This is a genomic window from Kistimonas asteriae, from assembly GCF_018263925.1.
Classification (GTDB): domain Bacteria; phylum Pseudomonadota; class Gammaproteobacteria; order Pseudomonadales; family Endozoicomonadaceae; genus Kistimonas; species Kistimonas asteriae.
The window spans coordinates 1-57671 of sequence record NZ_JAEVHF010000025.1; the positions used below are offsets into that span (position 1 = coordinate 1).

At 56.0% G+C, this 57671-nt stretch carries 56 protein-coding genes and 1 pseudogene (1 of these 57 running past the window's edge); 19 read left to right on the forward strand and 38 right to left on the reverse strand.

The window, feature by feature from the left end; all coding sequences use genetic code 11:
- The 3 genes and pseudogenes from KHS78_RS20420 to KHS78_RS20430 form a co-directional block, all read left to right on the forward strand.
- Nucleotides 1-122: pseudogene (locus tag KHS78_RS20420) on the forward strand (IS1595 family transposase); the annotation flags it as partial.
- A gap of 467 nt (nt 123-589) precedes the next feature.
- Nucleotides 590-1447: a PA4780 family RIO1-like protein kinase gene (locus KHS78_RS20425; protein WP_211830762.1), complete on the forward strand. Its 858-nt coding sequence runs from the start codon at nt 590-592 to the stop codon at nt 1445-1447.
- Between the two features lie 181 nt (nt 1448-1628).
- Nucleotides 1629-1952, forward strand: coding sequence for a YkgJ family cysteine cluster protein (locus tag KHS78_RS20430; protein WP_246506727.1), 324 nt, complete (start codon nt 1629-1631; stop codon nt 1950-1952).
- Between the two features lie 158 nt (nt 1953-2110).
- On the opposite strand, the gene KHS78_RS20435 is transcribed toward KHS78_RS20430, so the two are convergent.
- The 26 genes from KHS78_RS20435 to flgB form a co-directional block, all read right to left on the reverse strand.
- Nucleotides 2111-2338 carry a hypothetical protein gene (locus KHS78_RS20435; protein WP_211830764.1) on the reverse strand — a complete coding sequence of 76 codons (228 nt, stop codon included), beginning with the start codon at nt 2336-2338 and terminating at the stop codon, nt 2111-2113.
- A gap of 247 nt (nt 2339-2585) precedes the next feature.
- Nucleotides 2586-3032, reverse strand: a complete 447-nt coding sequence (locus KHS78_RS20440) for a DUF411 domain-containing protein (RefSeq protein WP_211830766.1) — start codon at nt 3030-3032, stop codon at nt 2586-2588.
- 66 nt (nt 3033-3098) lie between these two features.
- Nucleotides 3099-6230, reverse strand: a complete 3132-nt coding sequence (locus tag KHS78_RS20445; RefSeq protein WP_211830767.1) for an efflux RND transporter permease subunit — start codon at nt 6228-6230, stop codon at nt 3099-3101.
- Between the two features lie 10 nt (nt 6231-6240).
- The gene (locus KHS78_RS20450; protein WP_211830769.1) at nt 6241-7758 is read right to left on the reverse strand and encodes an efflux RND transporter periplasmic adaptor subunit; all 1518 of its coding nucleotides are present in this window, start codon (nt 7756-7758) and stop codon (nt 6241-6243) included.
- Nucleotides 7758-9056, reverse strand: a complete 1299-nt coding sequence (locus KHS78_RS20455) for a TolC family protein (protein ID WP_211830771.1) — start codon at nt 9054-9056, stop codon at nt 7758-7760. Before KHS78_RS20455 ends, KHS78_RS20450 begins: the two co-directional genes overlap by 1 nt.
- A gap of 126 nt (nt 9057-9182) precedes the next feature.
- Nucleotides 9183-9620 (reverse strand): hypothetical protein, encoded by a 438-nt coding sequence (locus tag KHS78_RS20460; RefSeq protein ID WP_211830773.1) that lies wholly within the window; start codon nt 9618-9620, stop codon nt 9183-9185.
- Nucleotides 9621-9694: 74 nt separating this feature from the next.
- Nucleotides 9695-11089: a cobyrinic acid a,c-diamide synthase CobB gene (locus KHS78_RS20465; protein WP_211830776.1), complete on the reverse strand. Its 1395-nt coding sequence runs from the start codon at nt 11087-11089 to the stop codon at nt 9695-9697.
- Nucleotides 11090-11228: 139 nt separating this feature from the next.
- Nucleotides 11229-12134: a flagellar motor protein MotB gene (locus KHS78_RS20470; protein WP_211830778.1), complete on the reverse strand. Its 906-nt coding sequence runs from the start codon at nt 12132-12134 to the stop codon at nt 11229-11231.
- Nucleotides 12135-12140: 6 nt separating this feature from the next.
- The gene (motA, locus tag KHS78_RS20475; protein WP_211830780.1) at nt 12141-13001 is read right to left on the reverse strand and encodes a flagellar motor stator protein MotA; all 861 of its coding nucleotides are present in this window, start codon (nt 12999-13001) and stop codon (nt 12141-12143) included.
- Nucleotides 12995-13726, reverse strand: a complete 732-nt coding sequence (locus KHS78_RS20480) for a sigma-70 family RNA polymerase sigma factor (protein ID WP_211830782.1) — start codon at nt 13724-13726, stop codon at nt 12995-12997. Before KHS78_RS20480 ends, motA begins: the two co-directional genes overlap by 7 nt.
- Entirely contained in the window at nt 13727-14161 is a 435-nt protein-coding gene (locus KHS78_RS20485) for a flagellar basal body-associated FliL family protein (RefSeq protein WP_211830784.1), read from the reverse strand. It lies immediately after the preceding gene.
- 33 nt (nt 14162-14194) lie between these two features.
- A complete protein-coding gene (locus tag KHS78_RS20490; protein ID WP_211830786.1) occupies nt 14195-15358 on the reverse strand; it encodes a hypothetical protein in 1164 nt (387 codons plus the stop codon).
- Nucleotides 15359-15426: 68 nt separating this feature from the next.
- A complete protein-coding gene (fliS, locus tag KHS78_RS20495; protein WP_211830788.1) occupies nt 15427-15819 on the reverse strand; it encodes a flagellar export chaperone FliS in 393 nt (130 codons plus the stop codon).
- Nucleotides 15819-17291, reverse strand: coding sequence for a flagellar filament capping protein FliD (fliD, locus tag KHS78_RS20500; RefSeq protein WP_211830790.1), 1473 nt, complete (start codon nt 17289-17291; stop codon nt 15819-15821). Before fliD ends, fliS begins: the two co-directional genes overlap by 1 nt.
- A 39-nt stretch (nt 17292-17330) precedes the next feature.
- Nucleotides 17331-19994, reverse strand: a complete 2664-nt coding sequence (locus tag KHS78_RS20505; RefSeq protein ID WP_211830792.1) for a flagellin N-terminal helical domain-containing protein — start codon at nt 19992-19994, stop codon at nt 17331-17333.
- 131 nt (nt 19995-20125) lie between these two features.
- Nucleotides 20126-21055, reverse strand: a complete 930-nt coding sequence (gene flgL, locus KHS78_RS20510) for a flagellar hook-associated protein FlgL (RefSeq protein ID WP_211830794.1) — start codon at nt 21053-21055, stop codon at nt 20126-20128.
- 28 nt (nt 21056-21083) lie between these two features.
- Nucleotides 21084-22736 (reverse strand): flagellar hook-associated protein FlgK, encoded by a 1653-nt coding sequence (locus KHS78_RS20515; protein ID WP_211830849.1) that lies wholly within the window; start codon nt 22734-22736, stop codon nt 21084-21086.
- Nucleotides 22733-23038: a hypothetical protein gene (locus KHS78_RS20520; RefSeq protein ID WP_211830796.1), complete on the reverse strand. Its 306-nt coding sequence runs from the start codon at nt 23036-23038 to the stop codon at nt 22733-22735. The genes KHS78_RS20515 and KHS78_RS20520 overlap by 4 nt, the downstream gene beginning before the upstream one ends.
- 20 nt (nt 23039-23058) lie before the next feature.
- The gene (locus tag KHS78_RS20525) at nt 23059-24162 is read right to left on the reverse strand and encodes a flagellar basal body P-ring protein FlgI (protein WP_211830798.1); all 1104 of its coding nucleotides are present in this window, start codon (nt 24160-24162) and stop codon (nt 23059-23061) included.
- A gap of 2 nt (nt 24163-24164) precedes the next feature.
- On the reverse strand, nt 24165-24854 hold the full coding sequence (locus KHS78_RS20530; RefSeq protein WP_211830800.1) for a flagellar basal body L-ring protein FlgH: 690 nt from the start codon (nt 24852-24854) through the stop codon (nt 24165-24167).
- A gap of 9 nt (nt 24855-24863) precedes the next feature.
- The gene (flgG, locus tag KHS78_RS20535) at nt 24864-25649 is read right to left on the reverse strand and encodes a flagellar basal-body rod protein FlgG (RefSeq protein ID WP_211830802.1); all 786 of its coding nucleotides are present in this window, start codon (nt 25647-25649) and stop codon (nt 24864-24866) included.
- Nucleotides 25650-25678: 29 nt separating this feature from the next.
- The gene (locus KHS78_RS20540) at nt 25679-26425 is read right to left on the reverse strand and encodes a flagellar basal body rod protein FlgF (RefSeq protein ID WP_211830803.1); all 747 of its coding nucleotides are present in this window, start codon (nt 26423-26425) and stop codon (nt 25679-25681) included.
- A 48-nt stretch (nt 26426-26473) separates the two neighbouring features.
- Nucleotides 26474-27721 carry a flagellar hook protein FlgE gene (locus KHS78_RS20545; protein WP_211830804.1) on the reverse strand — a complete coding sequence of 416 codons (1248 nt, stop codon included), beginning with the start codon at nt 27719-27721 and terminating at the stop codon, nt 26474-26476.
- Between the two features lie 41 nt (nt 27722-27762).
- Nucleotides 27763-28413 carry a flagellar hook assembly protein FlgD gene (locus KHS78_RS20550; RefSeq protein WP_211830805.1) on the reverse strand — a complete coding sequence of 217 codons (651 nt, stop codon included), beginning with the start codon at nt 28411-28413 and terminating at the stop codon, nt 27763-27765.
- A 2-nt stretch (nt 28414-28415) separates the two neighbouring features.
- Complete coding sequence (flgC, locus tag KHS78_RS20555; protein WP_211830806.1) at nt 28416-28832, reverse strand: flagellar basal body rod protein FlgC; 417 nt, start codon at nt 28830-28832, stop codon at nt 28416-28418.
- 25 nt (nt 28833-28857) lie between these two features.
- Nucleotides 28858-29250 carry a flagellar basal body rod protein FlgB gene (flgB, locus tag KHS78_RS20560; protein ID WP_211830807.1) on the reverse strand — a complete coding sequence of 131 codons (393 nt, stop codon included), beginning with the start codon at nt 29248-29250 and terminating at the stop codon, nt 28858-28860.
- A 202-nt stretch (nt 29251-29452) separates the two neighbouring features.
- Here flgB and KHS78_RS20565 point away from each other — a divergent pair, with 202 nt between their 5' ends.
- Both KHS78_RS20565 and flgN read left to right on the forward strand, forming a co-directional pair.
- Entirely contained in the window at nt 29453-29764 is a 312-nt protein-coding gene (locus KHS78_RS20565; protein ID WP_211830808.1) for a flagellar biosynthesis anti-sigma factor FlgM, read from the forward strand.
- Nucleotides 29761-30228, forward strand: a complete 468-nt coding sequence (flgN, locus tag KHS78_RS20570; protein ID WP_211830809.1) for a flagellar export chaperone FlgN — start codon at nt 29761-29763, stop codon at nt 30226-30228. The genes KHS78_RS20565 and flgN overlap by 4 nt, the downstream gene beginning before the upstream one ends.
- Here the strand turns inward: flgN and KHS78_RS20575 are convergent.
- The 7 genes from KHS78_RS20575 to KHS78_RS20605 form a co-directional block, all read right to left on the reverse strand.
- Entirely contained in the window at nt 30219-30572 is a 354-nt protein-coding gene (locus tag KHS78_RS20575) for a hypothetical protein (RefSeq protein ID WP_211830810.1), read from the reverse strand. The genes flgN and KHS78_RS20575 overlap by 10 nt on opposite strands.
- The gene (locus KHS78_RS20580) at nt 30547-31971 is read right to left on the reverse strand and encodes a FliI/YscN family ATPase (RefSeq protein ID WP_211830811.1); all 1425 of its coding nucleotides are present in this window, start codon (nt 31969-31971) and stop codon (nt 30547-30549) included. Before KHS78_RS20580 ends, KHS78_RS20575 begins: the two co-directional genes overlap by 26 nt.
- The gene (locus tag KHS78_RS20585) at nt 31968-32693 is read right to left on the reverse strand and encodes a FliH/SctL family protein (RefSeq protein ID WP_211830812.1); all 726 of its coding nucleotides are present in this window, start codon (nt 32691-32693) and stop codon (nt 31968-31970) included. Before KHS78_RS20585 ends, KHS78_RS20580 begins: the two co-directional genes overlap by 4 nt.
- Nucleotides 32694-32799: 106 nt before the next feature.
- On the reverse strand, nt 32800-33795 hold the full coding sequence (locus KHS78_RS20590) for a flagellar motor switch protein FliG (protein ID WP_211830813.1): 996 nt from the start codon (nt 33793-33795) through the stop codon (nt 32800-32802).
- A 53-nt stretch (nt 33796-33848) separates the two neighbouring features.
- The gene (gene fliF, locus KHS78_RS20595) at nt 33849-35486 is read right to left on the reverse strand and encodes a flagellar basal-body MS-ring/collar protein FliF (protein ID WP_211830814.1); all 1638 of its coding nucleotides are present in this window, start codon (nt 35484-35486) and stop codon (nt 33849-33851) included.
- Between the two features lie 14 nt (nt 35487-35500).
- Entirely contained in the window at nt 35501-35836 is a 336-nt protein-coding gene (gene fliE / locus KHS78_RS20600) for a flagellar hook-basal body complex protein FliE (RefSeq protein WP_211830815.1), read from the reverse strand.
- Nucleotides 35829-36680, reverse strand: a complete 852-nt coding sequence (locus tag KHS78_RS20605; RefSeq protein ID WP_211830817.1) for a MotY family protein — start codon at nt 36678-36680, stop codon at nt 35829-35831. Before KHS78_RS20605 ends, fliE begins: the two co-directional genes overlap by 8 nt.
- Before the next feature lie 189 nt (nt 36681-36869).
- Between KHS78_RS20605 and KHS78_RS22610 the strand changes: the two genes are divergently transcribed.
- The 7 genes from KHS78_RS22610 to flhA are packed head-to-tail and all read left to right on the forward strand — an operon-like array spanning nt 36870 to nt 43563.
- On the forward strand, nt 36870-37811 hold the full coding sequence (locus tag KHS78_RS22610; RefSeq protein ID WP_211830818.1) for a FliM/FliN family flagellar motor switch protein: 942 nt from the start codon (nt 36870-36872) through the stop codon (nt 37809-37811).
- Between the two features lie 45 nt (nt 37812-37856).
- On the forward strand, nt 37857-38465 hold the full coding sequence (gene fliN / locus KHS78_RS20615) for a flagellar motor switch protein FliN (protein WP_211830820.1): 609 nt from the start codon (nt 37857-37859) through the stop codon (nt 38463-38465).
- Nucleotides 38462-39217: a flagellar type III secretion system pore protein FliP gene (gene fliP, locus KHS78_RS20620; protein ID WP_211830822.1), complete on the forward strand. Its 756-nt coding sequence runs from the start codon at nt 38462-38464 to the stop codon at nt 39215-39217. Before fliN ends, fliP begins: the two co-directional genes overlap by 4 nt.
- Before the next feature lie 23 nt (nt 39218-39240).
- The gene (locus tag KHS78_RS20625; protein ID WP_211830824.1) at nt 39241-39510 is read left to right on the forward strand and encodes a flagellar biosynthetic protein FliQ; all 270 of its coding nucleotides are present in this window, start codon (nt 39241-39243) and stop codon (nt 39508-39510) included.
- A 22-nt stretch (nt 39511-39532) separates the two neighbouring features.
- A complete protein-coding gene (gene fliR, locus KHS78_RS20630) occupies nt 39533-40312 on the forward strand; it encodes a flagellar biosynthetic protein FliR (protein WP_211830826.1) in 780 nt (259 codons plus the stop codon).
- 7 nt (nt 40313-40319) lie between these two features.
- The gene (locus KHS78_RS20635) at nt 40320-41489 is read left to right on the forward strand and encodes an EscU/YscU/HrcU family type III secretion system export apparatus switch protein (RefSeq protein ID WP_211830827.1); all 1170 of its coding nucleotides are present in this window, start codon (nt 40320-40322) and stop codon (nt 41487-41489) included.
- Nucleotides 41395-43563, forward strand: a complete 2169-nt coding sequence (gene flhA, locus KHS78_RS20640; protein ID WP_343216950.1) for a flagellar biosynthesis protein FlhA — start codon at nt 41395-41397, stop codon at nt 43561-43563. The genes KHS78_RS20635 and flhA overlap by 95 nt, the downstream gene beginning before the upstream one ends.
- Before the next feature lie 523 nt (nt 43564-44086).
- On the opposite strand, the gene KHS78_RS20645 is transcribed toward flhA, so the two are convergent.
- From KHS78_RS20645 to KHS78_RS20655, 3 genes are all read right to left on the reverse strand, one after another.
- Nucleotides 44087-44638, reverse strand: a complete 552-nt coding sequence (locus KHS78_RS20645) for a DUF2780 domain-containing protein (RefSeq protein WP_211830828.1) — start codon at nt 44636-44638, stop codon at nt 44087-44089.
- A gap of 144 nt (nt 44639-44782) precedes the next feature.
- Nucleotides 44783-45451 carry a class I SAM-dependent methyltransferase gene (locus KHS78_RS20650; protein WP_211830829.1) on the reverse strand — a complete coding sequence of 223 codons (669 nt, stop codon included), beginning with the start codon at nt 45449-45451 and terminating at the stop codon, nt 44783-44785.
- A complete protein-coding gene (locus tag KHS78_RS20655; protein ID WP_211830830.1) occupies nt 45384-46406 on the reverse strand; it encodes an HNH endonuclease domain-containing protein in 1023 nt (340 codons plus the stop codon). The genes KHS78_RS20650 and KHS78_RS20655 overlap by 68 nt, the downstream gene beginning before the upstream one ends.
- A gap of 306 nt (nt 46407-46712) precedes the next feature.
- Between KHS78_RS20655 and KHS78_RS20660 the strand changes: the two genes are divergently transcribed.
- Together KHS78_RS20660 and KHS78_RS20665 are read left to right on the forward strand one after the other, a co-directional pair.
- Complete coding sequence (locus KHS78_RS20660) at nt 46713-47180, forward strand: hypothetical protein (RefSeq protein ID WP_211830831.1); 468 nt, start codon at nt 46713-46715, stop codon at nt 47178-47180.
- A 101-nt stretch (nt 47181-47281) separates the two neighbouring features.
- Nucleotides 47282-47710 (forward strand): hypothetical protein, encoded by a 429-nt coding sequence (locus tag KHS78_RS20665; protein ID WP_211830832.1) that lies wholly within the window; start codon nt 47282-47284, stop codon nt 47708-47710.
- Nucleotides 47711-47880: 170 nt separating this feature from the next.
- Here the strand turns inward: KHS78_RS20665 and KHS78_RS20670 are convergent, their stop codons facing one another.
- Entirely contained in the window at nt 47881-49527 is a 1647-nt protein-coding gene (locus tag KHS78_RS20670; RefSeq protein WP_211830834.1) for a hypothetical protein, read from the reverse strand.
- Between the two features lie 240 nt (nt 49528-49767).
- Between KHS78_RS20670 and xdhA the strand changes: the two genes are divergently transcribed.
- The 4 genes from xdhA to KHS78_RS20690 all read left to right on the forward strand — a co-directional run bounded on the left by xdhA (nt 49768) and on the right by KHS78_RS20690 (nt 55413).
- Nucleotides 49768-51198: a xanthine dehydrogenase small subunit gene (gene xdhA, locus KHS78_RS20675; RefSeq protein ID WP_211830836.1), complete on the forward strand. Its 1431-nt coding sequence runs from the start codon at nt 49768-49770 to the stop codon at nt 51196-51198.
- Entirely contained in the window at nt 51195-53552 is a 2358-nt protein-coding gene (gene xdhB / locus KHS78_RS20680; RefSeq protein WP_211830838.1) for a xanthine dehydrogenase molybdopterin binding subunit, read from the forward strand. The genes xdhA and xdhB overlap by 4 nt, the downstream gene beginning before the upstream one ends.
- Nucleotides 53542-54390, forward strand: a complete 849-nt coding sequence (xdhC, locus tag KHS78_RS20685) for a xanthine dehydrogenase accessory protein XdhC (RefSeq protein WP_211830840.1) — start codon at nt 53542-53544, stop codon at nt 54388-54390. The genes xdhB and xdhC overlap by 11 nt, the downstream gene beginning before the upstream one ends.
- Nucleotides 54391-54678: 288 nt before the next feature.
- Nucleotides 54679-55413, forward strand: coding sequence for a hypothetical protein (locus tag KHS78_RS20690; protein WP_211830842.1), 735 nt, complete (start codon nt 54679-54681; stop codon nt 55411-55413).
- A gap of 497 nt (nt 55414-55910) precedes the next feature.
- Here the strand turns inward: KHS78_RS20690 and KHS78_RS20695 are convergent, their stop codons facing one another.
- Nucleotides 55911-56231, reverse strand: coding sequence for a helix-turn-helix domain-containing protein (locus tag KHS78_RS20695; RefSeq protein WP_211830843.1), 321 nt, complete (start codon nt 56229-56231; stop codon nt 55911-55913).
- Nucleotides 56232-56398: 167 nt separating this feature from the next.
- Between KHS78_RS20695 and KHS78_RS20700 the strand changes: the two genes are divergently transcribed.
- Nucleotides 56399-57671, forward strand: partial view of a flavin-containing monooxygenase gene (locus KHS78_RS20700; protein WP_211830844.1) — the 5' portion only. Its footprint extends 251 nt past the window's final position; 1273 of the gene's 1524 nt are visible here — the first part of the coding sequence; it begins with the start codon at nt 56399-56401; the stop codon falls past the right edge of the window.

A 57671-nucleotide genomic window follows, 5' to 3' on the forward strand; every position in this document is an offset into this window, starting at 1 on the left:
ACTGTTATCGATTTAACCGGCGCTTTGATTTGAAGGCGATGGTATCAAGGCTGGGTTACATGGCTGCGCGAACCTGCCCCATGCCAGCAAGGCTTCTCAAGCTGGCTGAGCCACAGTGGTAATCAGGAAATATTATATCGAGCTGCCGTTTAAGACAGCTCATCCTCGTCAATAACTTTCTGATCACGCTGTGGGGCAGCATCATCTGCACTGAGCAGACCAAAAGCAGCAAACATAAACCACCAGCAGAAACCGAAAAAAACCTGCCACTCCGGCAATAGCCCCACCTCAGCAAATGTGATTAGATAAGCCACCCTATTCGCACAACTGTTCAAAACCGAGCTACCGAGGCCCATGCTCCGCTGGTCAATATATGACCGAGCCACACCTTCGGGCGGTAGTGTGGGTGCGCTTTTTCCACATAGGATCTGTTACACAAACAGAGACCGCATAGCGAGTTCGCCCACGGCAAGATCATGAAACCTCTTGCCCCTTATACGGTGATATTTTTGACCCAAAGATACAATCAAGTACAGAACGTACTCTATCAAGTAAGTTTTGATAGCCGACCACACTTAGCAGGACGTCCGTGAAAATACCCAAACGCCTACAGCCCCTCGTTGATGATGGTTTAATCGATGCCGTTATCAGCCGACTCATGAGCGGCAAAGAAGCCGATGTATTCATTGTCCGCTGTGGTGACAATATTCGTTGCGCCAAAGTCTATAAAGATGCAATGAAACGCAGCTTTAAAAAAGCGGCACAATACCAGGAAGGGAAAAAAGTTCGCAGTGGCCGTAAAGCGCGAGCCATGGAAAAACATTCAAATTATGGCCGCCAGCAACAGGAAATCATTTGGCAGAGTGCCGAAGTGGATGCCTTAACCCTTTTAGCCAGTGTGGGTGTGCGCGTACCCGAAACGTTCTGTTGCGTTGATGGCGTACTATTAATGGAATTGGTCACCGATGCAGCGGGCGACGTTGCACCACGGCTCGGTGATGTTGCGTTGTCGGAAGAGCAGGCGATTCGAGATCACACCCTCATGATGCATTACATTATGCTCATGCTTTGTGCGGGTCTTGTGCACGGTGATCTATCAGAATTCAATGTACTGGTTGATGACCATGGTCCGGTGATTATCGACCTGCCACAGGCGGTTAATGCTGCCTCGAATAATAACGCGCAAGCCATGTTCGCCCGTGACGTCAACAATATGCGTCGCTATTATGGCGCATTTGCACCCGCCTTATTACACACGCAATACGCCAAGGAAATGTGGGCGCTGTTTGAAGAGGGTGACTTAACACCTGGCTCCACGCTCACTGGTGAGTTTGAAGATGACAGCAACAGCGCTGATGTAGATGCCTTGCTGGAAGAAATCGAAGCAGTGAAGCAAGAAGAGCAGGAACGACAAGCGTTCATCAATAACGCTAAGGAAGACGAATAAGTTTAAAAAAAGAAGGTGCTGAGCGATAAAAACAAAAGGGTCAGGCCTTGAAATCTGAATCATTTACCTAACCTGAATCACCATTCAAGCACTGGAAATACGTTCACACCCGACAAAATCTGCTACATATAGCCATTCAGGAAGCCACCTGATTCGGTTAAGTAAAATTTACATCTAGAAAATGGATACCTGTATTGAAAGTGAACCGCAATTAATGATCATCGAAACCAAAACCCTGCCCGCCACCGAGGCGACCTGCGAAAACTGCAAAGCCTGCTGTTGCCGCCTGGAAGTCATGCTGATTACCGATACCGGCGTACCCGACCGGTTTATTGAGAGGGATCAGTGGGGAGGTGAAACCATGGCGCGGTTAGCCGATGGCTGGTGTGCGGCCCTGGACCGAAACACCCTGCGCTGTACGATTTACGAGAAGCGACCCTTTATCTGCCGCGAATTTGAAATGGGAGACTACGAATGTCTTTCGGAACGCGCCGCCAATATGTAAATGGCATAGTACGGAGAGCTTCAAAGGCTCAGCGATAGAACGTGCATTCTCCTGTCAGGTCGAATGAACGTTTTCCACGAGGGCATCGCAAAACGATTCCCTCCAACGGCGGCCAGCCTCCAGTGGTACAACAGCACTTACCGGAAAAACCCCGATCGCTATACCGCCTCGACCTCCTCCAGGGCTTCCATTAGCACCTCTCTCACCTGTTTTTGTAGTGCCTGGCTTTTTTCTGTCGTCAAACTGGCTCGCCGAAGCTGTCGTTCAGCCTTGGCCAGCTGGGTCTTCAGGTCATCGACGTCCCGTTCAAGGGCACGCCGTTTGTCCCTCTCTTCACGCGCCCTGTCCCGCCACTTGATTGCCTGTTCTTTCCATCTTTCAGTCATTGGTTCACCCCGGTGCCTGATGGTGATCCTCACTTATTTTTCACAACAATGGCTCTGCGATTGCCTGCACAGGTTACTGCGAATAAGCGACGACTAACAGGGCTGAATGTGTCCATAAAGCGACATTGTTACCATATCCTTTCATCATACCCTATCGCATGAAACGACATTTGACGTTGAGAGCCGAAACGCTACCCCCAACGTCAGTGTCCATTTACCCGTTTTGCTTCAAGATCACAGACCGGTCTTAATGCGAGGCATACACGCTGGTCTTCCCATCTTTGGTATAACTGATGGTGTTATACGCATCCTTCCGATCCCCATACTCCATCCCCGGGGAGCCCATCGGCATACCGGGCACGGCCAGCCCGCGAATGGCCGGTTTTTCCGTCAGCATGCGCTTGATATCAGACGCTGGCACATGCCCTTCCACCGCGTAGCCACCGACAAACGCCGTATGGCAGGAACCCAGCCCGTAAGGCAGGTTGGCTTTCTCCTTGTACTGGGCAATATCCTGCACATTGTGGTTCATCACCTTGAAACCGTTGGCCTCCAGGTGGTCTGACCACTCCGTGCAGCAACCGCAGGTCGGCGTTTTGTACACCATCACCATGGGAAACGATTCCTCCGCGAAGCCGTTCATGGATGCCATGGTCAATACCGACCCTAACAGCAGTGATTTAACATTTTTCATTACATTCACTCCATTTTTTTCTAACCGGCAGCGCCTTACGACGCTGCATTGTACTTAACAAGTGATTCAGGCGTCTGCCTTAACGGCTGTCCGCCCATGCCACAGGAAATAGACGGCCGGCACCAGCACCAGCGTCACGATCAGTGAACTGGTGATACCACCGATCATCGGGCCGGCAATGCGCTGCATGATTTCCGCACCGGTGCCGTTATTCATCATCACTGGTACCAGACCAAACAGGATGGTGCAGACGGTCATCATGATCGGCCGCAACCGCAGCACAGCGCCGTCTATCACCGCATCACGAATGGCCGCCTGCGTCAGCGGCAGCCCCTGTTCCTGCCCCCGCAGACGGCAGTCGTCCAACGACTGGTTGAGATACACCAGCATCATGATGGCATTCCCCACCGTCACCCCCGCCAGGGCGATAAACCCGACACCGACCGCGACCGACAGGTTGTACCCCTGCAGCGCCATCAGCCAGATGCCGCCTATCAGAGCAAACGGCAGCGTACCGAGAATGGCAACCACCTCGAAGGCGCGCCGGAAAGTCAGGAAGAGGATCACCGTGATGAAAAACAGGGTGGCCGGAATAATGATGCCGAGTCGTTCATTGGCCCGCTCCATGTATTCATACTGACCGGTCCACTCCAGCGCATAACCAGCCGGCAGCGTCAGTTGCTCCCGTACCAGCGCCTGCGCCTCGCGCACCCAGGAACCCAGATCCCGCCCTTCGATATCCACCAGCACGCGTCCGGCAGGCCGGGCATTCTCGGAACGGATCGCACCGGGGCCATCCTCAATCACGATATCCGCCACATCCCCCAGGGCGATGCCCTGTCCGGACGGCGTAACGACCGGTAGGATTTCCAGTGCTTCCACCGAATCCCGGAAGCTTTGCGGATAGCGCAGGTTCACCGGGTAACGCGCCAGTCCCTCAACCGTGCTGGTGACATTCATGCCGCCAATGGCAGAGGTCGCCACCGCCTGGATATCACTAATATTCAAGCCAAAGCGCGCCGCCCGTACCCGGTCAATATCCACACGAATATAACGACCTCCCACCACCCGTTCCGCATAGACAGACAGTGTGCCGGGAACCACCGGCAGCAGCTGCTCCAATTCACGACCAATGCCGTCGATGCGCTTGAGGTCCGGCCCCGTCACCTGTATGCCGACCGGTGTCTTGATACCGGTGGAAAGCATGTCGATGCGCGTGCGGATCGGCATGACCCAGGCATTGCTCACACCGGGCAGTTTCACCCGCTGCTCCAGTTCCGCGCGCAGGCTTTCCGGGGTTACCCCGTCCCGCCATTCGCTGCGGGGCTTGAGCTGGACGACGGTTTCAATCATGGTCAGCGGTGAGGGGTCCGTCGCCGTTTCCGCACGACCGACCTTGCCGAACACTGTCTCCACTTCCGGGACGGTCTTGATCAGGCGGTCGGTCTGTTGCAGCAGCTCCCGGGCCTTGCCGACCGAGAGCCCGGCATAGGTGGTCGGCATGTACATCAGGTCGCCTTCGTCCAGGTCCGGCATGAATTCACTGCCCAGCTTGGTCGCCGGCCAGAGGCCGACCACCATCAGCACCAGTGCCGCAGCCACCAACCACCGGGCATGAGTCAGCGCCCCTTTAACCAGCGGGCGATAGGCCGCCATCATGACGCGGTTCACCGGATTACGCTGCTCTTCCATCACCTTGCCCCGCACCAGGTAGCCGATCAGCACCGGCACCAGGGTGATGGTCAGGCCCGCCGCCACCGCCATGGCGTAGGATTTGGTAAAGGCCAGCGGCGAGAACAACCGCCCTTCCTGCGCCTGCAGGCTGAACACCGGCATGAAACTGATCGCCTCGATCAGCAGCGAGAAGAACAGCGGCGGCCCCACTTCCAACGACGACTGTTGCACAATCGCCCAGCGGTTGGCTGCCGTGACCTTGACCCGCTGCAGATGCTTGTGGAAGTTCTCGATCATTACAATCGCGCCGTCCACCATGGAGCCAATCGCCACGGCAATGCCGCCCAGGGACATGATATTGGCGTTCAACCCCTGCAGGTACATGATCGAAAATGCACCCAGAATCCCCAGAGGCAGACTGATGACCACCACCAGCGACGAACGGAAATGCAACAGGAACAGGGCGCAGATCGCCACGACGATAACAATCTGGATCAACAGCGTATGGGTCAGGGTCGAGACCGCCTCCGAGACCAGCCTGGAACGGTCATAGGTTGTCACAATCTCTACGCCATCCGGCAGGCCCTGCTGCAACTCGGCCAGTTTCTCCCTGACGCCCTGAATCACCTCCCGGGCATTTTCGCCGTAACGCATGACGATGATGCCACCGACCACTTCCCCTTCGCCATTCAGGTCCGCAATCCCCCGGCGCATCTGCGGGCCTTGACGGACGTCGGCGACATCCCCCACGGTCAGCGGTGTGCCTTCGGCTGTCACGGTTAATGGCACTTGCCGTATATCGTCGACGCCCTGCAAATAGCCGGTAATTCGTACGATATATTCCGCCTCGGCCATCTCGATGGCAGACGCTCCAGCCTCACGATTCCCGTTCTCCAGCGCCTGGCGAAGCGTCTGCAAAGGGATGCCGTAAGCCCGTAGTTTGTCCGGGTCCGCCACCACCTGGTACTGCCTGACCATGCCACCCACCGTGGCCACTTCACTGACACCGGGTACCGACTGCAGCGGGTATTTCAGGTACCAGTCCTGCAGGCTGCGCAGCTGCGCCAAGTCATGCTGTCCGGTCCGGTCGACCAGGGCATAGTTGTACACCCAACCAACACCGGTGGCATCCGGCCCCAGCGCCGTGGTGGCCTCGGCCGGCAAACTCGACTGCACCTGGTTCAGGTATTCCAGCACCCGCGAGCGGGCCCAATACATATCCGTGCCATCCTCAAACAGGATGTAGACATAGGAGGTGCCAAACATGGAAGAACCCCGCACATCCACGGCACCGGGTACCGCCATCATCGCCGTGGTCAGTGGGTAGGTCACCTGGTCTTCCACCAGTTGCGGTGCCTGACCGGGGTAGTCTGTCTTGATAATCACCTGTACATCCGACAGGTCCGGTAAGGCGTCCACTGGCGTGTTCCGTGTCACCCAGACCCCGGCAAACAACAGCGCCAATGCCGCCAGCAACACCAGGAAACGATTTCCCAGTGATCCGCGAATAATCGCTCCGATCATGGTTATCTCCTCAGTGCCCCATCTGGCTGTGGTCCATCATTTCATGGTTCATCTCACCATGATTCATCTGACTGTGATCCATTACCTCATGGCTCATCTCGCCCTTTTCCATCGCCACGATCTGGTAACTACCTGCCGGTGTTTTTTCCATTTCAAAGCGTATAGCCTGCCCCTCATCAAATGCACTGATGCCAACCTCCGGCGACAGATCGAAGTCCATGGTCATGGCGGGCCAGCCCCATTCGGGTACCGGGTCATGGGTAATCGTGAGCACACCGTCTTTCTTTTGATCCAGCGTGCCCGCTGTCCAGACACGATCACGGGCTGAGGACTCATACCGGCTCAGGTCTGCCGTCACGCTGGATTCCGAATCCAGCAGGAACTGGGCCGAGGTAACAACCCGCTCGCCCTGGTGCAGGCCCCGCAGAATCTCAACCTGTCCACTGACAACCCGGCCACTGTCCACCCGGACAGAGCGGAACTGGCCATTACCCAGATCCTTGACCACCCGTTCCTGGTCACCGGTTCGGATCAACGCTTCACTGGGGATGGTCAGCGCCTCAAACGCGTCGGTCACAATACTGACCCGGGAGTACATGTTGGGTTTCAGTGCATCATCGGGATTATCAAACCGGAGTCGCACACGCAAGCTGCGGGTTTGTGGGTCCAGTTCCGGATAGACATAATCCACCGAGCCCTGCCACGTTTTACCCGGCAGGTAGTCCACGGTCATGGTCGCCGCCTGACCGGCCCGAATCAGCGGCGACTGACGTTCAAACACATCCGCCACTACCCAGATGGACGCCATACTGGCCAGTTCAACCAGCAGGCTGGATGGATTGATATAACCGCCCTCACGGATATTGAGCTGCGAAACATAGCCATCCTGTGGTGCATAAACCGATAACGCTCGTTCAATACGTCGGTTGCTGACGATGCGGCTGATGGTCTGTTCAGGCACATCCAGTGCGGCAAGCCGCTCGCGGGATGCCTTGATCAACCCGGTATTGCCGGAGCGAAGCGCCGACAGCAACTCCTCCTGGGCATTGACCAGCGCCGGTGAGTAAAGGTCAAACAGTTTGTCGCCCTTTCGCACATCATCGCCAACTGACGACAGCTGCAGGTTTTCCACCCAGCCCTGCACCCGGCTGTTGATCTGCAGCAGGCTGTCTTCGTTATAACCAATGCGCCCGACCGTACGGATCTGTGGCTCAAGGGTCTTCAGGCTCGCGGTTTCAGTGCGCACCCCAAGGTTGTTCTGAACCGCTGAAGAGATAGTCACTGTGCCTGGCGTAGTGTCTGCTGCACCCGCCTCCTCATAGACCGGTACCAGATCCATACCCATCGGGGATTGACCCGGCTGGTCGCGCCGGTAATTGGGATCCATCGGCGCCACCCAATAAAGTGGTTTTTTTTCCTGGGCATCCACTGCTATCGCGCCACTGTGCGGTGCCAAAACATACTGGGCCGCCATACCGGCGGAAAAGGCAACCGCCGACGCCAGACTGATCAATGTGATTGTCTTCATTACAGTTCCCTCTTCTCGTCGGACAGCGGCGGGTAGCCTGCTGACAGCAGATAATGCAGTCGCGCTTCACTCTGCCGGGTATCAGCCTGAAGCCGTTTATAAGCCAGGGTGAGATCCAACCGGGATTGATAGGCCTGTATCACGCTGGTGAAATCCGCGGTATCGGCCTGGTAGGCCTTAAGTGCTGCATCTGCCTGACGCGTAACGGTGGGTAAGAGCTGGGTCTTGTAGAGTGCAAGGCGATCTTTCAGCCCGTTATAGCGGGCGGCCTCTGCCTGCAACGTCCCCTGCAACTCTTGCAGTGTATTCAGGCGCGTGGCCGTACTGGCTTCACGCCGGTACTGGCTGGCGGACAGCAGGCGATCCTGACGAATGCCGGTGAACAGCGGGATATCCAGCATCACCATGGCGGAGAACCGGTCACGGTTATCGATCCCCATTCCCCCCATATCACCCTGTTCGCGACCATAGGTCAGCTCAACGCCCCACTGCGGCTTATAACTCTCCCTGGCCAGGGCGATATCCTGCTCGGACTGGTCAATGGCAAGGTCAGTCACCCGAACCAGTGGATGGGATAGCAGTGCCTGGTCCGTGATCGCGGGCAATGCTGGCAAGGTGGGCAATGTCTCACTGACAGACACCACCGGCTGCTGATTCAGCCAACGCGCCAACCGGGCGCGACTCTCATTGGCGCTTGCTGCGGCAGTGGCCATGCGATCATCCAGCCGCGACAGCACCACTTCCGCCTGCAGCACATCCTGCTGGGTTTTACGACCCTGGCTATACATGGACTCTGTGACCGTCACCAGGCTTTCAAACAGGTAACGATCCAGATGCAGCTGTTGTAATGACTGTTGCCAGTACCAGGCATCCAGCCAGGCCAGGCGGACATCCCGTACTACAGACAAACGACGATCGTCTGCCTGCAGGCTGGCGGCGGTCTCCTGCAACTCACCTTTACGGCGGAGGATGGTGGCGTTGTCGCCCCGGGGCAACATCTGCTCAAGTTTCAGCTCAAGCATGCCCTGGTCAAAGGGATCCAGGTTATCCCCCGGCAGGTTCATGGTGCCGATGGAAAGCTTGGGATCGGCCCAGCTCTCTGCGGCAACCGCCTGCTCGGAAAAGGCACGGGCCTGTGCCTGCAGGGCGCGGGTGCCGGCATCAGCCGACAGCGCCTGCTGTTCGGCAACCGTCAATGAAAGCGGGCTGGCAGACGCCGACAGCGCAAGGACCGACCACCACGCCAGCCAAAGCGGGTTACGGTTCGGGGTCGCCCAAAAGCGACGTAAGAAAAACATGGTGTTTCTCCGTTGAGGAGCTGTCACGCCAAACGGCCAGCCAGTATAAAAACGTCAACACAGGCGCAGGCTAACAACAGCTCATGGGCAATAACGGGTTTAAATCAGGGTTATTGCGTCAACGGACTATTCGAGGAAAGCGGCTTTCGCCAGATAGATATCGGGTAGGGAGGTTCGTATGTCCGGCTCGGTGAACACCTGCCAGTTACGGGTTTGCGGTACCGGGTCAAACACCTGCTCCACGACAGTAAACAACAGCATAAAGACCGGTTTCAGATCCGGTGCAGACACCTGCAGGGCTGGCGCATCACCTTCACAGTCAGGACAGACGACATCTGTCATGACCATTCTGGATACCGGGCTATCTGGCTGGCAACAGTCGTGTGCCATGCCATCCGAGGTATCCATCGCCATGACCATCGCGCTTTCCATGGGCGATGGGTGCATGGTTTTCCCCTCGGCAACACTCATCAGACAAAACTGCAGCACAGACAGCAGCATCGCAACCAAAAGGGCGATGCCGACAGGACGTCTATGATGGCGGTGCAGCGTTGTCAGTGTCATACGATCAGGAGTTAGAGTATTCCGGCTAATAGTGTGATTTCGGCGGAAACAAGTCAATCATAAGATCACGTCCATTAAACGGTTTCTGACGCTTTGTCCGAGGCTTGCTTGACCGGCGTTGTGGTACCGCTCGCCATAAACAACGTTGCAGCCGCATGAGGAGCGCTGGCGAAATAGGCATGATGGTAGGACGCCTGGATGCTGCCTTGTCGATAGACAGCTTCACCCTTGTCTGAGCCATACCGAGCCCGTTGCCGTCGGGTATAACGCCAGGGCGCCATGGACGTCGTCATGGTGGAATAATGGAAGCTGTGGCCACGCAGTTCCCCTTCGGGTAAATCCAAGGCTTCCATCCCAAGGTTAACCAGCCGTTCCTGCAACGTCGCGGAACCCGGTAACAGACCCGCCATCCCACCGGTTACACCGTGCCGGTCAGTCAAGGATTCCAGCAGGTAGAGCATACCGCCACATTCTGCGTACAGCGGTCGGCCAGCCGCGACATGCACGTCCAGATCCGCCACCAGCGCACGATTGTCTGACAGCGCAGCCATATGCAACTCGGGATAACCTCCGGGCAGCCAGACCGCATCACATTCCGGCAGACGATCCCCTGCCAGTGGCGAGAACATCTGTATCTCTGCGCCCAGCGCTTTCAGGGTGCGGAGATTCGCCGCGTAGATAAAGGCAAAGGCGTCATCCTGTGCGATCGCAATACGACAACCGTTTAGTAATGGCATAACACTGCCACGCGCCGGCAACGTAAACATCACTTCGGGGGGCAGTGCGCCGAAACCTCGGCTTTCCAGCAAGGCGGCCGCTTTATCCAGTTGCTGATCCAGGGTGGTTGCCAGCTCGCAGGCCTGGACAAGACCGAGATGACGTTCCGGCAGCACCATGGTGGGATCACGGGGAATGGAGCCGATCAGGGGAATATCCGCCGGCAAACTCTCGCGCAGTAACTCAACATGGTAATCGCCACCTACCTGACCAGCGATAACTCCCGCCAAAGGCGTATCCGGTTGATAATGCTTGAGCCCGTAAGCCAGCGCCCCAAAACTCTGGGCCATGGCGCTGGCGTTGATCACCGTCCAGATCGGCAGACCTAACTGGCGAGCCAGACCTGCCGGTGGCGAATCACCATCAAACAAGCCCATGGCAGCTTCAACAATCAAGACATCATGACTGGCTGCCGCTTCTGCCAGCATGTACCGGGTATAATCGTCCGTGGTCATCCAGGTATCGACGACATCAACCAGGTTGCCGCTGGCCTGTTCGTGGATCATGGGATCCAGGAAATCCGGCCCACATTTGAACACCTTTACGTTCAGGCCCTGGTTGCGATACAAGCGGGCCAGCGCAGCGGTAAACGTGGTTTTTCCCTGACCGGATGCCGGGCTGGCGATCATGACCGCCCGGCAGGCAAACGGGTCGATGTTGGCAGGTGTTGGGGAAGCGGTATGGTCGGTCATGGGCGTACGCCAGCGGTATCAGCATTAACAGGAAAGCCGCGAACAATACTCGAAAAGCCGGACCGATGTCCCGTGATATGCGTCAACCATAAGCACTTTGCCCGCGCTGCTCACGTTTATTCAATGGTAAGACAGGAAATCATAAAGCAATTTGATTGGCTTTCGCCTTGTCAACCGCCTGTTCCAGCTGTGCTGCCGGCAGGTCAAAATCGGCTTTTTTCTGCATTGCATGTTTCACATAACCGGCACTTTTTCGGGACAACACCATGATCTCGATGCGTCGATTACGCTGATCTTCTGGGTTAAAGCCCTGTAACGGTGCCTGATCCGCCATGCCGATAACCTGCAACACCTTATTTTCCGGCATGCCGCCAAACACCAGGGTACGACGTACCGTATCTGCCCGGTTAGCCGACAGCTTCCAGTTATCCATAGAGGATGCCGGCGACCAGGGTGTGGCATCGGTATGGCCAGAAATAATCAGTTTATTGGGGAGTGTTGACAGGATAGGCGCCATTTCCAGAAACAGGTCTTCATAGAGGTAAGTCAGATCCGACTTCCCGGCCAGAAACATGGGTTCGTTGTTAATCTCGGGAATCGTCAGAATCAGGCCATTAGGAATCCGTTCCACTTTATAGGACGAACGCATACCACCACGACCTTTTTGTGAGCCCACTTTGGAGAGTTCCGTTGCCACCCCATTCAATTCGTTAACGCCCGGTGCCGTATTACCCGCCAGTTCAAACCCTTCGTACCCTGTCGCCTTGGCCCGCACCGGCGTCGGAGCGCCCTGATGCACAGACGTCGCCCCTTCCATACGGATCGGGTTATCACTGGAAGGATGCTTGAACATACCCGGATTGGAAAAGTAGTCCGCGATCACCTCCTTTTGCAATCGGTTGGTCGCAGCCACCAGCCACAACACCAGGAACAGCGCCATCATGGCAATGGCAAAATCCGCAAACGCCACTTTCCAGGAACCCCCATGGTGGCCATCATGGGAGACACGCACCACCCGCTTGATAATCAGAGGATGCTCAGACACGGACGCTTACTCCCTGTTGCCTCTCAACCATCGCTCCAGCTCGAGAAACGTTGGCCGTAATTCGTCGTACAGCACCCGTCGTCCGGCATCGACAGCCAGGATCGGCGGGCGCCCCAGCTGGCAGGAGACCATTGCCGACTTCACACAATCAAACGCCAGGCACTCATTCTGCGCGGTATAGCTGACCGCACTCGCCAGTGGCCCCACAATGCCGTAACAGAGCAGAATCCCCAGGAAGGTACCCACCAGCGCCGCCGCCACATGGGCGCCAATTTCTCCGATCGGGCCATCCATGGACTGCATGGTGATGACAATCCCCATCACCGCCGCCACAATGCCGAACCCCGGACAGGCATCCGCTACCGACTGTAACGCATCGCCCGGCCGTTTCAGGTCAGCCTCAAGCGTGTGGATTTCCTGCTCCAGCAATCCTTCCAGCTCGTGCGGAGTGATATTGGTCATGCCGGTGATACGAAAGTTATCGGTAATGAAATGGAGCAGTCGTTTATGGGCAATAATGCGGGGAAACGCGGTAAATATCTCACTGTTCTCCGGATTTTCGATGTGATCCTCAATACCGGCTGCCCCCTTGGTGCGGAGCAGGTCAAACAGCTGGTATTCCAGCTGGAGCAACTCCATGAAAAAATCTTTTTCAAACCCGGCCTGCTTGACGATGACATAGTGCAGGTGGGTCGCCACCAGTTTCTGGACAGACGACGGATTCGCCACCATGAAAGCGCCGACAGCCGCCCCCACAATGATGACGATCTCCGCCGGCTGCCATAACGCCATCAGCTTGCCGTTGGCCATGGTAAAACCGCCGAAGACGCTGAGAATCAGTACCAGGAAACCCGCCAGTCTCAACATGATGTATCCTCCACCGGGTTCAACAGGATACGCAGTTTCAACAGGCACTGTTTGTGGATCTGGCTGACCCGGGCCTCAGTAATCCCCAGACCGGATGCAATTTCCTGCATGGTCAACTCCTGGCCATAGTACATTGACAACAGTTGTCGTTCTCGAACCACCAGTTGACTGACTGCCACCGTTACCTGCGCCTCCGTTTCCCGGCGAGACACCACACTTTCGCAGCCGGTGTCACTGGCTGGTTCATCAGGCTCCTGGGGCAACACCTCCAGCTGGCTCATGTGGATGTCATTGAGGCAGTGCTGGTAATCGGCCAGTGACATGCCCATGGCCTCGGCAATCTCCCGCTCCACCGGTAAGCGTCCGAGGGATTGCTCCAGCCTGACCATAACCTGGCTGATGTTGCCGGCCATTTTTCCAATCCCCCTGGGGCGCCAGTCCTGTCGACGGATTTCATCGATCATCGCCCCCCTGATCCTCGGCAGGGCGTAACCCCAAAAGGCGACACCGGTATCCGGCTGGTAACGCTGAAGCGCTTCCAGCAGGCCGGATAACCCGGCCTGCACCAGGTCATCCATCATGTCATCGGCCGGCAACCGGTCAGATACGTAACGCGCCTGTCGTTTAACGGCCGGCAACCACTGGGTAATCTGGTGCGCCTGCCGTGTACTCGACAACTGCGTCGTCTGATAACGTAATTGAGACCCTGGCTGTGTACCGTTCATTTACTGGATGACCATGCTGGTCAAAAACAGATCATCTACCCGCTGGCGGTGAAGATGCATTTTCGCCACCTCTCGCACCCGTTCCAGGGCGCCTTTACGTAAAACCTCCCGCTGGCCGGGATCGTCCATGGCCTCGTAGTACTGGGTGGAAAAATAATCACTGAGGGCATCGCGCAATACTGGGTGGTATTGCGCCAGTTCTGCCTGATATTTCTTGCTGGCCACCTGGATGGCCACCTCAAGCTGAAGGTAGTGAATCTCCTGCTCCTGGCTGCGCAGGTTAACCACGATATTATTGAGCGTAACAAAGTAGGGCAGGATGGACTGGTTTGTCTCTTCCGCGCGTTTTTCGTCTTCTGACAGAAAAAAAAATGCGGCACCACCGGCGACCAGCAACACCACCGCAGCGATACCCAGTACCCACTTACCTTTCATAGGCTTGCACCACTCCACACCGGCGGTTGGACATCAGGCAAACAGATCCACCAGCTGACTGGAAGCCTGCATCACCTGGACTGACGACAACGGCCCTTCACGTTCATTGCCATGCTTCGAGGGCTGGGACGAGCCCTGTGGGTCATGGGCGGGAGACTCTTCATTGCCAGTAAGGCCGGTTCCTGACCACGCCGTTTTTTCCACGCTGACCGCAACACTTCCCGGTGGAAACCGCCCTTCACCCCACCCGGGGTTTTCCAGCATCAGCCTGACACTGTCGCCATGTGCTGAGAGAAGATGATGGTCCGTCGCCGTTTCCGTCATGAGTTGTACTGACAACTGCTGATCCTGTTTTTTCACGGCAATCGTCAAATAGCCCATACCCGGCGGTTCGACACCCAGTTGCAGATTGTTGTTATCCGCCTTTAAGAGTGTCACTGCCGAGTCAGCGGGGGCGCTGGAAACCGGTGACAATGAAGATGCAGCGGGTTCGGCAGACACCGCTGCCCCCGGTGGTTGTACTGCCCCTCGCGCCGGGAAGGGTGTCAACAAGGCGGCGCTTGACGGGGCATCACTCTCAATCGCCGATACGATGGCATTGACAGACTCCGACAAAAAACGCTCAACCTCCCGGGGGCCTTGGTGCGTAACGGTTTCCTGTTGACAGGATGGCTGCTCGTTCACTGGATCAGCAGAAAAGGCACTCGCGCCTTGGTGAAGTGATGACAGCGGCAGCCGGCTACCCGGAGCGTCCGGCATAAACCGATTTTGGACGCCTAATAAATCTTCCTTGCTGACGGGCTGTATCGGTACCGCAGTATCAGGGTCAGTTTGGTAAAAGGCAGGGTTCGCTATCGCGACAGGTTCGTGTTCGTGGGTCTGATGCCATAAGCCTGAATCTGTTGCTGTCTTATTCGCATCACTCGTTAACCCGATTTCAGACAACGCATCATCCGACTCCGACGTCAGGACGTCGTCTATCAGTACCACTGAACTAACAGTAGCCGGAGAATCGCTACTGTCAGAATCAATGGCAGTCTGCAGGAACGATGAAAATTCCAGCAATGTCTCCGCCGATAGCAACCCTCCCGGTTCCTGACAATCATCGGGAACACCGCCCACACCGTCAGCAGTCTCCTGCGCTGCAGAATCCATCGCAAGCGTGGTCGAATCGACAAGGGAACAAAGAGTCAACATAAACAGGCAACTGCAAACGCTGTTAAGGGAGATAAGTCATACGGCAAGCGGTATGGCCTGGGGCAATATTAGACTATTTCATCCCAGGCGGATTTTAGCGTTTTCACCAGATGTACGATTTCTGCAATGATGGCAGGTTCATTCGACCGGCTGGCCTGCAGCAGCCGCAGCATGCAGTAGCGGTATAATTCATCCAGGTTACCGGCAATACTGCCTCCTCGATCATGGTCAAGGGACGACTGCAAGCAGGTAAAAATATCCAGACAACGACCCACCGTTTCCCCCTTGGCCGCCCACATGTGTCGCTCCATATACCCCTGCGCCTGCATCAGCTGGTTGACTAACGTCGTATACACCAGCACCAGCCGTTCCCCCTGGTTGGCGGCCATCGAACGGTGACGCAGCGTATTGCCGTAGCCCTCGGCGACCGGTTTGTTCTGACTGCCCATGGAGTACGCCATCACCGTTTTCCTTTCTGTACATTAAGAAGTTGGCTGGTCAGCAGATCAAGACGCTCACCGACGGCCTTGAAACGCGCGACCTGTCGATCCATCTCAAAGAATTGCCGCTGGGTGCGATCCTGAATCACCTGCTCATATAGCGACAGCTGTTCACGCTCCATAGCCACCTGGTCAAGACTCTGGGAGAGGGTATTTACACGGGTGCCGAGAACGCCCGACGGACCTGCCCACTGGGACATGACCCGGCTGACGGAAGACATGATGCCATCATGCCCGGTGACCATCGCCTTCACATCAGCGCCCTGTTGCGCCAGTGCAGTCACCAGTGTCGACTCATCCAGCCGCAAAGTGCCGTCGCGCTGGGTTTCGATACCCAGATCAACCAGCGAGCGTACGCCGCCGTGGGGTACCGTCTGTCGAAGCACGGTACGCATCTGGTTCAGCAAATCGCTGGCCATGCGGGCTTCCAGCCGACTGGCACTGTCACCATGAAGTCCTGGCCGTGCCGTCTCCACCAGCGCATTGCATGCCTCCACAAAGTGCGACACCTGTTCAATGACCGGCTGGTAATCGGACGTCACCGAGACCCTCACCGCCAGCCCGGGATCCGATCGCTGTAAATCCAGGGTAATGCCCGGTATCACATCCTCCACCCGGTTGCCATGGCTGACCAGTGCCACACCGTCCAGTGAGAAGCGTGCGTCCCGTCCCGGCTCTACCACCCGGAAGGCCTCTGCCAGCGCAGTACCACTCCCCTGCCCTGTCACCTGGATCGCCTTGTCGGCACCCGGCGCTTCAGCACTCAGTAATAACTGTTCACCATTGACGTCTTTCAACACGTCCATGCGGGCGCCATATTGGCGGGCCACGGTATTGACCGCCGCAGCAATCGCCTGCAATGACATGTCAGCCTTGATATCCGCCTTGAAAGTACCGCCGGCGACGCTGATTTCCAGGGCACCCTCACCCGGGCGGAATACGGGGGAGAACGGGCCGGCCAGGTGTTTTTCCCGCGCGGCCAGTTCATGGACAACTATCTCATGGGTACCACCGGCCTGAGGCTTACCGGTAACAGACACACTTACACGACTATTGTCGGCACTCTCTCCCTGCCACGTCTGCCAGGCCTGTCCGGATGACAACAGGGCGGCGCGTTGCTGCAGGGGGGTGGCAATGGATAGCAGCTTACCAAGCCCGGTCAGTTCCACTTCCGCCGCTTTTTCACGTCGCTCAATCTGCGCCTGTTTCGGGGCCACTTCAGCCTGGGTGATGGCCCTCACCATCGCCTGGACATCCAGTCCTGAGCTGTTGATATTCAAGGGGGGAGCGTTCATTGGCATAGCCTGTCTGCGCTTTCGGGCATTGTGCGGTGGAGCCGGCCAAAAACCGGACAGATTCTCCCTGAGCTGTCGCCGATCTGCCGTTACCCGGCTCACCCTGGACAGTGCCCTGACCGGCATGACGCGCAACACGACGCATTCCTCATGTCACACGACAGTGCCGGCAGCCATTTAACGGATCAGCATCAAGACATCCCGGGCCATTTCATTGGCCTGGGCGAGGTTGGCAATACTGGCCTGCTTGAGGATCTGCTGCTTGGTCATTTCTGCCATTTCCGACGCATAGTCGGTGTCTTTTATACGGCTACGAGAGTTGGTCACATTTTCCCGAATGCTCTGCAGATTGAAGATGGTGTGTTCAAGCCGATTCTGAATTGCCCCCAGGGTACCGCGCTGGGAGTCAATATCGGCAATAGCATCATCAATGATGCTGACCGCCTGCTGGGCACCGGCTTCCGTGGTGATATCGATATCAGTGACATACATGGTGCGACTCTCAACCGTTGACTTGCCGTCACTCAGGTTAGTGGTCACACCTTCAACAGCAGGCCCTTTCAGGTTGATATCGCCATCAGCCTGCAACTCAAAGGTACCGGTCACCAGTGCGCTGTTATGAGCGGCATCCAACACCTTGCCATTGACCTTGACGCTTTCATCATTGGAGACATTCGCCCGGAACTGGCTGATTTCGATATTGCCGCCCACATCCGAATTGATCAGTACCGACCCATCGGTATTGTATTTCGCTGAAACCCCCTGTTGCTGCAGCCTCGGGTTTGCATTGATGGAATCGGCAAACTGCTTGGGCCCGGGAATGGAAAACTGCTCACCGTTAATAACAACAGACACTTCACTCGGTGTCATGCCATTGAGGCCAGTGCCAATATTGATATCCGTGATCAACGCCTCGGTATTCGCCTTGGCGACCACGCCGGTTTCACCACTGACAGCATTAAACTTATTGGCAATATTCTGCGCCGTATCCGTACCATCCACCAGGATGGTGCCTGAGCCTACCGGCCCTTTAACGACCATGCTGCCTGCATGACTGAGGATACGTGTCGGGGATGGCATGCCTGCATTGACTTTGCTGAAGTCACTGCCGGACTGGATGCCTGCCGAAGCACTGGTTGAAGCAAAATCACCGGCCCCAGGGGTCCCACCAATTGAGATACTGCCATCTGCGGTCAGCTCAAAGGTACCCACAATACTGGCGGCTTTATTGGTTGTTTTGTCCATCGTTTTCCCGCCGACGGAAAGCGTAGGCGATCCGGTTGAGGCAAAGTCTGAAATCTCAATGGTATTACCTGCTGATTCGGTTAATATCACCGTATCCTTGGTACTGTCATGAACCGCACTCAGCGTTGAAATACCCAGACCATTGATCTTGGTGGCCAGATCAGCAAGCGTCTTAATACCTGTCATCTCACTGGCACTGCCTCCCTCGATATCAACTTTAATAGTCAAGGTTTCAATGCCACTCAGGCTTGCTAGTTGACTGATGACCACCTCGTTTTTTGCGGTCGCCTTAACCCCCGTATCGGCGGTCTTGGCATTGATTTTGGTTGCAACATCTGCTGCAGAATCGTTCGCCGCAATCGTCACATCGGCAGCAGCCCCTCCCGCATTCAGGGGGCCAGTCAGTTTGATGGCGCCCCCAGCAGCACCGGCTGTTGGTGGTGTCGCGCCAACATCGACCGTACCGAATTTACTGCCGGAATCAATGGTGACACTGCCTCCGCGTCCGGTTGTCTGTGCCACATTGGCCGTTGTTGCAGCCGTACCGGAGACCGTGATATCGCCTTCACTGGAGGTCAATCCAAACTGCCCCATGGCATAGGCGGAAGGCGCCTGCGCCGTCATTGCCTGTGTGCCAAACGTCAGGTTTGCGCCCTTCAGATCAGACAGCGCAATCGTATCCCCTTGCGCAGCTGTTAACTTATCACCTGTACTGCTGGCAGTAATACCTGCCGCCTGCAGATTTTTGTTGCCATTCACGGCGGTGGCTAATCCCGCCAGGTCTGATAGACCTGAAAGCTCTACGCCATTGATCGTCGCTGAAAATGTTGAACCACCGGCAAGACTGAAACCACTTAAGGCAACGTCCGTACGCGCCCTTGCCGTTACCCCTGTATCCATCGACTGTTGATTGACTTTGGTCGCAATCGACTTGGCGGAATCCGCCCCGTCAATCGCAATGGTTGCAGCCCCCCTCGATCCGGTAATCGTCATGCTGCCGGGATTGGTCAGCGTACCGTCGCCGCCCACAGACACTGTGCCAAATTCACTGCCGGAACGGACGACATCCAGCGTTTTGTCGATACCACCAATGGTGGACGCCCGCATGTTACCGATGCTGACGGAAATGGTTTCATAGGCATTGGCGCCAACCTGAAAATTCTTGTTGGTATAGGAACCATCGAGAACCTTGAGGCTGTTGAATGTCGTTGTCTCGGCAATCCGGTCGATCTCTGATTGCAACTGGGAGACCTCACGCTGCAACGCGACCCGATCCTGTGCATCATTACTGGCGTTGGCGGATTGCAGTGACAGATCGCGGATACGGTGCAAAATGGAGGTGGTTTCCGCCATAGCCCCTTCTGCGGTCTGACTCACGGAAATACCATCATTGGCATTGCGAATCGCTACGGACAGACCATTGACCTGGGATGTCATTCGGTTACTGATCTGAAGACCCGCCGCATCGTCCTTGGCACTGTTGATCTGGTAACCGGTCGACAGTTTCTTCATCGACGCTTCCAGCCCGTTCTGGGCACGTTCCAGACTTTGCTGGGCTGTCAGGGAAGGTGAGTTGGTGATGATACTCAGCGACATGATCTTAGCTCCGGTATCAGTAACAAGTGTTATCAAACTCGACGCAAATCACCGTGTGCTTAAATACCGTTTTTCTCTATAGGCATGCGTTGTCGTAATAAACGACAACCATTCACTCATTCACAGAACAGTTACAGGTAATCAAACAGGGAGAGCCCTGCCAGCTGCACGACACTTTTTCGGGTGGCTTCCAGTGCGGTCATCTCACGGTTCAGTTGTGTCATGGCGGCAGCATAATCCAGGTCGCCTAACTCACCGGCTAACTGTTCGGCATACAGCTGCCTCTGGTCCAGGGATTCATTACTGATGGCCATGATATGCTGCCGGGTACCCACATCCGTCTGTACCCTGAAGACTTGATTCAGCCCCTGGTCGATGGCCAGCAGTGATTGATTCAGCTGTTCATTTATCGTCTCGTCTGGCGCTAACAGCAGGTTGTGCAGGTTGCCCAGTGCATCCAGCAGGTTAAAGGAGCCGCCCTGGCCATCCTCAATGCGAAAGCAAAGCGCCACCGCCGTATCATTCGCCAGCATCTGCCATCCCTGGGCAATCGTCACCTGTCGTTGGCCCGGGTCATCATTATTGACAACCCAGCTACCGTCCGTTTTCTGCAGTACCGGTGCCTGGTCATCGCGGAAACCACCAAACAGATAGCGCCCATCCGGCCCCCGCGTATTGATCACAGAGGCAACCCCATCCGTCAGCCCCTGCACTTCACCGGCGATCGCCTGCAGGCTGGCAGGATCCATGGCGCCATTCGCGGCCTGCAACACCAGTTCACGACAGCGTTGCAATAATGCGCCGTAAGCGGTCAGGGTGTTGTCTTCACGGGCCAGCAGCGCATCCAGGGAGGCGCTGTTTTCCAGGTAACGGCTGTCGGCGACCTGCTCGCGGGAGATACCCTGAAGTCTCACTGCGGTCAGGGGATCATCTGCCGGCTGAGATAAACGCGTGCCTTCTGCAATGTGATCCCACGTCCGGTTGAGGTCACCGGTGGTCTCCTGCAATCGATCCCGGATATTATCAAACACCTGACCTGTACTGATCCTGAACTCATTCATGCTACAACCTCTCTTGCAAACGCAACGCCTAGAGTGACAACAACGTATCCAGCACCCGTTGCGCGGCCGACAGCACCCGGGCATTGGCCTGGTAGTGCTGCTGGAAACGCATCAGGTCACCCGCCTCCTCATCCAGGTTAACCCCACTGCGCGACTCCCAGGCCGTATCCGCTTCCTGCTTCAGCAAGGCCTGGGATTCCGCCTGCTGTGTCGCCTGCCAGCTGCGGGTTGCTATACGCCCCAGTAACCGGTCTGAGGATTCCGGCAAGGTGCCCGCACTGAAGCTTTCTGACTGCATAAAGGTCATCAGGTGTGACAGGTTGCTGTTGTCACCGGGTCCATTCCCCGCTGAGGCCAGCCCCAGTCGATCCGGTTCAGTCAATACGGTTCGAATCGCAGCGGTTTCATGTCGCCAGGGGGTCAGTAGGTAACTGTCGTCTTTTGCGGAACCCGGCGACAGCTCCAGAACCAACCCGTCAAAGGTCACACCGGTTGTCGCGGTCGCATCCAGCGTACCGGATGCGACCTCACGGTTATCCATCATGCGCTGAACGGTGTAAGTCAACTGACCGCCCCGCTCGGTCACCCGAAGGCTGTAGTCACTGGGTTTCAGTTCAGCCAACTGTGCCGTATCCACGGCAAGCGTCGCCGTGGCGCTGCCTGATAGCTGTTCAGGAATCACCCGGGCGCGACAGGCATCGGGGGCATTCACATCATTGAACAATGCAGCCCCTGGATTGCCAGACAGATCCAGCCCGTCCTCCAGAATCTGGTTGTTACCGGCACTGATGATGGCGGCCTGCCAGCCCAGCACATTTAATACGGGCAATAACACCTCGGACCGGAATCGCGCCAGCCCATGCATTTCGCCACTGTCGGTTCGTAACGGTTCCAGGGAGCCGTCTCTGTTCAGCTGGGGTTGAATCGCCATGGCATCCGGCGCACTGTGCGGCATCAGCAGGCCATAACCACACTCACCTTGCACCAGCGACTGGCCGGACCGGAAAAACAGGCTGGTCATCCCGTCTGGTTGACGCAGGCTCTGTACGCCGACTCTTGTCGTGAGCTGGTTAATCAGCTGATCCCGCTGGTCTTCGAGGTCAGCCATATGGGCACCACGGCTGTAACCATCCCGAATGGTTCGGTTCAAGGTCGCCACGCTGTCTGAGAGCGCTGACGTTTCCGCAGCTATCGCACCCAACTGGTCATCTACCTGTTGACTGAAATCCACCAAAACCCGCCCAAGGTTGTTGTATTTAACGGCCATGGCAGACGCTTCGCTGATAATCTGCTGTCGGTAAGCGGTCGATGCGGGCTCCGTTTCGGCAGCATTCAAAGCACTGACAAACCGTTCGACCGAGGATGACACCCCGGTATACTCATTGCCCAGGTAGGCATCTAGCCGCTTCAGGTAGTCACCGAACTCCCTGGCCTCGCCATAGTCTGCAGAGGTCGCATGACGCTGGTCGACCAGGAAATCACTCGTCACCCGCCGGATATCATCAATGCGCGTACCCGCCAGGATGACCTGTTGATCCGCGGGATACCATTCACGGGTTGACTGCAGGACTTCACGGCGGCTGAAGCCCTGAACTGCCACATTGGCCACATTGTGACCGGCCGTTTCAAGCCGGGTGCGAGCACTGTTAAGGCCACTGAGCCCGATATCCAGAAGGTTCATGGTGCTTCAATCCGTAACTGCCGGAGCATGTGGTCGGAGAGACCGCTTTGACTGTGCCGGGTCATGGCTTGCGCCCAAATGCCGGACTGCCAGTCATCGGCCCAGCTGCGATCCGGCGACAATGCGTTATCGCCGGATTTAATGGCATCTGTCGTACGGTGCATACTGTTCAGTAATTCCTGCCAGAGCAGCGTTTCAAACCCCTCAACCACCGCTCTCGCTTTTGCCTGACTGTCATCAGTGGCTTGTGCTGACGATACGGCCAATGCCGTCGGTTCTGACAAAGACGTTAAGGTATTCATAAACTCCTCGAGGATGGCGTTCAGAGCACATCAATCTCGGCTTCCAACGCGCCGGCCTGCCTGAACGCCTGAAGGATGGACATGAGTTCACTGGGGGTAGCCCCGACACTGTTCAATGCACTGACCACATCACTGAGCCTCGGGCTGTCCGGCAATTCATAAATCGTGCCCTTCTGCTCACTGATCTGTACTTCACTGCGCGGCACCGTGGTGGTCTGACCACGGGAGAACATGCCCGGCTGGCTGACCTGCGGCTCTTCCGATACCGTAACCACCAGACTGCCGTGACTGACCGCCACCGGCCGTATGCGGACATTCTGCCCAATCACCACCGTGCCGGTTCTGGGGTTAATTACGATTCTGGCCGGCAGTTCCACCTGGGGAATAGTGAGGCTTTCCAGCCGCGACATGAAGGCCACCCGCTGATCCGTATCATAGGGGGCGGACACCGCCACCCGGGCAGCATCAATGGCATGGGCGGTTCCCTGCCCGAACTCCCGGTCAATGGCATTGACGATCAAACGCGCCTGGCGGAAACCCGCCTCATTCAGGTTCAGCATGATCTGGCCATAATCGTCAAACAGCGGAATCACCGAACGTTCCACAACCGCACCACCGGGAATCCGCCCCACCGTGGTAATATTCACAGTCGCCTTACTGCCACTGGCGCCCTCTGCCGTGACGCCACCCACCACCAGACTCCCTTGGGCAATCGCATAGACATTCCCGTCAAGACCTTTCAGCGGCGTCGCCAACAGGCTGCCGCCCCGAAGACTCTTGGCATCCCCAATGGACGACACCACCACATCCAGTGCCTGCCCTGGCCTTACATAGGTATTCAGTGTCGTATGGACACTCACTGCCGCGACATTCTTCAGCCGCGGCTCGGCGCCTTCCGGCAATTGCACTCCAAACTGCCTCAGCAGGTTGTTCACCGATTGCGCGGTAAACTGGGTCTGCCGGGTCTGGTCACCGGAACCCTGCAAACCGACCACCAGGCCATAGCCCACCAGCTGGTTTTTCCGGGTCCCCTCCGGGGTCACCAGATCCAGCAATGGCATCGCCTGCAGGGTCAGGCTGATACCCCACAGAGCCACAACAGAAAAAAAACCAGCCGCTTTCATTATCAAAACGGTGACCACCGACTGTTAAAGAAGCGTCCCATCCATCCCATGACATTGGCCTCGGCCATATCCCCCTTGCCGGTGTAGCTGATCTTGGCATTCGCCAGCCGCAGGGAGGAAACCCGGTTGTCCAGCGTAATATCTTCAGGCCGCACCAGGCCGCTCAGATAAATGATCTCATCGCCCTGCCCAAGCCGGATCTGCTTGTGCCCTTTGACATAGAGGCTGCCGTTATCCAGCACCTGTTGCACGACAACGCTCACATAACCGGTCAGCAGATTGTTCTGCTCATTACTCGCCTTGCCACTGAAATTGCGTTTCATATCCATGGAATTCTGCAACGACCATTCGCTACCCAGCAGCCTGGCACCCGTACGGCCAAATAACACGGGATCGGGCATGTTGATAGCGCTGTTTTTGCCTATCGTGGTATCCGCAGCCTTACTGGAGCGGGTCAGCTCAGCCAGAACTACCGTCAGGATGTCACCTTCCCGGTAGGCGCGCCGGTCTTCAAACAGGCTGGCAGACGCCGGCCCCCGAAACAGGCTGCCGGGCGATGCGCTATAGGTGGAAGGGGGAATATCAGGCAATTCACTGGACTCCTCGATCGGGCCAGCCATTGGCGACAACTGGCAACCACTGAGCATCAGCAGGATCAACAGTATCCGCAGTCGTAACGCCAGCGGGTTCATACACCGTGCCTATGAGGAGCGAATCAGAAATTCCATCATGTCATCCGTGGCCTTGATGGCCCGGGTGTTCATCTCGTAGGAGCGCTGGGCAACGATCAGGTTCACCAGTTCTTCCACCGCCTGAACATTGGAGGCTTCCAGCGTGTACTGTTTCACCAGGCCCAGGCCGTTCTCGCCGGGCGCGCCCTCAATGGCATCACCACTGGCAACGGTTTCCACAAAAATATTGCCACCCCGGGCTTCCAGCCCGGTGGGGTTGATAAAATTGGTCAGGGTGATCTGGCCAACATTACGGGGCTCCACCTCACCGGATACGGAAACACTGACGGTGCCGTCTTCACCGATCGTGATATTCAGGGCTTCCTGCGGGATGGTGATGGCCGGCTCCAGCGGCAGGCCGGATGCCATGACCATGTTGCCGTCAGCATTCAGTTGAAACTGGCCGTTACGGGTATAGGCCGATGTGCCATCCGGTAATTGCACCTGAAAAAAACCATGGCCGGAGATGGCCAGATCAAGCGGTTGCGTCGTGGTCTGAAGGTTGCCGCCGCTGAAGACTTTCTGGCTGGCCACAATCCGAACACCGGTGCCCTGCTGCTGCCCTGACGGCAGGTCATTGATCTCATCTGCCTTGGCGCCCGGCTGTCGCAATACCTGGTAAAACAGGTCCTCAAAAGTGACCCGGTTTTTCTTGAAACCGACGGTATCAATATTGGCCAGGTTATTGGACGACGTTGAAAGGTTATAGTCCTGGGCGGACAACCCGGTCATACTGACCCACAGTGCCGGATGCATCTGACAACTACCTCACCACTTCTGGTGTTTCAGGAAGACCGCAACAGTTCATTGCCCCGGGCGGCCATCTGGTCAAAGGTTCGAATGGCCTTTACCTGCAATTCAAACTCCCGGGAAAGCTGCAGGTAATCCGAGATTTCTTCGATGGCATTGACATTACTCTGTTCCAGCGCACCACTCAGGACGGCCACATCGGGATCATCGGGAACAGCGCCGGGACCGGTATAACGGAACAGGCCATCCGTCCCTTTCTGCAGCGTTGCCTGGGGCGGGTTAACCCGCCGTAACCGCCCGACTTCCACCAGGTCACCGCCTTCCACCACCACCGTGATCATGCCATCACTGGCTATCTGCAAACCGCTGAAAACCGGCAACACCATCAGGCCATCTTCACCCAGAACGGGCAGACCGGCGCTGGTCACCAGCTCGCCAAACCCATTCACGACAAAATTGCCGCTCCGGGTATAGGCTTCATCCCCTGTCGGGGACTGCACCACGAACCAGCCTTCACCGACAATCGCCGCATCCAGTTCCCGGCCACTCCACTGGTTGTCACCCGGCACCAGTCGACTGCCTTTTAATTGCATCTCGGCACCGGTACGGGTACCGGGTATGCTGCCTTCTACTCCAGCGAAGTTAAACGCACGCTCGCCCGTCCAGTTGAAATCGGAACGGAAACCCGTTGTCTCGGCATTCGCCAGGTTTGACGCATGGGTTTGCTGGGCCAGCATGGTCTGCCAGGCCGCGCCGGCACTCAGGTAAACACCGTAATCCATGATAGGAACTCGCTTCTGGCGGTTAGGCGGCTTGCACGCTGAACAGCGCTATACCGTGAGCAGTGCCTGCATCACCACATCCTCAGCTTTCAAGGTGCGGGCATTGGCCTGATAGTTTCGCTGGGCAACGATCAACTGCACCAGTTCAGACGACAGATCCACATTGGAGGACTCCAGCCGCTGCGCATTAATGACACCGGCACCACCAGTACCCGACTGGGTATAGGTAGGGTCACCGGCATCCCTTGTAGCCTGCCAACTGCTGTTGCCTGTCGCGACCAGACCGTTATCATTGGTAAACGTGGCCAGCGCCACCTGCCCCTGTGTGGCCTTGAGACCATTGGAATACAACACTTGTACAAGACCGCCAGTATCCACCTGGACGGCATTCATCTTGCCGGAGGTGTAACCATCCTGATTGATGGCTGCAATGGAATAGTCCTGACCGAACTGGGTGGTTGAAGAGAGATCAAGGTTCAGAACCAAAGGCAGGGCACCACCTCCCGGCTCCAGACCTGAAAGCTTGCTGTCGTTTCCATCCAGGGTAACCAGTCCGCCGGACTTGATGGATCCATCCCCATTGAAGGCCAGCTGATCTTTCCGGAACACGGGATGGGCAGGGTCAGAGACATCCTTTAACATCTGGTCATCCAGCCGGTAAAAGAGATCCCAGGTACTGCTGTCACTGTCTGCCAGCACAGTGAACAGGGTCAACTGGTGCGGTACGCCCAAGCTGTCGTACAGCCCGAAGGTGGTGGCCCAGTTGTAACTGGAAGGCTGGTGTTCATCAAAGACCATTGCCGGAATCATTGAATCACGAGCATCCAGATTGATGGCGGCGCTGATCTGAGATGTTGCCCGGGCGGGTATGCTTTTTCGCTCAATATGAATATCACCCAATGCGCCTGCTACCACTTCACCCTTGTCATCCACCTGAAACCCCTGAACTTTGAAGCCCTGGTTGTTGACCAGGTCATCATTACGACTCAGCCCAAAATACCCCGCACGGGAATAGAACGTATTGCCGTCGCCGGACAATACAAAAAAACCACTGCCTTCTATACCCATGTCCAGCGAACTGCCGGTGGTCTGCAGTATGCCCTGGTTGAAGCGCTGCGATGTGCCCTGGGTCAGTACGCCGGAGACCTGCGCCATCTTGCCGCCGGATTCCGCGTACACATCAGCGAACATACTGCGAAAGGATTTGAAGCCCACCACATCGACATTGGCGATATTGTGGCCGGTCACATCCAGCTCCTGCTGAGCCGCCTTGAGACCGCTCACTCCGATATTCATGGACATCGCGTTACCTCACGACCATGGGTGTGTACCAGGGACTATTCGATTCTACGTACAAACGATGCAGGCACAGAACCCACACCGGCCAGCTGCAACAGTGTTTCCCCTTGATCAGCGGATAACGAAACACTGTTTACACGACTATTGACGGCTACAGGTAACGGCGCCTGTTCAGAGGCTGCTGACACGAAGTAGACGCCATCCGGCAGGGATTCACCCCCGATTTCTTTCAGGCTAAACCTCGCCGGGTCACGTCCGGCGCAGGACAGTTCGCGAACAGCTGCCGGTTGGCCCAGGCCGTCCGTTAACATGATGGTTACCCGGTTTCCGCTTTGCGCATCCGTATCCACTTCAATGGCAATATCCCGGCTGTCGCGGGACAGCACCAGCTGATCGGTATTCACTGTGACCCGACGCCCCGCGAAACCTGCCGCCTGAAGCACCTGCAGCCCATGATCCATCCCGTGCATGGAGGACCGGATATCGGCCAGTGACTCCACCCCGGCAAACTGTGCCAGCTGGGTCACCATCTGTGTACTGTCCGACGGGTTCAGGGGATCCTGATTACGGATCTGGGCAACCAGCAGTTTCATGAAATCCTGTTTGCCAAGATCCTCAGCCTTGCCCGGCCGGGATGCGGTATCCGCCATCAGGCCACTGCCCGACAAGGGCTCAGTTACGATAGTCATGGTTAACGGAGACTCACCAGTTCAACCAGTTGATCCTGCATACGCCGGGTCGTGCCGAGCACCGACACCGTGGCTTCAAACTGCCGGGACGCCGCCATCATGGCCACCATCTGCTCCACCGTGTTGACGTTGGCGTAATACACAATACCGTTATTGTCCGCCAGGGGATGGCCCGGCTGGTAACGCTGTTCGGCCGGGCGTTCATTACGGAGCACATCACTGACGGTGACACCAAACGCCGACTGACGTCCACCACCCACCGGGTCTGCACGAAAGACCACATCGCGCTCACGGTAGATGTCAGCCTCGCTGGCTGCCGCCGACCGGGCATTGGCCAGGTTGCTGGCCACAGTGTTCATCCGGATCGTCTGAGCCGCCATCGACTGGCCGGCAATGTCATACACCGCAGAGAATGACATACGTTAAACCTCACAAGCTGAATCACTAGGGGCCATTGATCGCCAGGGATAACCCGTTCAACCGGGCACGAAGGAAATAGAGCCCCCGGTTAAAATCGGTGGCATTGCGCATGAAAGCCAACTGTTCCCTTTCCGGCTCAACCGCATTGCCGTTGACCGGCGACTGCAACGGTGCCCGGGTCACGACATCAGGGGTGGCGGCTACTTGCCCGACCTTTGACAGGTGGAGCGGATTTGTCCTCACCATACGAGCCTGCGTATCCTCAACGTCAAGCAAATGTTGGAATGACAGATCCTGCGGGCGGTAGCCCGGTGTTTCCTGATTCACCAGATTCCCCGCCAGTATGGCACTGCGAGATGTTCTATAGGCAAGCGCCTGAGGTTGGTTACCAAGCGCCTGATCAAACTGTATGGCCATCGTAGTATCACTAACGGCCGGCACAAGCCAGCAACCATTACTTAAACGTCATGATGACAACCGGCTGTCCGTTATACGGCAGTTGCCCCAAAACCAGCACACTGTATATAGAAGCGATCCCGTCAAAATACCACCCGGTTTTTACGTTAACGTTCGTGGATCTGCTACATTTGTGTCGTGTACTGCGCCTGCCAGGAATTGAATGATGGTCATAGAAGGAGTCGGTGATACCGGTAACCGCCCTGCGGCTATTGCAAAGCAGACGGACTCAGAACAAAAGCCGGTAACGTCAGAGTCACCACGCAATGGTGCTTCGCGACCGGACATTGAGATTAGCGCCACAGCCCTGTACCTTAGCAGTACAGAACAGGCCGCTAACGGTAACGTAATCCACCGAGCCGCGCCTGCCGATTCAGCCCAGTCACTGATCGCCATCGGTGAGACGATCAGTGAACCGGAAGCCATCGCCCATAAACTCGTGCAACTGGAGCAGCTGTTTTTTAAACGATCATGACCGAACCACTCCTTAAAACCCTGCAGGACGGTTGTACACTTCTGGCCACCCTGCACACACAGCTTACCCGGCAGCATTCCGCCCTGGTCAGTCGACAGACGACACGTTTACAGCATATGGCCAGCCTGATTGAAAAAAGCCACGGTTTACTGGCCAACCATACAGCCCGGTGTCAGGATCAGCTGGCCAGACTGGGTTACAAGACGCTTGTTGCCTGGCTCAATAATCCCGGTAGCACCCTCTCGACGGAAGCGGTCAATGAAGCCCGAAGCCTCCATCGCGAATACCTGGCCCTGGCCCTGCAGTGTCAGCAGCAACGTGACACCAACCACTGGTTGCTGGAGAAACAATCCCAGGTCTGTCAGCTTTATGTGAACCAGTTAAACGGCTTGAAACGCCAGCGGTATAATGCCCTCGGTCAACGGGTCAATGACCGCGCGGCACACAAACTGGTTCAGTCATAACCACCCACCCAGCGGCAAACGACCTCTTCCATCACACGATTCAACTGGTTTCTGCATCGTCTGTGCTGACGGCACTCAAGGCGCTGCTCACTCACCTCGGCCTGTCGTTTCAGTCGTAATGCATCCGACCTCAGTTGCTGGCTGGTTTTCTCATTGCGATCAAGGATCCCACCCAAATGCTGCTTAACTGCAGATACTTGGTGACTAAATCCCAGCCCGTTGGCCAATGTCAGTCCATTGCAGACGGGCTCCGAGGGCGCCCCCGGATGACTGCTGTCGTCCAGCATGCGGATCAGTCGCTGATGCTGGTCACGCTGTTCAGCCAGATGCCGCATCTGCGCCATGAGCTGCTGCTGTTGGGCCCGCCGGGTTTTGAGCCAGCGGGTCATTGTCTTTTCCTGCATGCGCGCATTCCTCAGCAATTCGGGCCAACGCCTGAATCGTGTCAGCCAAGGAAACGGACTCCGTCAGTCCCTGGCAAATAAAATGGTTTAAACGGGGTTCCAGGGTCAGCACCTGGTCCATGACCGGATCACTCCCCTGCGTATAGGCGCCCAGCTCCATCAGTTCACGGATTTCATGACAACGCTCCCAGGTCCGCCGAAAAGCTATCGCCGACGTTTGATGAGCCGAACTCACCACCCGCTCCATGGCGCGACTGATGGACGGGCCAATATCGACAGCCGGATAATAGCCGGCCGCCGCCCTCTGCCGGGTAAGGTGGATATGCCCATCCAGAATGGCACACGCCGCATCGGCCACCGGGTCTTCCTGTCTATCCCCTTCCACCAGCACGGTATAAAACGCCGTGATTGAGCCCGTGTCGCTGCAACCATTACCGGCGCGTTCCACTAATCTTGGCAACAGGCTGAACACAGAAGGCGGATACCCTCGACTGGATGGCGGTTCTCCCACCGCCAGTGCAATTTCCCGCTGGGCCTGGGCGTAACGGGTCAGAGAGTCCATCAGTAACAGGACATGGCAGCCTTCATCCCGGAAGTGTTCCGCAATGCGGTGCCCCAGCAGGGAAGCACGCAGCCGCATGACCGGTGAATCGTCAGCAGGTGACGCCACCACGACCGCCTTGACCATGCCGGCAGCCCCAAGTGTATGTTCAATAAATTCCCTGACCTCGCGCCCCCGTTCACCGACCAGCACGACCACGACTACATCCGCTTCGGTATTGCGGGTCATCATCCCCAGCAACACACTTTTTCCCACACCGGTTGCGGCCAGTATGCCCAGGCGCTGCCCACGACCGGCTGTCATCAGGCCATTCATCACCCGCACGCCCACATCCAGCGGTTGTGTAATCAAGCGCCGCTGTAAAGGGTTGATCGGAGGCCCATGCAATGGGATGCGCTTGTCGCATAACAGCCCTCCCTTGCCATCCAGCGGCCTTGCCATACCGTCGAGCACACGCCCCAGCAAGGCCTTGCCCACCGGTATCCCGGTATCACCCGACAAAGGGAGCACCGCGTCACCCGGCCCCAGGCCTTCACCGTATTCCATGGGCATCAGGAAAAAACGCTGTCGGTCAAAACCGACCACTTCCGCTTCCACCTGCTGCCCGTTCCGGTTCCTGACCAGGCAGCGCTGGCCGGTATTAATCTGGCAGCCTTCGGCCTCCAGCAACATGCCACGCAGACGGGTTAACCGGCCCGAAACGGTAATCGTCGACAGGCGTGGGAGGTTACTGCAGGTCTGCTGCAAGCCTCGCCGCGTATTATCCCAGTGTGTCATTCGCCATTACCATTGGCGTCCGGCAGACCGAGACTTTTGCGCAATTCTGCAATACACGCCGCGAGTCGGGTTTCAACCTGGGCATCCACCCTGCCGCCAGGGGTTGACAGGATGCAGCCACCGGCGGTGATGGCATCATCATCAATCACCTGCCACTGGTCGGGTAACGCGAGATTCAACATTTCAAGGTAAACCCTGTCTTCCGGGTTCAGACGTATGGCGGCGGAATCCGTCTGGGGCAACAGGCCCAACGCATCATCCAGTAATTCCCTGACACCATCAGGCCGAATATTCAGCTCGAGCTGAATCACCTGCCGGCAAATCAGGCTGATCACTGACACCAGCTGTTCATCCAGTTCCCGTGCGCAGGCCTCGCGCCATGTATTCACCTCGTCCCAGGCTGACGTCAGAGCTGTGTGCAACGGGTTCACTTTCTCCTGACTTTCACGATGCCCTTGCTCAAGCCCCTGGGCATAGCCATGCTGCCGACCTTCCTTTTGCCCCTGCCCCAGGCCATCGTCATAACCGGATTTGAACCCATCTTCCTGCCCCTGGCGAAAACCTTCACGGTATCCATGCTCACGCGCCCGGCGCAGCAAACGCCGCGCCTGCCAGGCAATATCATGCGCTGATGGGCTCTGTGCCTCAGTGGTTTCTACCGGTGACGGGGCAGGCAGAATCTCCGGAAACCGAAAACGTACGACAGCCTGATTACACTGCATGGTTCCATTCTGTACGGCTATAGGAAAGTAGTAAGGAGTATAGGCAGCAACGCCGGAACAAAAGGGTAAAACCGAGAGAGGCGTCGCATTGTGAGGCACTCACGACTTATTCGACCATTTTCTCATCGGTAAACGACAGGGTAATTTCACCGTCATTGATCAGGGATTCAGCCCGTTTCAGGATCTCACGCCGGGCGTTGTCCACCACCCCCTGGCGAATTCTGCCAAGCCCCTGCATTTCATCTTCAAGATATTGCACAGCCCGCTTGGGAAGCCCTGAATAAATCGCCTCTTTGAGGTTTTCATCCGCCCCCTTCAATGCCTGCGCCAATGTTCTCTGATCGACATCCCCCAGCAGTTTCTGCAGGTCTTCCCGTGACAGGTGTAACAGATGTTCAAAGAGGAGCATCCGGCGTTCAATGGTTTCGGCCAGTGTTTCATCTACGCCCCGGATACCCGACAGAATGTCCCTGCCACTCTCCCGACTGAGCAGGTTCATGATGTCTGCCACCTGTTGGACACCACGCAACGGCAACTCCCGGTCCATACCGGTCTCATCCAGGTATTGCTGCAACAATGCCGCAATACTCTGCAAACAGGCCCGAGACAGACTTTCCAGCCCGGCAATCCTGATCAATAGCGCCTGATGGGTTTCCTCAGGCAGTAATCCCATGACCTGTGCGCCCTGCTCTGCCGGTAAACAAGCGAGCACCGCCGCCTGAAACTGGAGTGACTCGCAACGAAGCATGCCGGCCAGCACATCCGGCCGCGCATACTGGAGTCCTTCCAGCACATTCTGCTGCTGTTCATCATACAGCGGCCGTAGCAGGCATCGGGCCTGCTCGCGCCCCAGGGCACGTTGCAGCGTCTTTTTCAATTGCGTCTGGTAATTCCCCGCCAGCACCCCGGCATGGCTGACGGCCTGAACAAAATCGTCCAACAGCCGGATCAGGTCACGGGATTGCAAGGTTTTCAACGCTGACACTTTCTCACTGAGCACACGAATTTCTGAGGGCGTCATCTGCTTGAGCACAGCAGAAGCATCCTCTTCACCCAGCAGTAACATGATGGCCGCTGCGTCGCTGGGGGTTCGTCGTTCCATCGGCCCCAGGGGTTCCCGCTGGCTGTCGGGTCGTGTAATGCCTGGACTGACCATCAGGAGGCCTGTTTCTCAGACAACCACTGCCGTAAGACATGGGCGACCTTACCGGGTTCCTGCCGCGCAAGTTGCTTCAGGGCATCCACCCGGTGCTGAAAGCCGACGTCATCGTAGGGCGGCTCTGTGGCTGCTGAAGACTCACCCAGGCCAGACAGGTCGTCCACGGAGGCCTCCCTGTCCGATCCAGGCGGCGCCGTCACCTTTGCGGGAGGATGTCTGACCTGAAGCCAACGGCGAACCAGTGGACGAAGACCGACCAGCAGTAACAACACAATGATCAGTGCCAGCAGGACACGCCCGCCCCACGTAATCATGGCTGGCTGTTGCCACCAAGTCGCCCTCTCCAGGTCATTCTGCGCCTCTATGACAAACGGCAATGACTCGACACTGACCTGATCGCCACGACCAGCTGTATACCCCACGGCCTGTTTGACAAGCACCGTCATCCGTCCAAGCTCCTCGTCGTTCCAGGGTTTCGACGTTTGCGTTTTTTCCGTGTTTTGCACCACTTGCCGTGTATTCAGCAATACCGCCACCGTCAATCGCCGGAGTTCTCCTGGCAGGCGCTGTTCACGGCTGACCGTACGATCTACTTCATAATTCCGCACATACTGTTTTTCCTGGACAGACGCTTTTCCTGTCGTGTCCTGCACATTTTCAAGCGCACCGGGCGTTCCGGTGGGCAGCTCATTCCCCGATACCAACTGCTGCATGGATTCGCTGCGCACCGCTTCGTTATCAGGGCTGTAAACCTCACGGGTCTGTTCTCCCGATGTCATGTCCAGTTCGGCAGAGACCTGCACACGCACATTACCACTCCCCACCAACGGGGCCAGAAGACTCAGCACCCGGGACTCCAGCCGACGCTCTATCTCAGACTGGAACTGCAACTGGCGCCGCGCCTCACTCAACAACGTTGTCTCATCCAGCTCGTCACTGATCGGTGCACCCAGCTGATCCACGACACTGATATTATTTCTGTCCAGGTTCGCAATACTACCTGCGACCAGGTTAACAACCCCTTCAATCTGCAGCGGGGTCAGCCGGGCACCGGCACTGAGCTCCAGCACCACGGATGCCCGGGGTTCTGGCGACTGACGCAGAAACACGGTCTGCTCCGGCATCGCCAGGTGCACCCGGGCGCTGCGTACCGGCTGCAGTGTCATGATGGTTCGAGCCAGCTCCCCCTCAATAGCGGCGATGTAACGCTGTCTCTCCATGAAGTGGCTGATGCCCAGAGGGGGAGATTCCGTTAACAGGGCACGCCCCTCCGGAAGGGAGGGAGTAATGCCACCGGCCGCCAGCGCCATACGTGCTTCCGGCAACTCGGCGGATCGCACCATCACCTGACCGGTATCAGGGTGTACGCGATAGGCAATCCCTGCTTTGTCGAGCTGGTCTATGACGGCGCCGGCATCATACTGCTCTTGTCGTCCATAGAGGGGACGATAATCACGATCCTGCCACCAGAGCCAGGTCACGGTAACCACTGCCAGGAATGTGGCACCAAACAACAATCCTACGGTCAGGCGCCGGTTTTCAGGGCGACGAAACAGTGAAAGCTGTTGTTGGAGTGAATGCCATGCGTCACGTATCCGACGGCCGGCCTGTCCTGTTGTGTGCGTCTCAGCCATGGTTTCGATGGCCACTACAATTGCAGGTTAAACACTTCGTGATACCCTTCTACCAGCCGATTGCGCACCTGCAGTAACAGTTGGAAGGACAAGCTGGCCTTCTGTACTGACAGCACCGTACCCACCAGGTCCTCTTCCTGTCCCGATTCCACCCGGTTCATGCGATCGGATGCCGTTTGCTGCAACGCATTGACCTGATCCAGCTCCGCCTTGAGCAGCCGGGAAAAATCCATCCCTGTAGCGACCGCGTCATTGGTGTCAGAGAGGGAGGTCATCGCCCGGGAGTCTGCCTGATGAGCTGCCAGCGGTAAGTCCAGCGCAATAAACACAGGCTGTACGACATCAGCCATCATTTGTTCCTTTCATAACACCCTGGTTTGATGCCTGGTCAGGCAAGGTCTCCTGACGTTGCAGAGCCACCATGACCCGGCGATTGTCATGGCGCCCTGTTTTGGTGGCATTACTGGCGGCCGGATACCGTTGCCCATGGAAACGCAGGTGAGCCACCATCGCGGCAGGCACGCCTTCGTCAATGAGATAATCCCGGACCGCCTCGGCCCGTTGGCGCGAAAGACGCAAATTCAGGAGCCTGTCCCCCGTCGCATCGGTATGGCCGTCAATCGTCAATGCCTTCACCTTCTTGTCGGCCCGAATATAGCGTGCGATGTCCCGTAACTGTTTCATCTGCCCGGACGTCAGTTGCCATTTGCCTGAGTCATAAAATAGCTGTGTCCTTCGAATCTGCGCAAAATTTACCGGCAGCAGGTCGCCCAGGCATCGTTTGAATTCAGGCAGGACATCACGGATACCGGTGGTTGAAAGGTTTAGCAGTACCGGTTGCCTCGGATCCGTCATTTCAACGTTCAGCCACATGCCATCGACCAGGTTGTCGAGTAATTCGGGCAGGAGGCTACCAAGGTCAAACGCCACACCGTGGTCGGTTGCACGATAAATGTCGGATAACAATTCCTGTCGTCCACTGTGCTGCCAGGGCGCATCTACGCTAGTGACCAGTCCTCCGCCCTGGAACGGTGCATACCCCAGCAGGTCCAGCGTCAGCTCCCGAACCGCGCCCGCATCCGCACACAGCGACACCGCTCCCAGGCTGGCCGTATTGAGCATGAGACGACAACTGAAAAAACGCTGCGTCGTGACTGTCCACTCGGCTTCATCCAGTGCGACCGTCTGCTCCATGGCAAACACCCCGGGCTTCAACAAGAGACAGGATAAAAGGACAGCGGCCAACCGCCGGAAGAGTCTCCAAAAAACGGGATAAAACGTTATAAGCGACATTGTGACCTTAAACTGCAATTGAGCCTGCACGTCGGAAATTTTAGATTATGATTAGCTGACCAACGCAGTATGAATGGTTGCTGACTTCCCGTGGACATTTGCAATAACGACCCAACATCTCACACCCGGGATGACAACACCCCGTACAGCGAAACCACCATCAGCCCCTGCAGCCTGGCCCATCCCCGCTTTCAGGCTGCCTATCTGCTCAACCTGCAGGACCAGCTGGTGGCACCGTTCCTTCGTCTTCTCCCGAAGCAGTTGTCACAGGAACTGGAACTCTCAGGCACCCAGCTGGAATACCTGGGTGCGAACATTGCCCGGTTCGAAGAACCCGTTGCCGCTCCTGCAATGATCAAGCAATTTTCCATCTCCATCACCACCGATGATGGCCACAAACAGGATGACATCGGTTATCTCTCACTGGCGCCGGAATTGTTATCGTCGTTGTTCGAGCGTTTTTTTGGCGGCCGTGGCGACATTCCCCAGGCTTCAACAGCTGATCCCGTATCCACGCCGCCCACCCGGGCTGAGCGCTACCTGTTCGAGGCCATCGCCCAATGCCTGCTGACCCGCTGGCAGGGAATCTGGCATCCGCTACCTTCGATGAATCTCAACCTGCAGGACACAATGACTACCGATGAAGCGCCACCAGAGGAGCGGTTTATGCGGTCGCGCTACCTGCTGAAGCTGACAGAAGAGACTACGGGGACATTCGAGATCAACATGCCCATGCCCCTGCTAGAACACCTTGCACCGGGAAAGAACCGTCACCCGGCCGCACGCCATCACTGGCAACGGCGCCTGACGACAGCGCTGTCGCAGACACCGGTGGAACTAAGAGCCATTCTTGCTGAGCAAACCCTGCCCCTGCAAAAGATCATGGGCTTCAAGAAAGGCGACATTGTTCCTCTGCCTCTCCAGGAAACGGTTGTCGTGAATGCCGCGGACCAACCGGTGTTTACTGCACGCGTGGGGATTGGCAGTGGCCACCTTGCACTGGCGTTTCTGAACAGCCTCAGCGCCTCCTGACAGCTCTCAACGTTAACAACCTGACTGCCTGCAGGAGCTTGTGACATGCACGACACCGGGGAAACCGATATCGCTACCGCTGAAGAGGAAGACACACAACAGACTGAAGCCCCCATAGAACAGGCAAAGACAACCGATGACGTTCTGATAGAACACGATGACGACACCAGGCAGGCCGGGGCCCCACTGACGGACGACACTCTCGAAGATGATCTTTCACTGGATTTTATCGGCCCCATACAGCCTGAACCGTCATCCACGGTGCAGGCCCGTGAACGGCCGCTAGCGGCCGAGGAAGACGAGCCCTCCCTCTCAGAACCGAAATCAACCGGTGCCTCTTCTTCCGCCGCAACAGCTGCAGCGATTGCTACTGATGCCGGTGATATCGACCTGGTCAAAAACATACCGGTGCACCTGACCCTGGAAGTCGGCGGCCGTCGTATCACGATCGGGGAATTGATGGCCATGAAACCCGGGGATGTGATCAGTCTGGACCGCAGTGAGGAGGAGCCGCTGGATGTCAAAGCCAATGGCATCCTGATTGCCCGCGCCGAAGTGGTGCTGGTCAATGAACGCTACGGTATACGGTTGCTGGATATCGTCAGCCCCTCTGCCCGCCTCAACAAAACGGTCAGCACCGGGCCATCATCATGAAGTCACTGCCGTATATTCCGTCCCTGTGCGCCATACTGGTCAGTGCCCTGTTCCTGGCGGGATCGGTTCATGCAGCGCCTACTCTGCCGTTGATCTCTGTGACGGACGGCGACATCACCCGTGACTACACCGTGAACCTGCAGATACTGCTGATCCTGACAGCATTGACCCTGTTACCCACGGCACTGCTCTGCATGACCAGCTTTACCCGCTTCATCATTGTGCTGGCGATTTTACGCCAGGCCCTGGGACTGCAGCAGACACCGCCTAACCGGGTGCTGATCGGCATTGCCCTGTTCCTGACCCTGTTTGTCATGCGCCCGGTCTTCGACACCATCTGGGCAAAAGCTATTGAGCCATGGATGAATGAACAGCTGACGTTTCAGGAAGCCGTGGCCACGGCACGAGACCCCATTCACCGTTTCATGCAGATCAATACCCGGGCCACCGATCTGGAACAGTTTATCGTCCTGAGCGGTGCTGACGTGAACGCCACACCGGACGACATCCCCCTGACCACCTTGATTCCCGCGTTCCTGACCAGTGAACTGAAAACCGCTTTCCAGATCGGTTTTCTGCTGTTTCTGCCCTTTCTCGTGATTGACCTGATCGTCTCCAGCATCCTGATGGCCCTGGGAATGATCATGCTGTCCCCCCTGGTCATCTCCCTGCCCTTGAAGTTAATGGTCTTTGTGCTGGTTGACGGCTGGAACCTGACCGTGAGCAGCCTCGCCGGCAGTGTTGCCACCTGACCCTGATACCGGAAACGTGACGTATGACACCTGATCTCGCTGCTGACCTGCTTCGCAATGCCCTGATCGTCGTCGTTCGGGTGGTGGCGCTGCTGATTGTGCCAGGCCTGCTGATCAGCCTGATGATCAGCGTCATCCAGGCCGCGACCCAGGTCAACGAGCAGAGCCTGACCGTACTGCCCCGCCTGATTGTGACGCTGCTGGTGATGGCATTCATGGCCCACTGGCTGATCCGCGAACTGAATGATTTTTTCCTGATGGTCGCCAGCCAGATTACCCAGGTTGTTGCATGATGAATGATGACCCATTGATCTGATGGCTGATTTCACCCTGTCCCTTACCCAAATGGATGAATGGCTGTGCCGGGGTATCTGGGGCGTCACCCGACTCGGCAGCGCCCTGATGATCATGCCGCTCACCGGCGACCTGGTACCTGCAACCCTGCGACTGGTCATTGCCATTGCACTGGTGCTGCCCATCTTTCCCACGATTACCCTGCCACAGCCCGGTATTACCGCATTCTCTGCGGATGCCGTGTTTATCACCGCCGGGGAGCTGTTGACCGGCTTGGTGCTGGGTTTTATCCCCGCCCTCTACCTTTCGCTGTTTGCCCTGGCGGGAAACCTGGTGGCCATGCAGATGGGGTTGGGCATGGCCCAACTGAATGATCCGGTTGGCGGTATCAGCGTGCCGGCACTGAGCCATTTCTACCAGTTCGGCGCGCTCACCCTGTTCATCGCCATGAATGGTCACGGTGTCGTCTTCAGCATTCTGCTGGAAAGTTACCAGACCCTCCCGGCTGGCTCATTCACCCCATTGCAATCATTGCTGCCAACACTGGTCAAACAGGCGGCCTGGCTGTTTTCTGCCGGCCTGCTGCTGGCACTGCCGGCCATTTTCAGCCTGCTGATCGTCAGCCTGGCCCTGGGATTTCTGACCCGGGCGGCGCCCCAGCTGAACATGATGAGCATTGGTTTTCCCGCCACCTTACTGGCTGGCCTGATTATCCTGCTGATCACCAGTCACCGGTTTGCCGATGCTGTCAGTCGGTATACGACAGAGGCACTGATCATGATGCGACAACTGACAGGATAAAATACCCATGGCTGACGAGAACGAAGACGACGCACAGGAGAAGACCGAAGAACCCGGTGAGCGTCGTCTGAAACAGGCCCGCGAGGAAGGCCAGGTTCCCCGATCCAAGGACATGACCGCCGCGGTCGTCGTCCTGGTGCTCAGCCTTCTGTTTACCTCGCTGTCCCACTGGTTCAGTGAACCCTTGCTGCAGTTCAGCCAGCAGTGCCTGCAGTTTCAATGGACGGAGGCCACCGACCCGGGACACATGCTGGCCTTGATGAGTAGCGCAAACACCCTCCTGCTCTCCCTGCTGGTCACCCTGACGCTGATCGTACTGCTGTCTGCCACAATGGGCGCCTGGCTGATGGGCGGTGTCATCTTCAGTGGCAAGCTGCTTCGCCCGAAATGGCAGCGCATGAATCCCATCAAGGGATTGCGTCGTTTTTTATCCAGCAAGTCCCTGATGGAACTGGTGAAAGCCCTGCTGAAGACCGGGCTGCTGCTGAGCTGTCTGTGGCTGTTCATTCGCTATTGTTCAGCCTCCCTGCAGTCACTCAGTGGCAACGATGTGTGGACCGCCCTGCCACAGGGCTTCACACTCCTTGGCCATGCCCTGCTGATGTTTGCGATAGCATTACTGTTCACCGGCCTGATTGATATGCCTTTTCAATGGTACCATCACCGCAAGCAGCTGATGCAGACCCATCAACAGGCACGGGACACCCACAAGGAAGAAGAAGGTAAGCCGGAGGTTCGTCGTCATATCCGGCGAATGCAGCGGGAAATCGCCACCCGTCGTATGATGGCCGAGGTACCCAAGGCAGACTTGGTGATTACCAACCCGGTGCACTATGCCGTTGCCATACGCTACCGGGAGTCCGAATCCCGGGCACCGGTCGTACTGGCCAGCGGCGTGGATGAACTGGCCAAAACCATTATCTCCGTCGCCCGACACCATCACCGGACCGTGGTGCTCTACCCCGTGCTGGCCCGCGCCCTGTATTACACCGTCAAACCCGGCGAAGCGATTCCTGCCGACCTCTATCTGGCGGTAGCCAAGATACTGGCTTATGTTTACCAGCTGAAACGCTACCGAACCGGTGAACGGGAAGACCACCCCGAACTGCCGGTCATTGACCTTCCGGAACACTACCGCCACCAACAGACGACAGCCAACAGCCATGTACCCGGGTGATACGACAGACCAGCACCGCTTCGGCTACCTGGCCACCCCAGCCCTGTTGCTGCTGACACTGGCCATGGTCATCCTGCGGATTCCGCCGTTTCTGCTGGACACCCTGTTCACCTTCAATATTGCGTTTTCGCTGTTAATGCTGCTGCTGGCGATCCAGATTGACCACCCCCTGAACTTTTCGGTATTTCCCAGCCTGTTATTGATTGCCACCCTCCTGCGGTTGGCCCTGAATGTCGCCTCCACCCGGGTCGTGCTGTTGCAGGGACATACCGGCACAGACGCCGCCGGTCGTGTGATCGAAGCCTTTGGCACGGTGGTGATCGCCGGCAACTACGTGGTGGGGTTTGTGATCTTCACCATCCTGGTGATTGTCAATTTCGTGGTCATCACCAAAGGGTGCACCCGGATTTCGGAAGTCACTGCCCGCTTCACCCTGGACGCCATGCCCGGCAAACAGATGGCCATTGACGCGGATCTGAATGCCGGCATTCTCAATCAACAGGAAGCCGGTGAACGACGGGAAGCGGTCAGTCGTGAAGCCGACTTTTACGGGGCGATGGACGGCGCCAGCAAGTTTGTCAGGGGCGATGCCGTCGCCAGCCTGTTGATCCTGGCGATCAATATCATCGGCGGCATTGCGATTGGCCTGTTCCAGTATGACCTGCCACTGGCCACCGCGTTTCATACCTATGGGCTGTTAACCATCGGCGATGGTTTGGTGGCCCAGGTGCCGTCGCTGCTGTTGTCGACCACTGCCGCTATCATGGTGACCCGGGTGTCTGGCAGCGGCAATATGCCGGCACGGATCCGTAGCGAATTACTCAGTTCACCACGGGCATTCCTGGTCTGTGCCGGCATCCTGATCATTATGGGACTGGTGCCGGGTATGCCGCACCTGGCCTTCGCAGGGCTTGGCTTACTGGTTGCCCTGCCCGGGTTGAAATCACTGCGTCGTGCAAAAACCGAACAGAAAACCGGTGCTCCGGATGCCCACGGCGCAGCGCCCGAGCCCTCAGAACCGCCACTGGACTGGCGGGAACTCCATCCGGCCGACGCCCTTGGCCTGGAAATCGGTTACCGTCTGATACCACTGGTGGACAGCAGCCGTTCCAGTGAACTGACCAGCAGCATCCGCGGTGTGCGCAAAAACCTGTCACAGAAACTGGGGTTCCTGATACCCAGCGTCCACATCCGGGATAACCTGGACCTGGATCCGGACCATTATGTCATCACCCTGCACGGGGTACAGTTCGCCACCGGCCGGGTCATCCCCGACCATTTGCTGGCTATCACCACCCGGGAATCCAGCGGAGAACTGGCAGGCACCGCCGACCATGACCCCTGCTATGGCCTTGATGCCGTATGGATTACCCGGGAACAGGAAGAAGATGCCGTACGACAGGGGTATACCGTGGTAGATGGCCCCACCATCATCGCCACCCACCTCGGACAGATTATGGAAGACCATGCCCATGAACTGTTTGGTTACGATGAAGCCCAGGACTGGCTGGAACAGTTACGCCAGCTCTCCCCCCGGCTGGCGGATGAGCTGATTCCTGACAAACTGAGCCTGGGACAACTCATGCGTATCTGCCAGACGCTTCTGATTGAGCAGGTGCCATTAACGGATATGCGTACCATTGCCGCCACACTGACGGATACGGGCAGCAAGGACCGCAGTCCGCTGGTGATGGCCCAGGAGGTTCGGGTTGCCCTGCGCCGAATGATACTCAACAGCCTGGCCGGTATGGATAACGTTTTGCCCGTCACCACCCTGTCACCGGCATTGGAAAAACTGTTACTGGAAGGCTGGCGTCAGGCCAGCCAGAATGGCGGTTTCAGCCCTGACGCGATTCCGCTGGAACCCAGCCTCACCGCCCAACTGCAACAAAAGCTCCCCACCGTTGAACAGCAAATGGAAAGCCATGGTCAGGTGCCGGTGCTATTGGTGGTCCCACAGCTGCGGCCATTGCTGGCGCGCTTTGCCCATGTTTGCACCAAACACCTGAGCGTATTGTCGTTCAGCGAAATACCGGACGACCGGCAGGTCAATATCATTGGGCACATCGGATAATCGGATAGTTGCCGACCAACGCCCCGACTGCGTTCCCAGTGCACTCTGGCCTTCCACCAGACGCTCCTGACCTTCACGCAACAACCGCTGTTCTTCCCGTATTCGCTGCTGATCCGCCTCGATCAGTTTATTGTCTGCATGGATTTGGTTAAGAAACGCCCGTTGTTCCTGCAACAACGTATTCAGTGGTTCGGCTTCACCTTCATGCATAACTTCAAACCTGTAGACACGGTTATTTAAATTCAGAAACTGATCTTGCACATCAGTTTCAAACGACATGCCCATACCCCTGTATTTATATGACTGGTTATTTAGCGCGAGGGAAGTATAGACAGCAGGAAAAACAGCATAATTTATTTCATAAATCAGATTTTTTTAGAAGTGATACGCGATCAAGAAAGTGATTCCAACTGAAATCATTCAATGAAAAACAAGCCTACGCGTTTCATTCTGACCGTTGAACAGCGTCTTATCTATCAATAGTAGGCTCCCGCCGGATACTTCAGCGGGAGCCATAACAGCATTAAATGGACAACGCCTGGGTGAACAGGCTGGAAACGTCAGCGCCACCATTCTGCTTCAGGTAACCGGAGGCCAGTTCGACCAGTGGCATCAGCTGCTCCAGCGGAACACCGTACTCATCCAGAATGGTCTTCATATAATTAGCGCCCTGCAAGGCCTTGCCCGCATCGCCGGCCTGTGCCAGCAGGCCACCCAGGAGGCTGTCATCCTGGTGCAGTGTCGGCGCCAGCGCCACCAGTGCATCAATGCCCGGCACGGCATCAGACACCTGGGAATACTCACTGGTGCTCAGGTTCTCTTTCGCCAGCTGGAACAATCCGCCCAGGCTGTTCTCCGCCTGCGGCTGAGTCAGCTTTAATTGCTGCATCGCCAGGTTGACCAGTTCCTGTGTGACAGGCTTCTGAGCCGTGGATTCGCTGACCGTTTCAGTACTAGACGTAACGGCGGTGACTGCTTCCAGTCCGGACTCCAGCCAGTTGCCCGCCATCGCTGCCGATGGTGCAAGCAGTGTTGCCGTCAGGCATAAAACCGTTCCTGTGGGGAGACACTTCATCAACGACCACCTCTGTGCGTTTTTTTAATATGTTTGTTCAAGCCAATGTTTCTCGATGGCTCCGTCAGCCTACTGACCTGAGATCGCAATAGCAAATAACTACATAATTCATCGTGTCGTTTACCTGCCCCCATCAGGCATTATTCAAACAGGATGTTTTATCAACAGTGCATTGAGCCAGTATTCATCTTTACGTGAGGGCCTGTTATCCGTGGTTTGCCACGTTTGCAGCACATCTATACCGGAAAGATTAGCAACCAGTGACTGGAGAGCGTGCTCCGTCATATTGGTAAATGTTCTGCCATTTCTGGTCACCATTCCTTCGCCATACTTGAAAGAAAGGTACCAGAAACCCCCGTTTTTCAATGCATCCGACATTCTGTTCATGACTGTCGGCAATTCGGTCTGTGGAATATGCAACAAGGAGGCACAAGCCCAGATGCCATCAAAAACAGCGTTGTAATCCAGCGCTTCAAACTGCAGATGTCGTACCGGGTGCCCGATATATTCTGATGCACATCTCGCCATTGCCGCAGAACCATCAATGGCTGTGACCTGGAAGCCAAGGCTGGCAAAGTGACGGGCATCTCTACCAGAACCGCAGCCTGCATCCAGAATATGTGCACCGGCCTTTAGTTTCGGCAAAAAGCGCTGATACAAAGCATCCATATCAACCGCTCTCGTATTTTCAACAAAAGCCTCGCAGTGCTGGTCATAGTACTTAATCGAAGTCATCTGCCGCCCGTTATAATGTTGAACCACCTTTTGGCTTCGGTCGCCATGTGTGGATAATCTGTGTTTTTGCCACACCATAACAGCTCTGAAGAAACTGCTGTCGTTGCAGCTCCGTCTTGCCTGTCTGTTTTATCAGGGTTTCACGAATGGGCAAATGGCTGTTAATGAAATACTCATTTCGGGCATGCAGTCTTTCCAGCAGAGATAACGCCGGAACCCGCTCAAATTTGCCACCCTCTCCCCGGTTGCAATCCGTGCAGGCGAGTACCAGGTTCCATATCCCGTTGATAGCTGGCAGATCATGACGGATACACCATGGAAAAAAATGATCAACATCGGCCAGATTATCTGCACTGCTGTCTATGGAAATCGTGTCATAGCAGTAGAAGCATCGCCCTTTCTGGTAACCGTTCAGGCTGTCACGACAGCTGGTAATGTCAATTCTACGGTCATTCATCCGAACAAACAGACTACCTGCGTCATGATCATGCTGAACAGCAAGCAGGTTCTTTGAAATATTCGACTGCCAGGCGGTTTCCACCAGTCGCCACCTGGCCTCTGTTTCATACTGAATGTCAGCAAAGACAACCTGTTCAGCCAACCTGAAAAAATGATCCGTTAGCCGAATTGCTTTAACAGCCCCTTTTCTCTCATCCTCGAAAAAACGAGTATCCAGTGTTTTTCTGGCCACATTATGGAATGCGTCAATAACGTTTTCGAACCCCAGCCTTACCGTCTGATCTAGGAGCTGTTCCTGTGGGATAACACCATTATTGAAATCAGCACATGCATCTAAAAATCTACCGGGATTTTCCCTGGTCGACTGCTTGGATGACTGATGGATATGTGTGCAAACATGCCGGGAAAACGGCTCAGCCAGAGCATCCAGAGTGATAAGATCACTGGCTGAGTCTCTGAACTCATAAAGAGCCTTTGCCAAGGCAAACTTATAGGATGATGAATTCTTGCCAAACAGGATGATCGCCCGCCAGTAGTTTTCCAGTGACGGTTCCACCTCGTAAAAACGCGACAATGTTCCCCCTAACGCATCCGTTTCGTTTGTTATTAATCCGTCTATTAGATTTTTTTATCAGGTATATTTTTATTGGTAATTATCTTTGATTATATAGGTACAAAAAGACATCTGTCTTCTAAAAGACGAACATCTACCAGACTCTCATAAGGTAAAGGCTGCCTCCATCATGCTACCTGTGTATAAACATCGCCGCTTATCCACCTCACATAGCATCTGGTCGTCAAGCACGCATCTTTGAATGCATCCCACTGAAACACACCTATACTCGCTCTCCCGCGAATAAATACGTACGGGAGGCACTCCATGACATCAACAAACGGTACAACAGCCGCCTTGGCAGATGCCATTGTTGAAAAGCTGAGTGAGATACCTCAGATATCTGAAAAAGAGAAACACGCAGGCGACCATGTCACCAACCAGTCCAACAGCAATGATGAACATTTTGCAAAACTGTTACTGGGTCAGAAAACCTGTGATTCCGGTTTACTCACCCTTCGATCCGATCTGGCAGAACTGAAGAATACTATGCTCCAACACCGCTCAGAAGGCATCGAAGCGTTGGCAGATGCAACTCTGTTCAAACTGTCACTACAGGAACTCAAAACCAGCCTGCTTACCCTGAAATACGATGTAGCTGATCGTTCAGACAACCTGACATCAACCATCGAAACTCTGACAAAAACGGTCGCAACCCTGTCCAGTCAGATGAAAGTCATCCAGCAGGCAGTCCTGCCGAACAAAGCAAGCGTATCATCGAAGAGCGACACTTGACATGTAAACGGACACAGCCATTCCCCAGCCCTATATTCCTTATACGCATTCAACCAATGAAATAAACAGGACTTTATACAATGACTGATACATGCGAGCTGATGGAAGAGTTAAAAACACATCCCCGCCGCCTGAAACGGCTGGAGGATTTCCACCAGGCGGAGGCAGAACCATTGAATACACTGCTCCAGGGGCAGCGACGCCTGCTCAATGAAATTTATTCAAAACAAAAAGCCCACGACACTCGCTTTGAAACCATCAGCAACCGTTTTGGATCGGTAGACAGGCAACTCAACGCCACAGAATCAAATACCAAGGCGATAAAAAACGATATCTTCAATATCCAGTCCGACATTATGTTCTTGAAGGATAATCACAAGGAGATCCAAATCGATATAAGCAAACTCCAGTCCGATGCTTTGGTCTTGAAGACAGATGTTCATGAATTGAAGCACGATGTGACAGAACTGAAATCTGATATGTCAGAAGTTAAAGAGAAGCTGGATCTTGTGCTGACCAAATTGTCCTGACGAGGATAATCCATCACAGCTTTTCCCTGCCTTCTCATTGCACCGGTCGGGGGACACCGGTGACAGCAACCAGAGGCTAAAACCAATAGTCTTTATCAAACGACAAGGCCGTTTATCGATTCCGACAGTTATCGCCAAAACAGACTTTATCCAGCAATTGCAAACGACGATTATCTAGCGCCTATACCTCGCCCAGGCAACTTCATGCGCCCTCCGCTTGGCGGCTTATTCCAGTAATCCAGCGTTTCCAGCGCATTGCGCAGGTCTTCATGCCGATGCTCTATGACTTCACGCTTCTTCACTTCAACAGCCGCCGCATTGGTTTTGGCTTCCATCTCCCTGGCAAATGCTTCCTGCTCTTCAGCCGTTGCGGAATCATGCGGCCGGTTTTTCACGGCAAACAGGTAGGCATTGGCCACGCCCCCACGGTCAATGTCATCCTTGCAGGTATGGTTGTACGTGGTGGCATCCACGGTCTGAATAAGCGCTTCCACCAGAGTTTTGTTCAGGAAATGAAAGATGAAAGCCTGACGTTGTTTTCTCCCGAGCACCGCATCCTGACTGATACCGAGTTCCTCCGCTGATGCCTTCAGACAACGTGACAGGAATGCGCTGAAATCTTCCCCTGTGTCCGATATCCGTTGTCGTAACCCCGCTGGAAAGAAAAAGCCTTGCTGATTATCCGCCATGAGACCGGCCATCTGCGCCTGTAATGCCTGCAGTTCACAGTCTTTGGAAAACGCCTGTCGCTGGTTATAGAAATCACCGTCCGCCGGTAATGTGACTACCGTGATTTTACCTTGTAGCCCGATATGCGCCTGAAGTTTCTCCAGGGCATGGCTTCTGTCGCCTTCAATGCCGGTACGCCGCTGGCGATTGATATACAGGTGATGGTCGTGCTTTCCCCGGCTTTCCAGGAAGCACCGGAATTCCGGCGTTACAGAGGCATTAAATGGGACGTCCTGCCGGGTCGGCGTACCCATGCGGATGCAGGCAACGGCTTTCCCATGTATACGAGGCTTGAACAAAATATCCGGTATATTGCCCTGCCGATAGGGGTCATAATGAATCCCGGCTTCACCCGCCATCAGACTACCCATCACATTGCCCAGGTGGTCGCTTTTGCTTGCTGGATTTTCCAACGCGGAACGCTGGCCAGAAATCAGCTGCTGGGTATGTGCCAGCCGTGCCGCAAGGTCACGCCCCCGATTGCTGGTCAACGGAGCAGGCAAACCTTCCCTCAAGCCAGACGCCGCCTTCTGCCTGATGGCCTGCACCAAATCTGAATGAAAAGGGCTTTTTATTTCGGTGGTAAACAAGGCTCGTGAGATACCATGGAGAAACGCTCTGCTATTCTGTCGCAACGGGCTATTGTGCTTACCTTTGAGCAGTATCGCATCAGCGCTGCGAAAAGCCGTAATCATGCGCTTGTAACGTTCTCTGGGTGTGGTTCCCGGCGCTCCCCCGGCGATACTGTCACCACTCAGCTCTGCTACCACCCGTCGCAGACACTGCTGAAGACGCTGATCACGCCCCGACGGATCTCCGTCAATCATGCCCTGCCATTGGCCAAATTCCGGCTGTGCCTGAAGCGCTTGCCAGACAGTATCCAGTTTCAGCGCATAATGCTGTTGTTTCCAGGAATCGTCGCCTATCGAAAATCCCGGCTGCCCGGGCGGGCTGACGGATTCAACAACCTGCACACTCCGGCTCTGTACCGGAGCGACCGGTAAAATACGCGCTCTCAGTGATGACCACAGGGAGAGAAATGGCCGGGCCAGCTTGACTCTCCATCGCTGTGCTCGTGTCGTGGCCACAGGGTTAGCTGGGCTTATTTCAGAAGGCGTTCCTACCTCGTCTGTCCTGTTTGGCTGGCTTTGGCCGACATGTCGATGACCGGATACTGGGCCTTTGTCCATTTTGAGCATCCTTGCTGATGGGTGCTATCCATTACTCCTTACATCGGCAGTAATCCTTTTTCTGCGACAGTTGGCCGAAGCCACTATGCTTGTGTACCGGAAACTCGAACAAGCGCTGTCAGGCAGGATGATAACGACGTGATCCGCTTTCACCTGAATGGGCAATGGCTGGAAGAATCGGCTGACCCTTCCATGACGGTATTACGCTATCTGCGTACACGCCAGACGCTGTGTGCAGCCAAAGAGGGGTGTGCGTCCGGCGACTGTGGCGCCTGCTGCGTCATTATGGTGGACCAGGATGAGCAGGGCGCCCTTCACTACAAAGCCATCAACAGCTGTATCGCCCTGCTGGCCAGCCTGGACGGCAAAGGTCTGATTACCGTCGAAGGCCTGAGTCATGATGACCAGTTACACCCGGTGCAGCAGGCCATAGTGGATTGCCACGCCTCACAGTGCGGCTTCTGCACACCGGGCATTGTCGCCTCACTGGCGGCCCTCTATCACAGCAAGGAGGGAAAAGCCGCCAATGACGATGAAATCCTGGTCGCGTTATCCGGCAACCTCTGCCGCTGCACCGGCTACCGGCCAATTCTGGATGCCGCCCGTACCATGCATCAGTACCCGCCACCGCCTGAATCGGCCCCGATCACCCAACTGAAACAACTCCTGAAGCAGACACAATGGTCAACACCCGCCCGTTCGGATGACTCCGCAGAGAACCGGAAACATCGACTTTTTCTTCCTGAAACGGAACATCAATTGCAGGCACTGCTGGCAGACTATCCCGATGCCTGCCTGTGGGCCGGCGGCACTGACCTGGGGCTGACGATCACCCAGTCGATGGAAACGGCTGATCCCCTCATCTGCCTGCACCGTGTCCGCAACCTGTACCGCATCACCGATGACGGCAACACCGTTCAGTTCGGTGCCATGGTGACCTACAGCCAGGCGGAGCCCTGGTTAAACGCCTGTTTCCCCGCCTTTGGCCGTATCCTGCCCCGTATCGGCTCCCGTCAGATTCGCAACCTGGGCACGCTGGGCGGCAATGTGGCCAATGGCTCACCGATTGGCGATACGCTACCTGTTTTCCTGGCCCTGGATGCACAGGTCAGGCTGGTTTCCGCTGGCGGCACCCGGGAGCTGGCCATAGAGACCTTCTTTACCGGCTACCGGCAAACCGCTCTCCGCCCCGGTGAATACCTGCAGACCATCATTGTCCCCAAACTGTCTACAGAACAATGGTTCACCGTGTACAAGGTGAGTAAACGCCGGGAAGACGATATCTCAACCGTCCTCATGGCTCTGCGTTTGGACATTGACGACTCCATCATTCAAAACGCCCGTATTGCCTGCGGCGGCATGGCGGCAACCCCACTGCGAGCCCGACGCACCGAGGCCGCCCTGACAGGCCAGCCGCTGATGCTCGCCTCTTTTGAGCAGGCAGCCACCCGGATTCCCCGGGACTTCACACCCATGGATGATGTCCGTGCCACGGCCGCGTATCGCCTCAGGGTCGCGGCCAACCTTGTGATCAGGGCAGGATTGGAAATCACGGGGACATCGCCATGAACCGGTTCGACGAAGCCCAGGACACACGACGACAACGCCCGGCTCGTGGCGTCAGCGGCCAGCGCATCCGCCATGACAGTGCGGAAAAGCATGTGACCGGCGAGGCGATCTACACCGATGACATACCGGAGCTGGCCAATACCCTGTATGCCGCAGTGGGGCAAAGTCAGGAAGCCCACGCCCGGATCACAGCGATGAATCTCTCCCCCGTGGAGGCGGCAGCGGGCGTTGTTGCCGTTGTGACCCTGGACGATATTCCCGGTGAGCAGGACATCGGCCCGGTCTTTCCCGGTGACCCTCTTTTCGCTGACGGTACCGTGGAATATGTTGGGCAGCCGCTGTTCGCGGTCGCTGCCACCAGTGTGGAAGCCGCCCGCCAGGCCGCCCGGCTCGCTCGCGTAGACTATGCGCCATTACCTGCAGTACTCACTATTCCGGAAGCAATAGAGCAGGAACACTTTGTCCGCCCTTCCCATACGTTGGCGATGGGAGATGCTGAACAGGCCATCACTGCCGCTCCCCATCAATTGTCCGGCGAGCTGTACCTGAAAGGCCAGGAGCATGTTTACCTGGAAGGTCAGATCAGCTATGCCATTCCAACAGAAGACCGGGGCATGCGGATTTATCTCTCCTCCCAGCATCCGGGAGCCATCCAGCATACGGTCGCCCGGCTGCTGGATATTCCCTTTAACCAGGTAGAAGTCGAAGTCCGCAGGATCGGCGGCGGCTTTGGCGGTAAGGAGACCCAATCAGCGGCCTGGGCCTGTATGGCTGCCCTGCTGGCCCACAAACTGCGTCGCCCGGTTAAGCTGCGCCTGCCCCGCCGAGACGATATGGTGATGACCGGCAAGCGACACGATTTCCTCAATCGCTACCGGGTCGGCTTTGATGATAAGGGGAAGGTGCTGGGGTGCCAGTTCTGGCTGGCAGGAAAATGCGGCTATTCACCGGATCTTTCCGATGCTGTCATCGACCGGGCCATGTTCCAGGTTGAGAATGCCTACTGCCTGAATAGCGTGCAGGTTGTGGGATTGCGCTGCAAAACCCATACGGTGTCCAACACCGCCTTCCGGGGGTTCGGCGCACCGCAGGGCACCGCCATTGTTGAATACATGCTGGATGATATCGCCCGAAAACTTGATCGAGATCCTCTGGATATCCGCCAAATCAACCTGTTCAGAGACGGCGACAAGACCCACTACGGCCAGACGGTTGAACATATTCTGCTGCCAGCATTAATCCGTGAGCTGGAAGCCACATCCAATTACCGTGCCCGCCGACAAGCTATCCGCCGTTTCAACACCCATCATCGCTACCGGAAGCGCGGACTGGCGCTGACGCCGGTCAAGTTCGGGGTTTCCTTCACCATCCAGTTTCTGAACCAGGCGGGTGCCCTGATCCACCTGTTTAACGATGGCAGTATTCACCTGAACCATGGCGGCATAGAAATGGGCCAGGGGCTGATGACCAAGGTGGCCCAGGTGGTGGCCACCGAATTCCAGGTGGATCTGGACCGTATACAGATCAGCGCCGCTAATACCCACAAGGTGCCCAATGCCTCCGCAACGGCCGCATCATCCGGCGCAGACCTGAATGGTAAAGCGGCGCAGGATGCCTGCCAGACTCTCAAAGCCCGGCTGGTCGACTTTGCCGCGAAACATTATGACGTGGCCTCTGATGACATTCATTTTGCCAATAACCATGTCGTGCTTTACAAGGAAAACAGTGCAGTAAGAATTCCGTTTGAAACCGTGGTCAAAGAGGCCTACCTGAACCGGGTTTCACTGTCTGCCACCGGCTTTTACCAAACCCCGAAAATTCACTACGACCGCGAGAAAGGACAGGGGCGTCCGTTTTTCTACTTTGCCCAGGGCGCCGCCTGCAGTGAGGTCGAGATCGACACCCTGACGGGCGAATACACGGTACGGCGCACTGATATCCTGCACGATGTCGGCACGTCGCTGAACCCCGCCATTGATATTGGCCAAATCGAAGGGGGATTCATTCAGGGTATGGGCTGGCTGACCACCGAAGAACTGCGTTGGGATGACAAAGGCCGGATACTGTCGGATAGCCTGGCGACCTATAAAATGCCTACTGCAGTGGATATCCCACAAATCTTCAACATCCGGTTATACGGCCATCCCAATGGAGAAGAGACGATTTACCATTCCAAGGCGGTGGGGGAACCGCCCCTGCTGCTTGCCCTGTCCGTCTGGCTGGCACTGCGGGACGCCGTAGCCAGCATCGCCCATTACCGCATCAACCCACCGCTGAACACGCCGGCAACGCCGGAACGGGTGTTTGATGCGATCCGTTATATAGAACAATGGGCGAGTCGTCATGACGGATAAGCGCTGGTTTGATGCCGTACAGCACTGCGAACAGACCGGCATCGCTTATGTACTGGCGACGATACTCGGCACCACCGGCTCCACACCGCGAGACCCGGGCAGCAAGATGGTCATCACCGCAGACACAACGTTTGATACGCTGGGCGGTGGCCACCTGGAGCTGGATATCACGGAAAAAGCCCGAGCGCTTCTGGTCAAAGGCATGGCTGGCAATCGAGTAGAACATCTGCCCCTGGGCGCCCGGCTTGGCCAGTGTTGTGGTGGCAGTGTCACCGTTTTGCTGGAATGTTTCATTCAACCGGGGCTGAACCTGGCACTGTTCGGTGCTGGCCACGTCGCGCAGGCGCTGGTGACAATCCTCGGAGGTCTGCCAGGCCCTGTGCGCTGGATCGATAACCGTCCTGAAATGGTTCCCAAAGCAGTGCCTGCCAATGTGCAGTTTTCGCTCGAAGAGGATCCGGTCGCTATTGTTGACCAGCTTCCAGCCAACAGCCAAGTGCTTATCCTGACCCACAACCATGCCCTGGATTTTGAACTGGTAAAAGCGGCGCTTCAGCTTAAGGACTGTTCGTATATCGGTTGTATTGGCTCAAAAGCCAAGGCAAAGCGTTTCCAATCCCGCCTTCTGCATCAAGGATATAGCCAAACACACATTACACGATTTAACTGTCCGGTCGGGCACCCGGATATTCCGGGAAAACGCCCTATGGAGGTTGCTGTGTCTATTGCTGCATCATTAATTGCTCTTATTAATAACAACATGAATCAATCTACTGAGATTCGCTCTCATGGTATTGAAATACACAAACAAATCATTAAAAAGCTGAACTGCCAATAGTGGTATTGAATCAGTCGTTAATTATAAATACCAATGCCCCCATCAGGTAGAAACCGAGACTAGTCTGACGATGACAGGCTAGTTGTCGTGCGGATTGTCAAGTCTACACGTGGTGGATATCAGAGTGACGTTCGCCTTGTATGCTGAGCTGTACAGTTTGTATTTTTATTCATGTTCACAGCGTCCTTTTGATAAATCAGAAATTACACCCTGTCTGTTTTTTGGAGACCACTTCACGTTGTAGTTTATAGTTAACCCACGCGTTCAAGCGCTATTGGAGACATACTCATGCCGTTTTGGAGTACCATACCATGCACCTTCAGCTCTCTGCCTACGTTTACTGATCCAGCGTACGTTCTAAAAGCTGGCGACATCGTGTTTCATGTAACGGCAGTTAAAAATGATGCGGTAAAGATTGGACATACCCTACTTACCGCCCAAAAAAAAACAACGTTGATGGTTCACTCAACAGCAGAGTGCGGTGTGTTTTCAAGTCATTTAAATGAAAAAAGATCCTTCATCATTTTCCGCTTTATTGGCGATAACAGCCCAAGTGACAAAGCTGCCAGGCTAGCCATGTCATGGTCCCGTGGCAATTATCTCCCGAGCCAGCACAAGGATTACGCCGAATTCAACGAACAGACAAGCCCGGAAGTAGGGTACACAAGCGCTCGCTGGCAATTATATCGTGGTTACGGCGCAGCATTGGGAACCTCTACGTTTGGGAGTAGAGCCAGAGCCCGGCTATCAAAGTATCGAAGCAGACCCGATACTGCCCCCAGAAATGCTAACTGTGCAGAGCTGGTCATACTGGCCTACCAGCTAGTTGTGGGGATTGAGGAGGAAAGTTACGGTTTTATCAAACTGGATGCCAAACATACTACGCCAGGGACGCTCGCACTGTATCTTTATAACAACCCGTTTTGGCAAATGGTTAGCAGTGGCTCGCCTGATGACGATGATACGGATGATCTTGATGACAGCTTTGACTTCTCGCAAATGGAAAGTGGGATCGCTCTATGATTAATACACAGATACAGGCTCTGCCAGTCTTTTTTCACAGACGATTCATTGCCAGACTGATAACGACGAGCTGACTCTGTGTCAGTACACGCATCCTGAGTGCTGTTGAAACACACTTATATTTTCAGCGCATACCTGAGCAGCAGCTTAACCAGTGTTTTACAGGCCTCCTCGGTAACGCATGAACCAATACGGTCATAGTCTTTTGGTGGCAAAAAACGACGTATCAATGGCAGGTTGTTGTTCAGATACATCACTGCCTTGTAACGCGCATCAATCTGCTCAGTGACGCATCGGGATAATGTTGCGGTTCCAGTTCATGCCGCCAGTTCCCTAAACAGCGTTTCCATTGACCCTCGTCACCCGGGAGCAGTGCCTGCCGAGCATAGGCTTCATAGACCTCTCAGGCTGTTTGAAGAATGGGGACCACGTTAAAATCAATAAAAAAGACCATGTATCAAGTCCCACATCACCGTCCCGTTACCTGCTTCATCCCTTCACTCGCTGAGAGCCAGATCGACACTGGCAAAAACATCCGCCAGATGCTGCTTCACCCAGTCCCTCCGATACATCCCCCAGTCACGCAGGACATAATACCCGGCATTGTGCTGCTGGCCTTTGAACCCGGTGTCACTGGCATGGTAATCCTGCACATACTCAACCGTGATCCCCCAGGCCGGCAGACGCTTGATCGCATCCTGCAGGGTACGGCGGGGCCAGTCTGTCCGGGCCTGCAGATTGGGTACGTTGGGATGCTCCAGAGTGTCGATCAACCAGGCCAGGGCCAGGTGGCGACAAAGGGTCGGGTTCAGCGCCATGGGTTCCTCCAGAATAACGAGCGGCAACTGTAACACGAAACCACCGCCAGACGGTCAGCAACTGCCGCCCTTATTGTCATTTCCGCACCGCCCCTTCACGAAACCATCGTTCCGTTTTAGTATTGACTGCTGCTGCTCATCACAATAAGAACAAGAGGCGCACCCCTATGTCAGCTCAGGACTCTCCCCTGCTGGATGTCGCGATTGTCGGCAGCGGCTTTTCTGGTCTTTGCATGGCCATCAAACTGAAAGAAGCCGGCATCCATAATATCCGCATCCTGGAGAAAGCGACCGAAGTCGGCGGCACCTGGCGGGAGAATACTTACCCGGGCGCCGCCTGTGATGTCCAGAGCCATCTTTACTCCTATTCCTTTGCCGGCAAGGCGGACTGGAGCCATGTATTCTCCGGCTGGGAAGAGATCCAGAACTATATCCTCGATTGTGCCACGCGTTACAGGCTGAAGGATCATATTCAATTCAATACGACGGTGACCGGCGCGCAATTCAGTGAGCAGGACGGCTGCTGGCTCATTGCCACAGAGGGTGGCGAACCGGTACGTGCCCGGTGCCTTGTCCTGGGCACCGGTCCCCTTCATGTACCCGCTATTCCGGCCATTCCCGGGCTGGAGAACTTTACCGGGGAAGTCTTCCACTCCTCCCGCTGGAACCATGACTATGACCTGAGCGGCAAGACCATCGCCTCCATCGGCACCGGCGGCAGTGCCATCCAGTATGTGCCGGAAGTCGCGAAACAAGCCGCAAAACTGCATGTCTTCCAGCGTACCCCCGCCTGGGTGATGCCCCGCAATGAGCGAGCCTATACCCGGCTTGAAAAGGTTCTGTTCCGTAAGGTGCCACTGTCGCGCAAGGCGTACCGGTCTATGCTCTACTGGATCAACGAATCCCGCGTTACCCTGATGCTGAACCCGCGGATCGCCAGACTGATGGAAGGAATGGCTCGCCTGCACCTGCGCTTCAAAGTCAAGGATCCGGTTACCCGCCAGAAACTGACACCGGACTACACCATTGGTTGTAAGCGCATCCTGATTTCTAACCAGTACTACCCGGCCTTCAACCGGGATAATGTGGAACTGGTGACTGACGGTATCCAGGCCATTCGTGAGAACAGCATTGTCACCGCCGATGGCAGGGAGCGTCCGGTGGATGCCATCATCTTGGGCACCGGGTTTGTGGCTGATCCCTGCCAATATATGAAACATTTCCCCATCACCGGCCTGAATGGCCAGCGCCTGCTGGATACCTGGAAAGACGGTGCGGAAGCCTACCTCGGCATGAGCGTGTCAGGATTCCCCAACCTATTCCAGATGGTCGGCCCCAACACCGGGCTGGGCCATAACTCCATGATTTTCATGATTGAAGCCCAGAGCCGCTACATTGTGGATGCCATTCAACACCTGAAAGCCAGGGGTGCGGGGTATA

Excerpts from the sequence above, each read along its gene's own strand:
- KHS78_RS20430 (WP_246506727.1), top strand. The coding sequence starts at position 1,629 with ATGGATACCTGTATTGAAAGTGAACCGCAATTAATGATCATCGAAACC.
- KHS78_RS20435 (WP_211830764.1), bottom strand. The coding sequence starts at position 2,338 with ATGACTGAAAGATGGAAAGAACAGGCAATCAAGTGGCGGGACAGGGCG.
- KHS78_RS20440 (WP_211830766.1), bottom strand. The coding sequence starts at position 3,032 with ATGAAAAATGTTAAATCACTGCTGTTAGGGTCGGTATTGACCATGGCA.
- KHS78_RS20445 (WP_211830767.1), bottom strand. The coding sequence starts at position 6,230 with ATGATCGGAGCGATTATTCGCGGATCACTGGGAAATCGTTTCCTGGTG.
- KHS78_RS20450 (WP_211830769.1), bottom strand. The coding sequence starts at position 7,758 with ATGAAGACAATCACATTGATCAGTCTGGCGTCGGCGGTTGCCTTTTCC.
- KHS78_RS20455 (WP_211830771.1), bottom strand. The coding sequence starts at position 9,056 with ATGTTTTTCTTACGTCGCTTTTGGGCGACCCCGAACCGTAACCCGCTT.
- KHS78_RS20460 (WP_211830773.1), bottom strand. The coding sequence starts at position 9,620 with ATGACACTGACAACGCTGCACCGCCATCATAGACGTCCTGTCGGCATC.
- KHS78_RS20465 (WP_211830776.1), bottom strand. The coding sequence starts at position 11,089 with ATGACCGACCATACCGCTTCCCCAACACCTGCCAACATCGACCCGTTT.
- motA (WP_211830780.1), bottom strand. The coding sequence starts at position 13,001 with ATGTTGAGACTGGCGGGTTTCCTGGTACTGATTCTCAGCGTCTTCGGC.
- KHS78_RS20480 (WP_211830782.1), bottom strand. The coding sequence starts at position 13,726 with ATGAACGGTACACAGCCAGGGTCTCAATTACGTTATCAGACGACGCAG.
- KHS78_RS20485 (WP_211830784.1), bottom strand. The coding sequence starts at position 14,161 with ATGAAAGGTAAGTGGGTACTGGGTATCGCTGCGGTGGTGTTGCTGGTC.
- KHS78_RS20490 (WP_211830786.1), bottom strand. The coding sequence starts at position 15,358 with ATGTTGACTCTTTGTTCCCTTGTCGATTCGACCACGCTTGCGATGGAT.
- fliS (WP_211830788.1), bottom strand. The coding sequence starts at position 15,819 with ATGGCGTACTCCATGGGCAGTCAGAACAAACCGGTCGCCGAGGGCTAC.
- KHS78_RS20505 (WP_211830792.1), bottom strand. The coding sequence starts at position 19,994 with ATGTCGCTGAGTATCATCACCAACTCACCTTCCCTGACAGCCCAGCAA.
- flgL (WP_211830794.1), bottom strand. The coding sequence starts at position 21,055 with ATGAATGAGTTCAGGATCAGTACAGGTCAGGTGTTTGATAATATCCGG.
- KHS78_RS20515 (WP_211830849.1), bottom strand. The coding sequence starts at position 22,736 with ATGAACCTTCTGGATATCGGGCTCAGTGGCCTTAACAGTGCTCGCACC.
- KHS78_RS20520 (WP_211830796.1), bottom strand. The coding sequence starts at position 23,038 with ATGAATACCTTAACGTCTTTGTCAGAACCGACGGCATTGGCCGTATCG.
- KHS78_RS20525 (WP_211830798.1), bottom strand. The coding sequence starts at position 24,162 with ATGAAAGCGGCTGGTTTTTTTTCTGTTGTGGCTCTGTGGGGTATCAGC.
- KHS78_RS20530 (WP_211830800.1), bottom strand. The coding sequence starts at position 24,854 with ATGAACCCGCTGGCGTTACGACTGCGGATACTGTTGATCCTGCTGATG.
- flgG (WP_211830802.1), bottom strand. The coding sequence starts at position 25,649 with ATGCATCCGGCACTGTGGGTCAGTATGACCGGGTTGTCCGCCCAGGAC.
- KHS78_RS20540 (WP_211830803.1), bottom strand. The coding sequence starts at position 26,425 with ATGGATTACGGTGTTTACCTGAGTGCCGGCGCGGCCTGGCAGACCATG.
- KHS78_RS20545 (WP_211830804.1), bottom strand. The coding sequence starts at position 27,721 with ATGAATATCGGAGTGAGCGGTCTCAAGGCGGCTCAGCAGGAGCTGGAT.
- KHS78_RS20550 (WP_211830805.1), bottom strand. The coding sequence starts at position 28,413 with ATGACTATCGTAACTGAGCCCTTGTCGGGCAGTGGCCTGATGGCGGAT.
- flgC (WP_211830806.1), bottom strand. The coding sequence starts at position 28,832 with ATGTCATTCTCTGCGGTGTATGACATTGCCGGCCAGTCGATGGCGGCT.
- flgB (WP_211830807.1), bottom strand. The coding sequence starts at position 29,250 with ATGGCCATACAGTTTGATCAGGCGCTTGGTAACCAACCTCAGGCGCTT.
- KHS78_RS20565 (WP_211830808.1), top strand. The coding sequence starts at position 29,453 with ATGATGGTCATAGAAGGAGTCGGTGATACCGGTAACCGCCCTGCGGCT.
- flgN (WP_211830809.1), top strand. The coding sequence starts at position 29,761 with ATGACCGAACCACTCCTTAAAACCCTGCAGGACGGTTGTACACTTCTG.
- KHS78_RS20575 (WP_211830810.1), bottom strand. The coding sequence starts at position 30,572 with ATGGCGCAGATGCGGCATCTGGCTGAACAGCGTGACCAGCATCAGCGA.
- KHS78_RS20580 (WP_211830811.1), bottom strand. The coding sequence starts at position 31,971 with ATGACACACTGGGATAATACGCGGCGAGGCTTGCAGCAGACCTGCAGT.
- KHS78_RS20585 (WP_211830812.1), bottom strand. The coding sequence starts at position 32,693 with ATGCAGTGTAATCAGGCTGTCGTACGTTTTCGGTTTCCGGAGATTCTG.
- KHS78_RS20590 (WP_211830813.1), bottom strand. The coding sequence starts at position 33,795 with ATGGAACGACGAACCCCCAGCGACGCAGCGGCCATCATGTTACTGCTG.
- fliF (WP_211830814.1), bottom strand. The coding sequence starts at position 35,486 with ATGGCTGAGACGCACACAACAGGACAGGCCGGCCGTCGGATACGTGAC.
- fliE (WP_211830815.1), bottom strand. The coding sequence starts at position 35,836 with ATGGCTGATGTCGTACAGCCTGTGTTTATTGCGCTGGACTTACCGCTG.
- KHS78_RS20605 (WP_211830817.1), bottom strand. The coding sequence starts at position 36,680 with ATGGAGCAGACGGTCGCACTGGATGAAGCCGAGTGGACAGTCACGACG.
- fliN (WP_211830820.1), top strand. The coding sequence starts at position 37,857 with ATGCACGACACCGGGGAAACCGATATCGCTACCGCTGAAGAGGAAGAC.
- fliP (WP_211830822.1), top strand. The coding sequence starts at position 38,462 with ATGAAGTCACTGCCGTATATTCCGTCCCTGTGCGCCATACTGGTCAGT.
- KHS78_RS20625 (WP_211830824.1), top strand. The coding sequence starts at position 39,241 with ATGACACCTGATCTCGCTGCTGACCTGCTTCGCAATGCCCTGATCGTC.
- fliR (WP_211830826.1), top strand. The coding sequence starts at position 39,533 with ATGGCTGATTTCACCCTGTCCCTTACCCAAATGGATGAATGGCTGTGC.
- KHS78_RS20635 (WP_211830827.1), top strand. The coding sequence starts at position 40,320 with ATGGCTGACGAGAACGAAGACGACGCACAGGAGAAGACCGAAGAACCC.
- KHS78_RS20645 (WP_211830828.1), bottom strand. The coding sequence starts at position 44,638 with ATGAAGTGTCTCCCCACAGGAACGGTTTTATGCCTGACGGCAACACTG.
- KHS78_RS20650 (WP_211830829.1), bottom strand. The coding sequence starts at position 45,451 with ATGGTGTGGCAAAAACACAGATTATCCACACATGGCGACCGAAGCCAA.
- KHS78_RS20660 (WP_211830831.1), top strand. The coding sequence starts at position 46,713 with ATGACATCAACAAACGGTACAACAGCCGCCTTGGCAGATGCCATTGTT.
- KHS78_RS20665 (WP_211830832.1), top strand. The coding sequence starts at position 47,282 with ATGGAAGAGTTAAAAACACATCCCCGCCGCCTGAAACGGCTGGAGGAT.
- xdhB (WP_211830838.1), top strand. The coding sequence starts at position 51,195 with ATGAACCGGTTCGACGAAGCCCAGGACACACGACGACAACGCCCGGCT.
- xdhC (WP_211830840.1), top strand. The coding sequence starts at position 53,542 with ATGACGGATAAGCGCTGGTTTGATGCCGTACAGCACTGCGAACAGACC.
- KHS78_RS20690 (WP_211830842.1), top strand. The coding sequence starts at position 54,679 with ATGCCGTTTTGGAGTACCATACCATGCACCTTCAGCTCTCTGCCTACG.
- KHS78_RS20695 (WP_211830843.1), bottom strand. The coding sequence starts at position 56,231 with ATGGCGCTGAACCCGACCCTTTGTCGCCACCTGGCCCTGGCCTGGTTG.